This is a genomic window from Clostridium sp. AM34-11AC (assembly GCF_003435375.1).
GTDB lineage: Bacteria > Bacillota > Clostridia > Lachnospirales > Lachnospiraceae > Pilosibacter > Pilosibacter fragilis.
In genome coordinates this window covers 1-52,999 of sequence record NZ_QWGL01000023.1, presented here as the reverse complement: position 1 = coordinate 52,999, position 52,999 = coordinate 1, and the positions used below count along the sequence as shown (strand labels likewise).

Sequence of the window (52,999 nt, the reverse complement as noted above, 5' to 3'; positions counted from 1 at the left end):
AGAACGGGCGCTGGAACTGGATGCCGCTGGTTTGACTGTCTATGTGCTGCATGAGGACAATACGGAGAGCATGGTGTTTGACCCACAGGAGATCATGGAGCATGGAGGCCTTTTCGGTGTGGACCGCGAGGAATGGGAGAAAAGCCCTCAGTTCCACGAAAAGGTCATGGAGCGTCAGGAGCATCAGCAGGAACGAGAACAGGCATTTCTCTCCCAGAACAGAAACTGCTTTGCCATCTACCAGGTGAGCCGTGACGATCCGCAGAATGTGCGCTTTATGAATCTGGACTGGTTAGAGTCCCATGATGTTTCCGTAGACCGCAGCAATTATGACCTCATCTACACCGCTCCGCTGAGTGAGTCTGGCACTGTGCCGGAGCAGCTGGAAAAACTCTATCAGCAATTCAATCTGGAAAAGCCCGTGGACTTTCACAGTCCCTCCATGAGCGTCAGCGACATCGTTGCGATCAAACAGGACGGTAAGGTATCCTGTCATTACTGCGACAGCGTTGGTTTTACCCAGATCCCCGGATTCCTGCCGGAAAATCCGCTGAAAAATGCAGAGATGGCCGTAGAGGACGATTACGGCATGATCGACGGCATCATCAACAATGGTGCAAAAGAGCCTACGGTGGCAGAGCTGGAACAGCAGGCCCGAAGCGGTCAGCCCATTTCCTTGATGGACTTGGCTGACGCCGTTCATCGGGAGGAACGGGAAAAGAAAAAATCCGTTGTGGATCAGCTGAAAAGCCAGCCCAAAGCAGAACACAAAAAGACAGCACCCAAAAAGAGTGCGGAAAGGGAGATTTGATATGGGAAACTTTACTTTTGAGGAAATGAACCTGATGTGCATTTACAATACCGGCAGCCGCACCGGGCTGATCGACAGCCTGCGTGAAATGCGCGGCGAGCTTTCGCCGGAGGAAACGGAACTGAGGGAGCTAACCGACAGCGCCCTTACGAAGCTCTGTGCGATGACCGATGAGGACTTCTCTCAGCTGGAGCTGTACCCGGATTTTGACCAGTAAATTTATCGTGTCAGGATGACATAGTGAGAGAAACTGTCCGATGGAAAGGCGGTTTCTTTCATTTTTTACAAAAGCCCACTATACTTTTAAGGTTGAGGAAATTATAATGAATGATGGATAAATATAGAAATTATGGAGGATTACTATCGTGGATAAAGCAGTTATTTATATACATGGAAAAGGAGGAGATGCTGAAGAAGCTATTCATTACAAACAGCTCTTTAGTGATTGTGATGTAATTGGTCTTGACTATACAGCACAGTTTCCGTGGGAAGCAAAAGAGGAGTTTCCATTACTCTTTAATTCGATTTCTAAGAACTATAAATTTGTCGAGATAATTGCAAACAGCATAGGTGCTTATTTTGCTATCAATTCTTTATCAAATCAGCAAATAGAAAGAGCATATTTTATTTCACCTGTTGTAGATATGGAAAGGCTCATTTCTGATATGATGATTTGGGCAAATGTTACAGAAGACAAACTCAAAAAGAAAAAAGAAATTCAGACAACTTTTGGAGAAACACTTTCATGGGATTATCTTTGCTATGTAAGAGAAAATCCTGTTACCTGGAACATTCCAACACACATTTTGTATGGCGAAAAGGACAATCTTACCGCTTATGGAACGATATTTGAATTTGCCCAAAGAACCCATTCAACACTTTCTGTCATGAGAAACGGAGAACACTGGTTTCATACAGAAGAACAGATGAAGTTTTTGGACGAATGGATTGTTGAAAATTCTAAACACAATGACAGCTTTTCAAGAGCAACTTGTGTGCGTTGATGATTATCTTGAACTTAGGAGGTGTTTAATGAAAACGGTTCTTTTACATGGGTTGGGACAAACTGTACAGGATTGGAAAGAAGTAGTCCAACAACTATCAATTTCCGATGTCGATTGCCCAGAACTTTTTTCTTCAGCAGAAGATGAAATATCATATTCGCAGATTTTGGGCGATTTAGAACAGCGGTATTCAGAAGTAAAAGAGCCGCTTCGTATCTGCGGTCTTTCGTTAGGTGCGCTTCTTGCGATTGATTTTGCTATTCGGCATAAAGAAAAAGTGGCTTCGCTGGTTTTGATTGGCGCACAATATAAAGTTCCAAGTTTACTGATAGATTTTCAAAATCTTATCTTCCGTTGTATGCCAAACAAGGCTTTTGAAAGTATGGGACTATCAAAAAGCAGCACCATAAAATTGGCTCACTCTATGCGGTCATTGGATTTTACTTCGCAATTAAACAATATTCGTTGTCCAGTGACAATTTTGTGTGGCAAAAAGGATACTGCCAATCTGAAAGCTTCTAAGCAGCTAAAAGAATTACTACCACAAGCTACTTTGCACATCGTTCCAAATGCAGGACATGAACTCAATAAATATGCACCAAACACGATTGCCGAGATATTAAATAACTAAAATGTAATATTCACAGTTTCACCCAGCAGGAAATCATTTAGGTTTCCTGCTTTTCTTTTACCCCAAAACTGAAAGGAGGACAGAATACCATGCCAACCAAAGCTGAACTATATGCACAGATGGCGGACAAGGTGGCAACACAGCTCACGGGGAGCTGGCAGGAATGGGCAGAGTTTCTCACCACTGCTTCTCGCCTTTACAAGTACCCGTTCCATGAGCAGCTGATGATCTATGCCCAGCGACCGGACGCTACCGCCTGTGCAGAGTACGATTTGTGGAATGAAAAGATGGGCCGGTATGTAAGGCGCGGTTCCAAGGGGATCGCTCTGGTGGACGATTCCGGGGACAGACCACGCCTGCGCTATGTTTTTGATATTTCCGACACCGGAACTCGTGAACATTCCCGCACTCCCTGGCTGTGGCAGCTGGAGGAGCGCCATCTGGATTCGGTGCAGGCCATGCTGGAGCGCACCTATGATGTTTCCGGTGATGACCTTGCCGGACAGCTCACTGAGGTAGCCGGAAAACTGGCTGAGGAATACTGGACGGAGCATCAGCAGGACTTCTTCTATATCGTTGACGGTTCCTTTTTGGAGGAATATGATGAGTATAACATCGGAGTGCAGTTCAAGGCAGCCGCCACCGTCAGTATCACTTACGCTTTGATGTCTCGCTGCGGACTGGAGCCGGAACGCTACTTCGACCACGAAGATTTCATGGCGATCTTTGATTTCAACACCCCGTCCACCATCGGGGCGCTGGGAACAGCGGTCAGCCAGATCAACCAGCAGGTGCTGCGGCAGATCGGCGTTACCGTCCGAAATGCAGAGCGCGAAGCCAACCAAGAAAGGAGCAAACAAGATGAACAATCCCATGACCTATATCCAGAACGGAGACTATCTGATTCCCGACCTGAAGCTGAGCGAACAGCCGGAGAAGCCCCTGGGCAAGTACGGCAGGATGCGGAAAGCATACCTCAAGGAACACCGTCCCATCCTCTACAACCAGATGTTGCTGAGCGAGAAGCTGTACCCGCACCTTCTGGAGATCGACGAGACCGCCCAGAGCAGACTGGAGCAGATGATGCCCCAGCTGGCGAAGGAAGCGGGAGCCACCGAGGAACTGAAAGCCAGCGATCCCATGAAGTGGGTGGGGCTGATGAACACCTGCAAAGCTCAGGCCGAGGAAATCCTGATGGCGGAGCTTATCAACAGCTGACTCTAAACCTGTTCCTCTCCGAAGCGGAACAGATCCAATCCATAGATGAAGCAGAGAATGTAGCGCATACATCCTCTGCTTTTTCTTTTGCCCAAAATGACATCGACCATGTGCTGCGTTTGGGCGGCAATACAGACCGTCAAAGGGAGCGTGTGGTTGCAGCCTTTGAAAAGCAGAAAACCACCGCTGAGATTGCCAAGATACTGAAAACGCTGTACCACGGCGGCAATGGCCTTGGCAGTGTGAGCTCATGGTATGACGAGGATGGTATCCATCTTTCCCATGGGAAGTCTGTCCGTTATGACAGGTCTGCCCAGGTCATTTCCTGGGAGAGCGCCGCAGAGCGTATCGGGGAGCTTTTGGAGAGCGGCCAGTTTGCCTCCAATGTGGAGCTTACAGAAGCGGCAGGCTATGAACGCTCCCTCCTCTCGGAAAAGCTCTGGCATCTGTATCACGATCTCAGTGAGGACGCCAGAAAAGCCGGATATTTGTCCTGCCTGTCAGAGATCAAAGGCAATGGTTTCCCGGAGGAGACTCGCCGCCTGACGGAGCAGCTGAGTGACCCGGCTTTCCGCCAGACACTCAAGGAAGAATACGCCGCCTTCTGGACTGCCTATCAGCAGGACCGTGATCTGTTGCGTTTTCACTATCACAGACCAAGGGAGATCTGGGAGAACCTGAAGGACCTTGACCTGCCACGCAGGACCTTTTCTTCAGACCTTTCCCAAGTGCCAACCGTTCAGCACTTCATTACCGAGGATGAGATCGACGCCGCTATGACCGGCGGCAGCAGTTTCGCCGGAGGAAAAGGCCGTATCTATGCGTTCTTCATGGCAAACCATACGGATAAGGAGAAAGTGAGATTCCTCAAAGACGAGTATGGCATTGGCGGACGCTCTCATGCCTTGTCCGGTGCAACACACAGCGGCGAAGATCACGATGGGAAAGGACTGCACTATAAAAAGCAGGACTGCCCGGATGTTCACTTGAACTGGGAAAAGGTTGCCAAACGCATTACATCTCTCGTCCAGAAAGACCGCTATCTTACAGAACAGGAACAGGCTCAGTATGACAAAATCCAGGCTGAAAAGGAACTGGTCGAAGAAGATGCCATTCAAGCCCAGCAGCCGGAGATGGAGGAAGAAACGCTAAAGCCTACCCTTGGGGAGCAGTTTGAGCAGTATAAGCCTGTGGTGACTGCCGCTATTTCCGAGGATGCCGCATACCGCAACGCCTGCGGTCACAGCGACCATGAAAATGCTGTCATCGAGGGCAATGCCGCTGTGCGCCGTGCGGTTCTTGGTTCTAAGGATATGGAGCTGATCCGACTCTATTCGGATGTGCCGGAGTTCCGTCAGCGTTTACACCGGGAAGTGATCGACGAGACCTATCCAAAGCTCCATGAGCTTCTGCGCCCTCTTTCTCAGGAAGATATTGATACTGCCCTTTGCTCATGGAACGGCAATATCGAGAGTAAACACGCTGTTGTCCGCTATATGAAAGACCATGCAAGAGAAAAAGATACCGCCGCATGGCTGGCTCAGGAATACGGCGGCAGTAACAGCAACAGCCTGTTCGTTGTCCGTGCCGGCAGCCCGGAGGAAACGCAGCTGCCCTGGCCGAAGGTACAGCGCAGGCTTGCCCAGCTCATTCAGGAGGAACGGTTCTATACCGAAGAAGAACAGAACCGTTTTGACAACATCGACCCCATCGCCATCCGGGAAGCCTTGGAAGAAAGAGGGATCGTCAACGGACAGGTGGCAGACCCGGAAAAACTGGACAATGACCCGTTTATCCAGCAGATGATGTCGGATGCAGATCAGATCGCAGCTGCCGAGACAGAGCAGACTTCCGAAGTTTCCATTTCCGATGAGGAATATGATGCCGTTCGCAGCCCCATTCCACAAAGAACCTCCTATGACCCTGCCGCCCCGGTTTATGCCGTGGGCGATACCGTGTATATCGAGGATGACGCCTATCAGATCACCGAGCTGAGGGATGACACCGTACAGCTTCTGCCCACCGGCATGGTATATCCCATCTACCGGGCAGAGCGCAAAGAACAGTTCGAGCAGCTGCTTCGGGCAGACCGCCGCAATGCTTACTATACCGAGTTTCTTCCCATTGACCCGGACAAGGCAGATCAGGACCTGCGGGATGTATTGGCCCATGGACTGATGAATGAAGCAGATAAAAAGCAGCTTTCCTCGCTGCTGCAATCCGGCAGGAGCAACAGCGAGATCGCCTACTGGCTGAGCAGAGCCTATTCCGGTGAGATCGAGACACTGAATCTGGAGACCGGCGATATTGCCGATTACCGTACCACGGCACAGGGCATAGAACTGGAAGTCATGGATGCAGAGGAAAAGCGTCTGGCTATGCTGTATTTCCGCTGGGATGAGGTTGCGCCTTTGCTGCGCGGGATGTATGCCCGTCAGCAGGATGGCTTTGGACAGGAACGCCCCGAACCGGCTACCGAATCCCCGACTTTCCATTCCGAGACCATGGCTGTCTATCCGGGAGACAAGAACAATCTGCCTTATGATGTGGTAGTGGAACGGCTGCATATCGAGGAGCCGGAGCCACCAGCCCCTGTGACTGAGCCGGAGAAAACTTTTGAGGAAGTGCTGGACGAACACCCGGTTTCCATTCAGGTCAACGGCCAGTGGCAGACCTTCCCCAATGCCAAAACTGCCGAGGAAGCCTCCTATGAGGAATACAAGGCTAACCTGCGTCGTAATGCACAGAACTTCCGTATTACCGATGAGCATTTGGGTGAAGGCGGTCCGAAAGCCAAGTTCCAGGCAAATATCAATGCCATTCGTTTGCTGAAAGAGCTGGAAGCTGCTGGACAGCAGGCAAGCCCCGAACAGCAGGAGGTTCTATCCCGCTATGTGGGCTGGGGTGGCCTTGCCGATGCCTTTGACCCGGAAAAACCGGCATGGGCTTCCGAGTATGCCCAGCTGAAAGAGCTGCTGACCCCGGAGGAATATGCCGCCGCCAGAAGCTCCACCCTCAACGCCCATTACACCAGCCCTACGGTCATTCAGGCCATCTATGAAGCGGTGGGCCGTATGGGGTTTGAGACCGGAAATATTCTGGAGCCATCTATGGGTGTGGGCAATTTCTTCGGTATGCTGCCGGAGGAAATGCGAAACAGCCGTCTGTACGGCGTGGAGCTGGACCCGGTTTCCGGGCGCATCGCAAAGCAGCTCTATCCCAAGGCGGACATCACAGTAGGCGGCTTTGAGACCACTGACAGGCGAGATTTCTATGACCTTGCCATTGGTAATGTGCCTTTTGGCCAGTATCAGGTTCGAGATAAAGCCTATGACAAGCTGAATTTCAGCATCCACAACTACTTTTTTGCCAAAGCACTCGACCAGGTGCGTCCCGGCGGCGTGGTGGCCTTTGTCACCAGCCGCTATACGATGGACGCCAAGGATTCCACCGTGCGCCGGTATCTTGCTCAACGTGCCGAGCTGCTGGGAGTCATCCGTCTGCCTAATGACGCGTTCAAAAAGAATGCCGGTGCCGAGGTGGTATCCGACATCATCTTTCTCCAAAAGCGGGATCGCCCGCTGGACATCGTGCCGGAATGGACCCAGACCGGACAGACGGAGGACGGGTTTGCCATCAACCGGTATTTTATCGACCACCCGGAAATGGTGCTGGGCAGACAGGAGCCGGTAAGCACTGCTCATGGTATGGACTACACCGTGAACCCTATCGAGGGACTGGAGCTTTCCGACCAGCTGCATGATGCGGTGAAGTATATTCATGGCACTTATCAGGAGGCAGAGCTGCCGGAGCTGGGCGAAGGCGAAGCCATTGACACCTCCATTCCTGCTGACCCCAATGTGAAGAACTATTCCTATGCCATTGTAGACGGGCAGGTGTACTACCGGGAAAACAGCCGTATGGTGCGCCCTGACCTCAACGCCACCGCCGAAGCCCGTGTAAAAGGTCTTGTGGAACTGCGTGATTGTGTGCAGGAACTGATCGACCTTCAGATGGATGCAGCGGTTCCGGACAGCACCATTCGGGAGAAGCAGGCGGAACTGAACAGCCTCTATGACAGCTTTTCTTCCCAATGCGGTCTCATCAATGACCGTGCAAACCGTCTGGCCTATGCAGACGATTCTTCCTATTACCTGCTCTGTGCGCTGGAAGTCATCGACGAGGACGGAAAGCTGGAACGCAAGGCGGATATGTTCACCAAACGGACCATCAAGCCCCATCAGGCAGTGGCTACTGTGGATACGGCAAGCGAAGCACTGGCGGTGTCCATCTCGGAAAAGGCCTGCGTAGATATGAGCTATATGAGTCGGCTTACCGGAAAAACAAAAGAAGAACTGGCCGGAGAGCTGCAAGGCGTGATCTTCCGTGTACCGGGACAGCTGGAACAGGACGGCACACCCCATTTTGTGACTGCTGATGAATACCTGTCCGGGAATGTGCGCCGCAAGCTGCGTCAGGCGCAGCGGGCGGCACAGCAGGACCCTTCTTTTGCAGTCAATGTGGAAGCTCTTACCGCCGCCCAGCCCAAAGACCTGGATGCGTCGGAGATCGAGGTGCGCCTTGGTGCCACCTGGATCGACAAGGAATATATCCAGCAGTTTATGTACGAGACCTTCAACACCCCGTTTTATCTCCAGCGCAGCATGGAGGTCAACTATTCCTCCTTTACTGCTGAATGGCAGATCAAGGGGGAATCTTCTGTATCCTACAACGATGTGGCAGCTTATACCACCTATGGGACCAGCCGCGCCAATGCTTATAAGATTTTGGAGGACAGTCTGAACCTGCGGGATGTCCGTATCTATGACACCATAGAGGATGCGGATGGAAAAGAGCGCCGCGTGCTGAACGCCAAGGAGACCACTCTGGCTGCCCAAAAACAGCAGGCTATCCGGGAAGCCTTTAGGGACTGGATCTGGAGAGACCCGGAGCGCCGCCAGACTTTGGTGCGCCAGTATAACGAAGAAATGAACTCTACCCGTCCCCGCGAGTATGATGGCAGCCATATCACTTTTGGTGGCATGAACCCGGCCATTACCCTGCGGGAACACCAGAAAAGTGCCATCGCCCATGTGCTGTATGGCGGAAATACCCTGTTGGCACACGAAGTAGGCGCGGGCAAAACCTTTGAGATGGTGGCCGCTGCGATGGAAGCCAAACGCCTGGGCTTGTGCCAGAAATCTCTCTTTGTGGTTCCCAACCACTTGACTGAGCAGTGGGCGTCGGAGTTTCTGCGTCTCTATCCTTCCGCCAACATCTTAGTCACAACCAAAAAGGATTTTGAGACCCATAACCGTAAGAAATTCTGCGCTCGTATCGCGACCGGTGACTATGACGCCATCATCATGGGACACAGCCAGTTTGAGCGTATCCCCATCAGCCGGGAGCGTCAGGAACGGCTTCTCTATGAGCAGATCGACGAGATCACCGAGGGCATCGCAGAGGTGCAGGCCAGCGGCGGCGAGCGTTTTACCGTCAAGCAGCTGGAGCGTACCAGAAAGTCTCTGGAAGCCAGACTGGAAAAGCTGCAAGCCGAGGGGCGAAAAGATGATGTGGTAACTTTTGAGCAGCTGGGTGTGGACCGGCTGTTTGTGGACGAGGCCCACAACTACAAGAACCTGTTTTTATACACAAAAATGCGGAATGTGGCTGGTCTTTCCACATCGGACGCGCAGAAATCCTCCGATATGTTTGCCAAGTGCCGCTATATGGATGAGATCACTGGAAACCGTGGCGTGATCTTTGCCACCGGCACACCGGTCAGCAACTCCATGACCGAGCTTTACACCATGCAGCGTTATCTTCAATATGAACGCCTGCAAGAGCTGAACATGACCCACTTCGACTGCTGGGCTTCCCGATTTGGGGAGACCGTCACAGCATTGGAGCTGGCACCGGAAGGCACCGGCTATCGGGCAAGAACGAGATTCAGCAAGTTCTTTAATCTGCCGGAGCTGATGAACCTGTTCAAAGAAGTGGCGGACATTAAGACTGCCGACCAGTTAAATCTCCCTACCCCGGAAGTGGAGTACCACAACATCGTGGCACAGCCCACCGAACATCAGCAGGAAATGGTCAAAGCTCTTTCGGAGCGTGCATCGCTGGTACACAGCGGAACTGTTGACCCGTCCCAGGATAACATGCTCAAGATTACCTCGGATGGCCGTAAGTTGGGGCTTGACCAGAGGATCGTCAACCAGATGCTGCCGGACGAACCTGGCACAAAGGTCAATCAGTGCGTGGACAACATCATGCAGATCTGGCGGGACGGCAAAGCTGACAAGCTGACCCAGCTGGTGTTCTGCGACATTTCTACACCACAGGCCAAAGCTCCTGCAAGCAAGGCGGCGAAAACGCTGGATAATCCACTGCTTCACGCACTGGAAGGCACTGTGCCTCTGCCGGAACAGGAACCGACCTTTACGGTATATGACGATATTCGTCAGAAACTCATTGCCCAGGGGATGCCTGCCGACCAGATCGCTTTTATCCATGAAGCCAATACCGAAGTGCGGAAAAAGGAGCTGTTCTCTAAAGTCCGTACCGGTCAGGTTCGTGTCCTTTTGGGCAGCACCGCCAAGATGGGCGCAGGCACCAATGTGCAGGACCGTCTGGTGGCACTTCATGATCTGGATTGTCCGTGGAGACCGGGAGACCTTGCCCAGCGCAAGGGTCGTATCGAGCGCCAGGGCAATCAGAATCCCCTTGTTCATGTGTACCGCTATGTGACAGAAGGAACCTTTGACGCATACCTCTGGCAGACGGTGGAGAACAAGCAGAAATTCATTTCCCAGATCATGACTTCTAAATCGCCGGTGCGTTCCTGCGATGATGTGGATGAAACAGCCCTCAGTTTTGCCGAAATCAAGGCTCTGTGTGCCGGAGATCCCCGCATCAAGGAGCGTATGGATTTGGATGTGGAGGTATCCCGCCTGAAGCTGATGAAAGCCGACCACCAGAGCAAGCAATATCGTCTGGAGGACCAGCTGCTCAAATACTTCCCGGAGGAGATTGAAAAGCACAAAGGCTTTATCAAGGGCTTTGAATCCGATCTGGAGGTTTTGGCAGCGCACCCGCACCCGGAGGACGGCTTTGCCGGTATGGAGATTCGTGGAGACCTGCTGACCGATAAGGAGAACGCCGGTGCAGCCCTTTTGGATGCCTGCAAGGAGGTCAAAACCTCCGATCCGGTGCAGATCGGCAGCTACCGGGGTTATGCCATGTCCGTGGAATTTTCCGCTTGGAAACAGGAGTATACGCTCCTGCTGAAAGGACAGATGACCCACCGGGCAACCCTTGGTACAGACCCTCGCGGAAATCTTACCCGTATCGACAATGCCCTCGCCCAGATGCCCCAGCGTCTGGAGGCGGCAAAGGCCCAGCTGGATAACCTCTATCAGCAGCAGGCTGCCGCAAAGGAGGAAGTCGGAAAGCCATTCCTTTATGAAGAAGAACTGAGAAGCAAAAACGCCCGTCTGGTGGAGCTGGATACCCTGCTCAACATCGACGGAAAGGGGCAGGCACATACCGAGTCTGTTGTTACCAAAAGCACACGGCCTTCGGTGCTGGATCATCTGAAACGCCCGGTGCCGGCCCGCAGTACAGACAAGAAACCAAAACAGCATGAGGAGGTGCGATAACATGAATACTAACGATCTGAATACAGCCCTTTATGAAAAGATGGCTGCCGAACAGGACAAGTTCCGGGAATGGCTGAAAATCCAGCCCCCGGAAGAAGTCTTAAACCATGCCTATGAGTACACCATCCGGGAGGACATCGTGATGGCAATGGAGGAATTGGAGTTGACCGACACCCAGGCACAGGCACTTTGGGAATCTCCCTCTCCGTTGGCGGATGTGTACCGCTATTTTGAAAAGCTGGAAACCGGCTACATGGATGCGATCAGGGACAGCATTGAGAACCGTGCCGATGATGTGTGCAGAGCCAAAGAGGAACTGCGAACAACACCGGTCTATCCCCATTCTGCTGCCTATGCGTCCGAGCATGGGGAAATGGCACAGTACAACCTCTCATATCAGGCGAACAGCGCCTGTAAAGAAGCCATTGAGCAGACCATCAGCGCCCACTATGCAGAGAATCGGCTGGATACGGAGGCGGCGGCCAAAGATGTGCTGGAAAAGTTCGGGATGGAACGGGTACAGTTTATTCTTGCCAACACCATCCAGCGCAAGAACTATGACGGGCGTATCTCTCAGGACAATAAAGCATGGGCAAAAACCATTCCTATGCTGGAGGACAGCGGCGCTTCCCGCCACTGTGCCTATCTGGTGGTAGATCAGGTCAATCCCGGTTTGACCGACCTGTTCACCAGACAGTTCCGAAAAGTTGCTCAAGAACAGCAGAAAAGTTCTGTCCTGCAAAAGCTCAAACAGGAGCTGCCCGCCCATAAGTCTGCCGCCTCGAAAAAACGGGAGCCGGAGCGATAACCATGGCAAAGCGCAAGCGGGATATTCCGGTTTTGTTTTGGGTGTCCGCAGAAGAACTGGAGCTGATCCATCAAAAGATGCAGCAATACGGGACAGAGAATTTGAGCGCTTATCTGCGGAAAATGGCGCTGGATGGTTATGTGGTCAAGCTGGAACTGCCAGAGATGAAGGAGTTGGTCTCCCTGATGCGCCGAAGCAGCAACAACTTGAACCAGCTGACCCGCAAAGTGCATGAGACCGGGCGGGTTTATAATGCTGACTTGGAGGATATATCCCAGCGGCAGGAACAACTGTGGGAGGGTGTGAAGGAAATCCTTACCCAACTCTCCAAACTTTCATAACAGGGATAGATACTCCATTTGCGGAGGGAGGAACGGCGTTTCTTCGCCGCACCTTCCTCCGCTTTTTCTTTTTGTCTGTATCCTTGTCTTTTGCCTGTCTGTACCGGATAATATGAGTAGAATAAGAAGCGTAGCAAAGGAGTGAAAACAGATGCTGACCTTTGAAAAGGTGCTGGAGATTTTTGCGGATTACCTAACCGCAGACGAGACCATAGAAGTTTATATCAGCCGCCATGGATGTGTAAGAGTTGAATTTGACCAAGATTTTCACTATTGCTCTGGCGAGGTGTGCCATACTCCCAAGGAACTGTTCGACCTCTTAGCCGATGATTACCGGACTTATCTGGAGATTGAACTGACCAAAGGAAAACGGGAAGTGACGGAAGATGATGAGAGAGAAGCGGATGCCCTATGCAAACAGTATCTGGAGCGTTGGAAGGAGGAACAGAAATGAAGATTTTGAAATGTCTGCTGATGATCGTAACTGCACCGGTCATTTTGGCGTTGACGCTTTTTGTCTGGCTCTGCACGGGGCTGATCTACATATCCGGTCTGGTTCTTGGTCTACTAAGCACGGTAATTGCTCTGCTTGGCGTGGCTGTGCTGATTACCTATTCCCCGCAGAATGGTGCAATTTTGCTGGTTATGGCATTCTTGATTAGCCCGATGGGGCTGCCGCTGGCTGCGATCTGGCTGCTGGGCAAGGTACAGAGTTTGAAATTTGCGATCCAGGATTGGGTGTATGGGTAAATGATGTGAATATAATTTGGAATGAAAAGAAGCAGGACAATGGGAGATGAGACCCAATGCCCTGCTTCTCTGTTTATTCGGAACGAACTGTAATATATTTTTGATGTTTACTTTTCGGTTTATCGGGAAGTGTCATTTTGAGTGTTCCATTGTTCAATAGCGGACGCAGATATTTTTGTGTAAAGTTTTTTGTGTTTTTGTATCCACAGTGTTCTGCGATTTCTAATTTTGAATGTGGTTCTATGCAAAATGCAAGGATTTTATCATGGGTTGCATCATGGGTTGCGTCATAGGTCTTATCATGGGTCGTTTCTATGATAGAAGGACCATGATGGTAATTTACATTTTTCAAGATGACTCTGAAATCTGTCGCTGTTGAGGAAAATTCGGGCTTATATGCCTCTGTGTATCCAGGCAGCTTTTCAGTTTCACTGACGATTTTGCGCAGACCACTTCCACGGCGTTCCATGTACTTCATGCGGTGGAACAGATCAGCGATCACAGGGTTTCGTCGCATCGAACGAATACTGTAAATATCGTATTCCTGAATTGAGCCGCCGCCAAACATACCGCCCGGAGATGTGATTTCCACCCGATCATCAAACATATCAATGTGGACTTCGCTGCCAAGCACAATATAATCACGATGGATGAGAGCGTTGACAAGAGCCTCTGTTACAGCTCGTTCAGCATAATCCGGCTTGTCTACCCGATACTGAGCTTCTTTGACAAAACGGACTTTGGAATTATTGCGAATAAATTCACTGCCGCTTTTCAGTAAATAAATCAAATTCCCCTCGTATTCCTTATCGTCCAGCGCATCATCAAAGATAGAGCCTTTTTCCAAGCCATTCCACCGGGTACAGAACATACGGGAGTTATAAACTGTGTGCTGATCGGTCATGAGCTTTCCAGCATTGGTCAGGAACCCATTTTTGTCAGCCAAACCGAATGAGACATAATCGGATGGCTCGAAGCGGAGGCCGGTTCGTTCCAGATAGGTTGCCTCCAGGAGTGTGAAGCTGTAATCCTTTTTCACAGCTTCTGTTGTTAAGGTGTCAAAGGACTGATTGGTTCCCTTTAAGATCAGTTCATTCACAATGTAATCCGGTGCAATTACGCTTTCATTTCCAACACGGATGTATGCTTCCATTACTCCGTCTGCCTTGTAATAGTATGGGGTGCTGCGGCCAGGAGAAACCTCCAGAGCCAACAGGTTTTTACCATCTTCCTGCAATGGCTTTAAGATAAACTGCGGTAATGGTGTGATACGTTCTTTGATTAAGCGGCTGATCGCTTCAGCATCCTTTTGAACATCGGACAAGCCGATAGGCTCCCGGTCATCGGAGACTCCGAAAAACAGAGTGCCGCCGATTCCATTGGAAAAGGCACTGACACTTTTTAACCAGCTTTTTGGCTTTTTTGTTTCGAGAGCAACTTTGAAATCACATTCCGTTGCTTCGGCAATGAGCTGTTCTATCATAAAATCCCTCCTTTGAGGTATTGGTAGTTTCTTTATATTATACCCATAAGGAGAGTTTATTTCAACGATAGGCACAAAGAGTTCAGAGAAAATATTTTGAGAGGAGGGCTTTTTATGGCAACTACAAGAATCATGCCGCTTCATGTCGGCAAAGGTCGCACAGAGAGTCGGGCGATCAGTGACATCATCGACTATGTAGCAAATCCACAGAAAACAGATAATGGCAGGCTCATCGCAGGATTTGCGTGTGACAGCAGAACGGTTGATGCGGAGTTTCTTTTAGCAAAAAGGCAGTATATCGTTGCTACCGGACGAGTACGCGGTGCGGATGATGTGATTGCCTATCATGTGCGCCAGTCCTTCCGCCCCGGCGAGATTACTCCGGAAGAAGCTAACCGGCTGGGTGTGGAATTTGCCAAGCGATTTACTAAAGGCAACCATGCCTTTGTGGTCTGCACTCACATAGACAAGTCGCACATTCATAATCACATTATCTGGTCATCGGTCAGCTTAGAATATGACCGGAAATTCCGAAACTTTTGGGGCAGTACCAAGGCGGTTCGCAGGTTAAGTGATACCATCTGCATTGAAAACAGACTGTCCATTGTAGAGAATCCGAAACTTCACGGAAAGAGCTATAACAAGTGGCTGGGCGATCAGGCAAAGCCCTCTCACCGAGAGCTGCTGCGAGTAATGATTGACCGTGCTCTGGAGCAGAATCCAGCGGACTTTGATGCGCTGCTGAAACTGCTTTCCGAAATGGGCTGCGAGGTATCCCGGCGCGGGAAAGCGATCCGACTCAAAGCACCCGGCTGGAAGAATGTAGCCCGCATGGATGACAAGCTGGGGGCCGGGTACAGTGAAGCGGAAATTCGTGCGGTGCTGGCCGGAGAAAAACAGCATACGCCCCGTAAAAAAAACGTCGTGCAGCCGGAGCCGCCGAAGGTCAATCTACTGGTGGACATTCAGGCAAAATTGCAGGCCGGAAAAGGTGCTGGCTATGCTCGATGGGCTAAAGTTTTCAATCTGAAGCAAATGGCGCAGACCATGAATTACCTGTCAGAGCATAACCTGCTGGAGTATGCGGTTTTGGAAGAAAAGGCTACGGCTGCCACGGCACATCACAATGAACTTTCGGCGCAGATCAAAGCGGTTGAAAAGCGCATGGCAGAGATCGCTGTTCTGCGTACTCACATCGTAAATTATGCCAAGACCCGTGAGGTCTATGTGGCATACCGCAAGGCGGGTTACTCTAAGAAATTCAGGGAAGAACATGAGGAAGAAATTCTGCTCCACCAGGCTGCTAAGAATGCCTTTGATGAGATGGGCGTCAAGAAGCTGCCCAAGGTCAAAGAGTTGCAGACGGAGTACGCGAAATTGCTGGAAGAAAAGAAAAAGACCTATGCCGAGTATCGGCGTTCCCGTGAGGAAATGCGGGAGCTTTTAACGGCAAAGGCAAATGTAGATCGAGTGCTGAAAATGGAGGTAGAACAGGATGTTGAAAAAGAAAAAGACCACGGCCAGCGGTAAGCTGGTCATGGTCAAAAGCGTTCGCAGAACGCGCAGCCACAGAATGAAATTCTGTGTTCAAAGGGGCTTGGGGGCGCTGCCCTCAACAAGCAAGCAGAGAGGAAAATCACAAAGGGATTTTCTTCTCTGCGGGCCTGTGTGTATTAACACAGGCATTGCTTGCCCCTTTCTTTGCAGAAATGAAAGGAGCCAGTGAGGAAACAGTCAAATTTCACTCACCGGCTCAATTCGTTTCAAATTTCTCGGATAATTCTGTTAGTTCTTTCGCAGTCTCCTGTGTATGGTGCAAGAGGGTTTCACGCATTTCTGACGGACAGCTACAATAAAGCATCTTCATCTGATTGGCTCCCTCATCTTCTGGAGAAACATTTGGATTGATCAGAGTGTCCAGAGAGAGCGGAAGCACTTTTGCCAATGCCTTCAAAATCAAATAGGACGGATTTATTTGTCCCTTTTCAATGCTGGCAATCTGCTTGACAGATACATGGCTCAGATCCGCAAGCTCCTGTTGCGTCAGGTCTTTTTTCTTTCGGGCTTCCCGCATTTTTTGCCCCAAAGCGGTCAAATCATCAATCGGCATAATCACTCACCTCAAATATATTCTATCGTGCCGATTTGCACAAAGGAATAACCTTATTATGCCGGTCGATAAGAATGATTATACTGATTTTTGGTAGAACGAGAACCAAAGACTATTTTTAATATTTGTTTTTCAAGTATAATTACAGTATAATAAATGACCCATCTGAATTTAGAGAGGATTTTCAAAATTCGCAATAATTATTAAAACAATCTTTTTTGATTTTGTTATTATGTTTGATGGAAAGGAGGGAACATAAATGGGCAATCAATCAGTTATCAGCATAGAGGCAGTCATTGACTATATCGAAAGTCATCTTGACGGAAAGCTGGAATTAGAAACGGTTGCGGAGGCTGTTCACTATTCAAAATATCACTTACACCGATTATTTACCGAAACCGTAGGAATGACGATTCATGATTATGTGCAACGCCGCCAGCTTACAGAGGCGGCAAAGCTTCTGGTCTTTTCGGATAAACCTATTATCGAAATTGCTTTTATCTGCGGATACGAGAGCCAGCAATCGTTTTCATTAGCTTTTAAGGCCATGTATAAATCGCCGCCTGCGGAGTATCGTGAAGAACGGAGCTTTTATCCTTTGCAGTTGCGGTTCATTTTACATCGAAGAACGACGGCTATGGAATTTACAATACAGGATATTCGGCTAGCAGAAAAGAAAGATATTGTCGATTGGATGAACTTAATGCGGCTTGTTATTGATGGGTATCCTGTAATGGATGAAGATGACTATTTAGCTAAACTGGAAGAAAGTATTGACGAAAAGCGTGCGCTTGTGCTAAGGGAGGGAGATATTCTCATTGGAGCTATGGCATTTACCTATTCTCCAGGCAGTATAGAATTTCTTGGCGTACATCCGCAATATCGAAATCGCGGACTTCAAAAGTTATTCTTGGATGCCTTATTGGAAACATATCTTCCAGGGCAGGAAATCAGCACAACAACCTTTCGAGAACAGGACAAGGCCGATACAGGGCATCGAGATATGCTATTGCAACTTGGTTTTGCCGAAAAAGAATTGCTGACAGAGTTTGGCTATCCCACGCAGCGCTTTGTGCTCCCTCCTAAAAAACAGGAGGATATACAACATGGATGACACGCAACGCACCGGCTGGCAGAAAAGAATACTCCTTTTCTTAACCAGTCAATGTATCACACTCTTTGGCTCTACGCTTGTTCAAATGGCGCTCGTTTGGTATGCAACCATGCAGACATCCAGCGGCGTGTGGGTGGCTGCATTTACAGTCTGTTCCTATCTGCCGCAATTTCTCATTTCATTTATAGGCGGCGTATGGGCAGACCGATACCACAGAAAAAAATTGATTATAGGCGCAGATCTGCTGATTGCATTTGTCACTTTCGTAATGGTATTGGCAATTCCGCATATTTCATCGGAGCCTGCTTTGCTCGACGGTTTGCTTGTTATGTCGGTCATACGATCCTTGGGGGCAGGAATACAAACTCCAGCGGTCAATGCCGTTATCCCACAGCTTGTCCCAGAAGATCAGCTTATGCGGTACAACGGCATCAATGCAACAATGCAGTCTATTGTTAATTTTGCGGCTCCAGCGGCGGCAGGTGCAGTTTTTGCAATCAGCACATTGAGAACGACGCTTATGATAGACATTGTAACGGCGATCTTGGGAACGGGCCTATTGTCCTGCTTGGCACTTCCGAAACAAAATACTTCCATTGAGAAGGCCAGCGTCTTTTCTGACATGAAAATTGGCGTCAAATACGCTTTTGCAGACAAACTAATTGGAAAGCTTTTAATCATCTACGGACTATTCACTTTCTTTTGTGTTCCAGCAGGCTATCTTGCAGGACTTCTTGTTCGGCGGGTATTCGGTGATACTTACTGGTATCTTACCGCAGTAGAAGTAATCGGGTTTGCAGGCATGATGGCAGGCGGCGTTGTTATGAGCACCTGGGGAGGATTTAAGAGCCGGGGGAAAACTCTGTCAGTCGGACTTTTGGCGTTTGGTTCCTTTGCAATCGGAATGGGCCTCTCACAGAATTTTATTCTCTATCTTAGCTTGATGGTATTTTACGGAGTTGCATTGACAATGGTGCAAACGGCAATTACCACTATGTTACAAGAAAAAACGGACACCTCTATGCAGGGGCGTGTATTTGGATTACTTGGAACGATGTATGCTGGCTTTTTACCGATTGGTATGGTTATGTTTGGCCCTTTGGCTGATATTCTTCCCTTGCAGTGGATTATGATTGGATCAGGTATAGCCCTTATTGTAATTGCAGGTATAGCTTATTATAGTCGGGAACTCAAAACAATCTAAAAGAAAAAAGTCGCCCAACGGGAATAAAAAAAACCGTTGTTTCGGCGGCTGGGTATTTATGCGCCAAAACAAAATACAGTGGCCTTACGGCGGTTTTGAAATAACATATTTCAGAGCCGCCGTTTCTTTTTCGACGATGCTCATGCGATCAGGAGGGCGGTATTATAGGAGGATACCGCCATGTCAATTTTCGTCATTCACAATAGCCATGAGTTACACCAACTAAAAAAAGCCTTGCCCCTCCTCCGGGGAGGTATGACTACCTATCGGCATTATCATTCCAACTAAAACAGAAGAATCATAGTCATTTTTGTTGCGCCAGTTTCCCATTGCGGGGAGCTGGCGTTTTTTGCTGTCGATTTTTTGGGAAAGCTCCCGAAGTATGTCGCTGTCGATCCCCTCCTCCTTTCGATTCGCTCATCAATCGCCCGTGAATCGAAATGGAGGTACATAATGAAGAAAGTCAATCTTAGGGACTTATATCCCGATGTTTACAAAAACGATCACTTTGTAGAAGTAACCGAAGATGTGCTGGAGACGATCCGAGCTGCTGAGCGTGCAGAAGCTGCTTATGACCGGAGGATGTATCGTTATAAGGCGTATTACTCCCTGGACTGCGACAACGGCATTGAAAATGCGATCCTGATGAAGCCCCAGACACCGGAAATGCTTTTGGAGGAAAAGCAGCTGCGGGAGCAGCTCTATGCCGCTGTGATGGCTCTGCCGGAGAAAAAGGCCAAGCGGATCTATGCCAGGTATTACCTGGGTATGCGCGTGAGTGAAATCGCTGCAGCGGAGGGTGTAGACTCAAGCCGCGTCCGCGACAGTATCCGGCGCGGTCTGAAGCAGCTGGCAAAGTATTTTTAGGATAGAATAACAAAGGGCGCAAGGTTTCAAAGCGCTTCTGTCACAGGGCCTTGCGCCCTATCTACGCACTTGCATTGTTCGAGTAAGAGAACTATAATGTGTTTTGTGGAGGTGTGAAATGGACTATATGACATTAAAAGAGGCCGCCGAGAAGTGGGGCGTGACACCTCGTAGAGTAAATTATTATTGTGCTGGTGGGCGTATCTCCGGCGCTGTGAAGATGGCCGGTGTTTGGCTGATTCCCAAAACTGCGGAAAAGCCGATTGATGGTCGAACAAAACAAGGGAAGGAATTGCGTCATGAATAAAATTTTGATTATAGATGATGACAGAGAACTGTGTGCTTTGATTAAACGCAGCGTACAAGCGGAACATATAGAAGCCGATTTTTGTAATACTGGAAAAGAGGGCTTGCAGAAATTAAAAGAGCAGGAGTATCAGCTTGTGGTGCTGGATGTGATGATGCCCGGTATGGATGGCTTTGAAACGCTGGAAGAAATCCGCAAAGAGAACAGCCTGCCGATTTTGATGTTTACATCCAAAAATGACAGCGTTTCTAAAGTGCGGGGCTTACGGGCCGGTGCGGACGATTATCTGACAAAGCCGTTTGACATGGACGAACTGATTGCCCGTATTGCGTCCCTCATTCGCCGCTACACCCGCTTTAATCAGCAAGCCGGAACCATGCAAAAGCTGGATTTTGACGGATTACAGATTGATCTTGAAAATCGTTCTGTTACGACGGAAAACGGCACTTTTGAACTTCCACCAAAGGAATTTGATCTGCTCCTGTACTGTGCAAAACATCAGGGAAAGATTTTGACAAAACAGCAGATTTATGAGGAAGTTTGGGGCGAAGAATATTTCTATGATGACAGCAACATTATGGCAATCATCAGCCGACTTCGTAAAAAATTAGAAGTCAATCCTTCAAGCCCAAAATATATCCAAACGGTCAAAGGGATTGGCTACCGGTTTAATAAGGAGGTGTAGCCAGCATGGAAATCATCGTTTTCTTGTCCATTGTGATTGCTGCTTTGGCTGTGCTGACCTCCATCGTTCTCGTTCGGCGCGTAAAAAAGCAGATAGCAGAAATGACCGATGCGCTGGTTGATGTGAAAAATGGAAATGGCAACCGGCGTATTCTGTCTGCAACAAATGAATTGACAGCACCTCTTGCCTATGAAATCAATGAGATCGTTGTGTCCTATGAAAGCAGACTTTCGATTGTCCGGCAGACAGAGGAAACCAACCGCCAGCTTATGACGAGCCTTTCCCACGATGTTCGGACACCCCTTACAACCCTCATCGGCTATCTTGACGCTGCACACAAAGGACTGGTCACAGGAAAAGACCGGGATGATTATATTGAAACCGCCCGCCGGAAAGCCCATGATCTGAAAGAATATATTGATGTACTCTTTGACTGGTTCAAGTTAAATTCTAACGAGTTTGCTTTGGAGATCCAGAGTGTTGAGGCCGCAGAGCTGACAAGAAATATCCTCATTGACTGGATACCGATTTTTGAGGATAAACAGGTTGAGTATGACATTGATATTCCCGAACATCCTGTCCGGGTAAGATTGGATATGGACAGCTATATGAGGACTGTCAATAATCTCATTCAAAATGTAATCGCTCACAGCCATGCAGACAAAATCAAAATTGCCCTGTCAAAGAAGGAAAATAACATGGAGCTGCTGCTGGCGGATAATGGAGTTGGAATTGAGAAAGAAGATTTGAAACACATTTTTGAACGGCTTTATAAGTGCGATAAAGGTCGGTCTGAGAAAGGTAGCGGTCTTGGTCTTTCTATTGTCCATCAGCTTGTAGAAAAGATGGGTGGGAGTATAACAGTTGAAAGTTTGCCGGGAAAAGGAACTGAATTTATGTTGCTTTTTCCTTTGGAGAGTTAAGCGGGTTCCCGTCTTTATGGCGGGAGCCTTTGTCATTTTACTGGATTTCAAATTGCAAGGTTAATGCAAGGTTGCGGCAAGGTTAATGCAAGGTTGGCATGATAGAATACCTTACAGAACAGGAGGTTTTGAATATGGATACAAATTATATCATTGAAACAAAAAATCTGACGAAGCAATACGGCTCACAAAAGAGTGTGGCTGACTTAAATATCCATGTCAAGCGTGGGAGAATTTATGGTCTGTTGGGCAGAAACGGAGCAGGAAAAACCACAACCATGAAAATGCTGTTGGGTTTAACGAAGCCTACTTCCGGTGAGGTCAAAATCTGGGGAAAGTCTTTGCAGGGGAATGAAAAGAAGTTGCTGCCCCGCATTGGCAGTTTGATTGAGTCCCCTGGTTTTTATCCCAATCTGACCGGCACAGAGAACCTGCGTATCTTTGCTACTCTGCGGGGCGTACCAAACAATCATGCTATCAAAGATGCTCTGGATCTGGTAGGACTGCCCTACAAAGATAAAAAGCTCTTTTCACAGTATTCTCTTGGTATGAAGCAGCGGCTTGCCATCGCCCTTGCCGTTATGCACGATCCGGAGCTTTTGATTTTGGATGAGCCGATCAACGGCCTCGATCCCATCGGTATTGCAGAAGTACGCTCCTTTATTCGGGAGCTTTGCGACGCAAGAGGAAAAACTATTTTGATTTCCAGTCATATTCTTTCGGAGATTTCCTTGCTGGCTGACGATATTGGAATTATCGACCACGGCGCATTGCTGGAAGAAGAAAGCCTTGCCGAGCTGGAGCAAAAAAGCAGTAAGCATATCCGTTTTACGCTCTCTGATACTGCACAGGCGGCAAGAATTTTGGAACGCAATTTCCATGAAAACCATTTCTCCATACAGGACGACCATAATCTGCGCCTGCACAACCTTGATCTGCCTGTGGGGAAAATTGTAACTGCCTTTGTAGAAAATGGATTGGAGGTATCAGAAGCACATACCTGTGAAGAAAGTCTTGAAGATTACTTCAAGCGTGTGACAGGGGGCGAAGGAATTGCTTAAACTAATCAAATGCGAATTTTTGAAATTAAAACGGAAGCCATTGGTATTTATTTCCCTACTGCTTTCTGTTTTCATGCCATTGGCTTATGCTTTCTTTCTGGCAGATGTAAACACTGATGTGGATGCTGTAAATGGAGTGATGTCCAGCCTATTACAGCTTAGTGCATATTTGCTTTTGATGCCGCTTCTTGTGATACTGGCTTCGAATCTGTTGTTTGAGGAACTTGATAATGACACACTGAAAAACCTTGTTACCGTACCGGTAAATAGAACCAAGCTGGTGCTGTCCAAGATGCTGGTTTTACTGTTGTTTGCCGTTGGCTTTATGGCAGTTGGAGGATTGGTAAATCTTGCGGTTTTGTTGTTTCAGGGTTGGGAACCGGTTGGGTTTTGGACCTTGTTTGGCGTTGGAATTGAAGAAGGGCTGATTATGTGGGTGGGCGCACTTCCCTGTATTCTGCTCGTTGTTCTTCTTAATAAAAACTATATCGTGTCTGTCGTGATTACCTTTTTCTATACGATTGCGAATTATATCCTTTCCATGAACGATATGTTTCTCACACAGCCTTTTGGTTTGAACATAGGAACCCTGTTTCCGGGGCCGCTGGCCTTCCGCTGGACATTCCAATTTTATGACCAAAGCCAGACCAGTGCGGAGTTAGCAGATTTGTTGGAACGGGTCAGTCCGTATTTTCTGAATGGTGTTCAGGTATTCGGTGTGATTATTGTGGAAGCCATTGTATTTCTTGCGCTGATTGCATTTGTTTACCGGCGACAGGAAATCTAAGGGGGTGTGACTATGTGGAACTTATTAAAATCGGAATTACTGAAACTGCGCCGGTGCCAGATTCTTTTGGTAGGGCTGGTGGCGCTTGCACTCTGTCCTTTGGTTCAGTATGGAAGTCAGTTGATTGTGGAGGCAGAGTACCGAAATCCAAATTATGATTTTTCTGCACTATTTGAAAATGTTGTTTGGGGAAACACTCAGATATTCCTTCCAATTTCACTGGTAATGATCGGAGGATGGCTTATAGACAGAGAATCCACTCATGATACACTGAAAAACATCATGACAATTCCTGTTTCTATGCCGAAAATGTTGGGAGCCAAGTTACTTTTAGTCGGTATGCTTGCAGTTCTGCTGGGAATATACAGCGTTGGCATTACCTTGATTACTGGATTGACGGTTGGATTATCGGGACTGACAGCGGAAGTGTTTTTTCATGGAGGTACGCAGATCGTGTTAGCGGCTCTGACGACCTATTTGGTCTGTATGCCGCTGATCCTGATTTTTGGGCAGATCCGAGGGGCATATCTGGGCGGTTCCATTCTGGCGTTCTTCCTTGGATACAGCATGTTGTTTTTCAAAAGTGGTATTCTTGCCAGCATCTATCCGTTCTCTGCTGCGCTGATTTTAGTGGGATTTGACATGAGTGAATATGCCGGAACAACCACATCCTCAACGCCTTTGTTGGCGGTCATTGGGGTTGGCATCATGGTTCTCTGGGCGGTGCTGTTGTTACTGATGTCCAGTAACAAAAAAGAAATGAAATCCCGTAAACAGGCAAATGCCAAGGGAAAAGGAAAGCGCACTGTACGCAGGAAAGGAAGGTGATAGCTGTGAAGAAAATAGTTTTATCATTATGCCTGATACTATTGGGTGCTTCTGTGCTTTCAGGTTGTACAAAAGACGAATTTCTCGATCAGTATAACAATATTGTTCAGTCTGCTGGTTCCATAGCGCTTACCGGAAATTCATCCTTACAAGGTACGAAAGAAAAAGGAATTGATGATTATACAGGAAGCTATACAGCCAACTATGAGGATTTTTCAGATACAGAGTATTTGTTCGGCGGAACTTCCATAAAGCGTGAAGCTGGTAAGGATCTGTCTATTGACTGCGCGCTGGAGGTTACGGAGGGAACTGCAAAAGTATTTTGGATTTCTGGAGCTGATGAAGCAGTCACTTTGTTTGAAATAACCGGAACATATAGTGATACAATTACACTCCCTGAAGGTGGAAACTATATCGGTATTGAATGTGAGCATTTCACTGGAAACATTGAATTAAATATTGAATAATACTCTGCTGTACGACGGCAAAAGAAAAAAAGCCGTCGTACAGCAGACACATTTCCACGCGCCTATGGAGCGGCAGCTTTGAGACAATCATAGCCGCCGTTTCTTTTTGCTTTTCGGACCGATGCTTATGCAATCAGGAGGGCGGTATATAGGAGGATACCGCCATGTCAATTTTCGTCATTCATAGCACCCATGAGCTGCACCAATTAAAAAAAGTCTTGCTCCTCCTCCGGGGAGATATGACTACTTATCGGCATTATCGTTCCATGTAATTCAGTATAATAATGGCTGTTCTTGGCGCGCCAGTTTTCCCTCACGGAAATCTGGCGTTTTTTGTTGCCATTTTTTCGGAGATGACCCGGTTGTCTGCCGGTGTCGGTCTCCGCCTCCATTCGCTTCACCCGTCAATCACCCGTGAATCGAAATGGAGGTACATAATGAAGAAAATTAACCTTCGGGAACTTTATCCTGATGTTTATACAACAGACTTTTTTGTAGATGTGACAGAGGAAGTAATGGAGACTATTCGAGCAGCTGAACGTGCGGAGGCTGCGTATGAGCGAAAGATGTATCGTTATAAAGCACAGTATTCTCTGGATTGCGAGAATGGCATTGAAAATGCGGTGCTGTTGAAGCCGCAAACACCGGAGATGGTTCTGGAGGAAAAACAGTTTCAGGAGCAGGTCTATGCCGCTGTGATGAAGCTGCCGGAGAAGCAGGCAAAGCGAATTTATGCCCGATACTATCTGAGAATGACGGTAAATGAAATTGCCGAAGTAGAAGGTGTAGATCCAAGCCGTGTCCGTGACAGCATCCGGCGTGGTCTGAAGCAGCTGGCAAAGTATTTTTAGGGTAGAATAACAGAGGGCGCAAGGTCTCAAAGTGCTTCTGCATAAGACCTTGTGCCCTACCTATTGTAGTAGCCTTAGAGGTGTATTTTGTAAAGCTATCTTTGAGTGAAGAAAACATCGGTGTACAAGGGGTACAAACAAGATAAAATAGAAATGAGGGGCGATAGAGCAGAAATGTCAGATTTTCCACTCTATCTGAACACGGTCGCTGGTGGCCTTGATCGTAGAGATCAAACCATCGGCGGCTTTTCTTTTGTCGTCAAAATCTATGCTGTCCCAGTTGTCGAGATAATAGGATAACTTCTTTATCTGCTGGGGAGATATGATTTCAACGCTCAATTCAGCGATTGCCTTTGAAATGGTCTGGCGTCGGGTGTCCAGTTCTTCAATTTTTTTGTTAGCGTAGGCAATGTAATATGATTTACAAGAAATAACATATCGTGCAATGATGGGAGAATTTATTATCTATTATCGTGGAAAAATCGTTGGCGGTATATATGATGATAGGTTACTGGTAAAACCAACAAAGTCTGCAATTTCTTATATGCCAACAGTTACTTATGAAATTCCATACGAAAATGCCAAAGAAATGTTATTGGTGGAAGAAATTGATAATAAAGATTTTCTGACGGGGTTATTTAATGTGATGTATGATGAACTACCAACGCCAAAACCTAAAAAGAAAAAATAAACAGTTTCTAACTTGACAATTTCATATCCATACACACAAAGCAGTTAGTCTTAGGATTGACTGCTTTTTTCTTACCAAAATTATAGATTGGAGTGATGAAATGATATACTCTTAGAACTTTTTAACAAGATTATTGAAGCATAAAATTTTATTGTAGTGCTGATATGAGAATGATATAATTGGGATATGAAATATACAAATAAATCTGTTGAAAAATGAGGTGTCAAAATATGGCAAATGAATTACTGGAAAACTTGGATAGACTTCATACAACTGAACTTGGCGTTATTCGAATTAAAAAGAACTTATCTTTGAATGTAGAAAACGTGATTGAATGGTGTAAAGAAAAAATCAGTCTTTCTAATGCGAAAATCATAAGAAAAGGGAAAAACTGGTATATAACGATTGATAATTGTATTATAACGGTAAATGCGTACAGTTATACCGTTATCACTGCTCACAAAGTAAAATGATGAATTTTTCTATAAAGGAATTAAATGCATTTGCAGTTATTGGGCAGGAAGTAGAACTGACTAATTATCAAAAAAAGAATATTCAGATTAGTACACAGTTTTGGAGAAAATTTAACAGTAGTTTGAAGAAATCATATCTTTCACAATCGGGAAATTGGGTAAAATATGCTTTTATGGAACGAAGAAATGGAAACCTTTATTATTTCTGTTCTATACCAAAGAGAACTATTCTTCCAGACAACTTTCTGTATAAAGAAATACCGTCATATAAATATTTGGTCGTGGAGCATATTGGTGCTATGGGGAAAATATATGAAACTTATAGAAAAATTTATCAGGAAATTATTCCTAATACACCATATACCCCTATAAAAAATATTATCCTGCACTTTGAAAAATATGATTACCGTTTCCATTGGAATAGAGATAATTCAGTTATTGAAATTTGGATACCTATTCAAGATTAGAAGCAATTCCATATCCATACACACAAAGCAGTTAGTCTTAGGATTGACTGCTTTTAAAAAGACACCATTTAGGTGTAATGATGTCTTTTGGGTGTTATTTTATAGTCATATCAAGGCTCATTCAATCGTGGTAAATTAGTGGTAAAATGAATGGTTTTCTATACTCCAAAATGCTTGAAAGTATAGTGGTTATGCGAATAATCCAAAATTAGATATAAAATTGATATTACATGATATATTATTTCATAAGATTGACAAAGAAGAATGTTTGTGCTATTCTATATAAAAATATATCTCCAAAGGGGAGCAAGATATGAACTTTCATTTAACCGATCAGCGTAAAAAGAAAATCAACTCTGTACAATCCAAACCGATGAAACATTGTGCAGAGTATAGCGTATAAATGACGCATTTCGATTTCATCGGGAAGCCATAAAGGGGATTTTATACCCATTTTGAGAAAATGGCTTTCCATGCAGTTATAATGTGTACGAGGCTATGGACAATGTTTTGTCCATAGCCTTTTGTTTTTGGCGTTGCTATGCCAAAGGCAGAAGGCGGATACACTTGTGTATCTCTGCTTTCTGCCTTTTCTTTTTTCCAAATATATTAAGAAAGGTTTTTTAAAAATGAGCTTATTAGAAATTGAAGGACTAACACATTCTTTTGGTGAAAACCTGCTTTACAAAAATGCAGGCTTCACACTCAATAGAGGAGAACATATTGGCATTGTCGGGCAGAACGGAACCGGCAAAAGCACTTTAATCAAAATCTGTACAGAGCAGATCATACCAGACAGCGGGCGCATTGTCTGGCAACCGAATACTACGATTGGCTATTTAGACCAATATGCGGAAATCGACCATACCTTAACGATGAAAGAATTTCTCAAATCCGCTTTCACAAAGTTATTTGAAATGGAGGCACAGGCGTTGCAGCTCTATGAAAAAGCTGCTGACGGTGATATGAAAAGCCTTGAACTGGCCGCCCGTTATCAGGAACAGCTTGAAGCCCATGACTTTTATTCGATAGATACCGCTATTGATCGTGTCGCCAATGGGTTAGGACTTCTTGCGATTGGCCTTGACCGTCCGATTGCTGAAATGAGTGGCGGCCAGCGAGCAAAAGTGATTTTGGCAAAGCTACTGCTTGAAAAACCAGATGTATTGCTATTAGATGAGCCGACAAATTTTCTTGATAAAGATCATGTTGCATGGCTGGCGGAATACCTATCCTCTTTGGAAAATGCTTTTTTAGTTGTTTCCCATGATTTTGACTTTTTGGATAAAATCGCAAATCGTATCTGCGATATAGATAATGACACAATAACAAAGTATTATGGCACTTATTCTGAATTTCTGCGAAAAAAGACACTGTTGCGGGAAGATTACATTCGTCAATACTCAGCGCAACAAAAGGAGATCAAAAAAACAGAGGAGTTCATTAGGAAAAATATTGCTGGACGAAAAGCAAAAATGGCGAGAGGGCGACAAAAACAGCTTGATCGAATGGACAAAATGGAGGCTTTGGAACAGAAAGAGATTATTCCTTATTTTCATTTTCCTGTTTTACCGCTGACAAATACGGAGCATCTGCTGGTCAAACATCTGGCAGTTGGTTATCACTATCCAGTTCTATCAGATATTGATTTTAGCATAAAAGGCGGGCAAAAAGTTGTTATCACTGGCTTTAATGGAATTGGGAAATCTACTTTGCTCAAGACATTAATTGGACAAATCCCGTCCATGCAAGGTCATTTCAAATTTTCCGATCAAGTTACCCTTGGATATTTTGAGCAGGACTTAATATGGGACGAACCTGAACAGACACCAATTCAAATTGTTTCCAATGTCCATCCTGATATGGTCATAAAAGATGTTCGCAAACATTTAGCCCGGTGTGGAATTTCCAGTAAGCACGCAATGCAAGCGATTGGAACATTAAGTGGAGGTGAGCAGGCGAAAGTAAAAATGTGTTTGCTAACACTGATTCCCTGCAATTTTCTAATTATGGACGAACCCACAAATCATCTGGATGTTCAGGCAAAGGAAGCATTGAAATCAGCTCTTATGGATTTTGCGGGTACTGTATTGCTCGTATCACATGAAGAAGCATTTTATCGTGAGTGGGCACAGAGAGTTATTAGTGTCGAGAAATAGAAAATAGAATTAAGTATAGTATGAGGTCTATGATTTTCTGCTGAAGAATTGGCATAAATTGAAATTCAGTCCCCCGATCCAGACCGAAGTAGCCATAGAGCGAAAAATCAATCCCAAACGAATGCAGCGCGAAATTCAAAGTCAACTGCAAGATAAAGGCATTGGCACAAAGGCACAGCAGGCGTTGAAACTCCAGCATGAGCAATGTAAGCTGGAACGGAAAACCAAGAGCCGTGAGCAGAAAGAGGCTGAGAAAGACCGTCAGTTTGCCATACGGCAGGAAAAGAAGAAAGCCAAGCACAGAGGAAGATAACATGAAGATAGAATGGATTTTATGCCCCTTTTGCGGCAGCAAAACGCGATTGAAAATCCGCGATGATACAGTACTGGAAAACTTTCCGTTATATTGTCCTAAATGCAAACATGAAACCCTGATTACGGTAAGAAAACTAAATTTATCCATCGTTCAAGAGCCAGACGCACAGACGCAGAGCCGATAATACACAAGGTAAATTCACTTGTGGTTATCGGTCCTTTTTTATTTCAATATACGACGAGAGCCTGCCCCGCCCAATGGGGAAAGAAAAAAACCGTAGCTGGGCAGGTTGATTTTGTGCGCTTACTCTACTTACTTTGGCGGCGGTTTTGAGAAATCAGAGCCGCCGTTTCTTTGCGTTTACACAAACCTATAACGACTTGCAGGGACATGGTAGCCGATTGGAGGTTATTTTGCCGTGTCTCGTTTGCTTTTTCAAAGCTCACATGATCTACATCAGTTAAAAAAAGCATTGCTCCTCCTCCGGGCAAGTATAACATTGCATCGGCATTATCGTTCCATGTAATTCAGTATAATAATGGCTGTTCTTGGCGCGCCAGTTTTCCCTCACGGAAATCTGGCGTTTTTTGTTGCCATTTTTTCGGAGATGACCCGGTTGTCTGCCGTTGTCGGTCTCCGCCTCTATTCGATCCACCCGTCAATCACCCGTGAATCGAAATGGAGGTACATAATGAAGAAAATTAACCTTCGGGAACTTTATCCTGATGTTTATACAACAGACTTTTTTGTAGATGTGACAGAGGAAGTAATGGAGACTATTCGAGCAGCTGAACGTGCGGAAGCTGCGTATGAGCGAAAGCTGTATCGCTATAAGGCGTACTACTCCCTGGACTGCGACAACGGCATTGAAAATGCGATTCTGATGAAGCCCCAGACACCGGAGATGCTTCTGGAGGAAAAACAGTTTCAGGAGCAGGTCTATGCCGCTGTGATGAAGCTGCCGGAGAAACAGGCAAAGCGAATTTATGCCCGATACTATCTGGGAATGACGGTAAATGAAATTGCCGAAGTAGAAGGTGTAGACCCAAGCCGTGTCCGAGACAGTATCCGCCGTGGATTAAAGCAGCTTGTAAAATATTTTTGATAAAATTTCATTTGATGCGCCTGTTTTTTGCCTTTTTTGTCAGTGTTAATAAGAAGGACAAGTTTTCCTCCTTCATAAGTACATTGACAATCGAATAGACAGCACAACAGGTACATAACCCATGTACGAGCGAATATGAAACGCCGCGAAGATGGAGCAGTCAGGGAGGTGATGAAAGAACTGCTTCGGAGCGATCTACGATTTCATAAAACGGATTGTGGCAGATTTGGCGCGATGACTGCATGGGGGCTTAAAGATACTTCCTCACGGCCCGCCAAAGACTTGGGGGGAACCCTGCGGCACACGATACGAACGATGCTGCGGAGTTATGACAGCCGCGCCAGCGGAGACCTGTTGTGTTCCCATCGTCAGGGGGCGTGGCAAATGTGACGAAAGCTGAGAAATATAAATAGGAAGCGTTTGCCGCTTTCTGTTCAAAATCAGATACCATGCGCTGGCAGTTTCGGCTGCCAGCGTATTCATGTGATTTTGAACAAACACGATGACAAACTTGACAGATTGGAGGAAATATGCTTTATGGAAAAACTTATTACGCGAAAAGAAGCGGCAGAAATTTTGGGTATCAGCATTGCAACGCTGGACGCGGCCCGTAACAATGGCCTTATTTCTTATGTGCAATATGTGCAGAATGGCTGTGTGTATTTTACCTCAGCGGGACTTCAGGAGTATATCGCAAAATGCACCCACAGAGCAAAGCCAGCAGAAAAGAACGCAACTTATCGTAAACCTCGCAGAGCTGGAGTGTGAGCCGGTCCGTATCCTTGTCGAAATCATAATGGTCTGATAAAACATAGATACAACCCTGGAGTCTATTCTTAGGAGGTGACGGAATTGGCCAAACGGCAAACAATAATTCCTCAATATGGCACAGTTATGAAAAGAGGTGTCCTATATTATAGGACCAGAATCAAAGACGCGAATGGTAAGCTCGTAGCTATCTACGCAAAAACACCTGAAGAACTATACAACAAAGAAACGCTTGCGTTGGAACAGATTGAGAATGCCACTTTTCATCGGAAAACGCCCACAGTTGCAGAGTATTGTGAAAAGTGGCTGCTGATGCAGTCGGTTCATGTACGAGCTACTACTTTGACGGATTACACCTCAAAGGTTAGGCGGCATATTATAGCGGAATTGGGAGATAAACGGATGGGTGAGGTTAGCCTGGATGATATTCAGCTTGCCCTTGTTCCGGTTTCCAAAAAATCTGCATCGGTTTATAAATCTGTGGTAATCCTTTACAAATCTATCTTTCGCGCAGCGATGGAAAGCAGGATTATTGACCACAACCCAACGATTTATCTGACAACAAAAGGTGGCGGTGTTCCACAAGAGGATCGTCAGGCTTTGACAGATGAACAGGTGGAGCGCCTTTTGGATGCTATCCGAGATTTGCCGCCTTATGTCTTTGTCATGATTGGTTTATATGCAGGGCTACGCCGGGAAGAAATTCTTGCTCTGCAATGGGATTCAGTATATCTGGATACAGATACTCCATATCTGACAGTAAGACGGGCATGGCACACCGAACATAACAGACCGGTGATTTCGGATGAATTGAAAACCAAGGCTGCGGAGAGAAATATCCCCCTTCCTGTTTGCTTGGCTGAGTGTTTGAAAGCAGCAAAGGAAACTTCGACTTCGGAGTATGTGGTTTCAAACAGGGATGGCGAACCGCTGTCCTACACGCAGTTTAAGCGACTTTGGCAGTATATTGTTACGAGGACGGTCAAGGAGCGGAGCTATTATCGGTATGAAGATGGAAAAAGAGTAAAGCATACTGTCACACCTGTCTTGGGAGAAAAGGCTGCTCATAACGGAAAAGTGGTTTACAGTCTGGACTTTGAAGTAACACCCCATCAGCTGCGGCATACTTACATTACCAATCTCATTCATGCATCGGTAGATCCCAAAACGGTTCAATACCTGGCAGGCCATGAAAGCAGCAAGATTACCATGGACATTTATGCAAAGGTTAAGTACAACAGACCAGATGAGCTGGTCAGATCAATGAACTGTGCGTTTGCAAGCTGGGATGCAGCACAGTAATAACAAATAGGAAATGAAGCAGGAGCGAGGCAAGGATGTCTCGCTCTTTGTTTTACCTCAGCCGTATCTTTGATTAAGTCGAGGCTTTCTGATAAAAAGAGAGTGTAGATACGGAGACTACACATTATCAAGAAAGGACGATCAAAGATGGCAAAAAAGAAAACACAGATCCCGAAGTACGGGACCATTACATTGAAAGGAATCCAGTATTACAGAACCAGGATTACGGATGCAGATGGCAAAGAGTTGAGTTTGTATGCCGCAACTTGTGAAGAATTGTATGAGAAGCAGTTAGAGGCCCGGAAGCAGGTGGAAGAAATTATCTTTCATCGACAGCACCCGACAGTAGCCGAGTATGGAGAGAAGTGGCTGCTGATGCAGTCGGCAAAGGTGTCTGCGTCTACACTCAGAGGTTATACGAGGGATATGACAAACTATATCATAAAACCTCTGGGAGAGATGTATATGGAAGAAGTGACCGCTGACGATATTCGGCTGGCGCTTGTTCCATTGTCAAAGAAATCGGAAGGTTTATACAATAAGGTCAATATGCTACTCAAGTGCATTTTTTATGCGGCAGAGAGAAACCAAATTCTTGAACACAATCCCTGTGCGGGAATATCGGGCAAGGGCGGAAAACCATCAAAAAAGAGAGAGGCATTGACAGATCAGCAGGTAGCCGTGCTTCTGGATACAGTCAAGGGGCTTCCTCCATATTTGTTTATTATGCTCGGTTTGTATTCCGGTCTGCGCCGGGAAGAAATTCTTGCACTGCAATGGGATTGTGTATTTCTGGACGAGGATACACCTTATCTATCGGTGAGGCGGGCATGGCGTACAGAGCATAACAGACCCGTGGTTTCTACCGTGCTAAAGACTCCGGCGGCAAAAAGGGATATTCCGATACCGAAGTGTTTGGTGGATTGTCTGAGAGAAGCGAAAGAAAATTCCATATCAGATTATGTGATCGCTGACAGTAAAGGAGAGCCACTGGCTGCTTCGCAGTTTCAAAGAGTGTGGCAGTATGTCGTTGTTCGCTCCACTAAGCCCCGGAACTATTATAAGTATGTGAATGGGCAGAGCATCAAATACACGGTTACCCCAACGCTGGGCATGACCCAGAAAAATCAACCCAAAATCAGATATACGCTGGACTTTGATGTAACCCCGCATCAGCTGCGGCACACTTACATTACCAATCTTCTCTATGCTGGTGTTGATCCAAAGACCGTCCAATACCTTGCCGGACACGAAAACAGCAAAACAACTATGGACATCTATGCAAAAGTGAAGTACAATAAACCAGAGGAGTTGTTTGGGGTAGTAAATGGTGCGTTTCATCAGGCTATTGCTGAATGAAAAAAGGCCGTTTTTTATGGTCCGCACACCGGATAACTGAGAGGCAGAAAGCCGGAAAAGCCCGGAATATCAAGGGAAAACAGCTCAAAAACTCGCGCAATACGGTCTCAAAGCAGCTCGTCGCGCTCCGCAGTTCAGCAAGCGATAATCGACTGCTCAGACTATATCAAAATGGTTCAAAAACCCTGGAAAATCAAGGTTTTCCGGGGTTTTCTTATACCTAAACGGGCTGATATAGTTTGACCTCATTTGACCAAACGAGAGCCGTTTTCACTGGAGTTTTAGTGGTTAAATATAGGACAACCGGCAAAAATGGGGTCAAAAAACGGCCTTAGTGGTTAAAAAATAGGACAACCAGAGAGCAATTTCGGGGGTATTTTTGAGGGTGATTTTTGTCATGGTGGGAAAAGATTCCGGCATCAGGAAGGGCCGTCACTTTACATAGCTAAACAGTTTGCGGATGAACGGTTTTGAGCTATGAAGCTATGGAATCTGTAGGTAATATCTGATAGAAATAGTAAGAACAGCGATATAAATCTGGATTTGGAGGTGTGTTGCAATGCCAGCTTTGAAAGGATTAGAATGGACGTTTGATACAGTTTCGTCTACATATGAGAAGTCACGTCCTGGTTATGTAAAAGAATTGTATCAAACATTGCTTGACTATATTCCTATTAACGAAAATAGCAATGTGGTTGAGGTGGGAAGTGGTGGAGGCCAAGCAACGGCTCCAATTTTAGCAACTGGATGTCAATTGACGGCAGTAGAATGTGGAAAACGATTTTCTGAATTGTTAAAAGATAAATTTAATGAGTATCAAAAATTTTCAGTCATTACAGGTAAATTTGAAGATACAGTGTTTGAGGACAATACCTTTGATTTAGTATTTTCTGCAACTGCCTTTCATTGGGTACCAGAGAAAATCGGATACGAAAAAGTATTTTCTATGCTGAAAAATGGTGGTGCTTTTGCACGTTTTGCGAACCATCCGTATCGTGATAAAGAAAATGTAGAGCTTTCACAAGAAATAGATAAGATTTATGACCTGTATTACAATAAGTATTACAATAAAGAACGTGAAACAATATCTGGATATACGGAACAGCAGGCAAAAGAGATAGCAATGATTGCAAGTAAATATGGTTTTTCAGATATTAGATATGAGTTATTTTATCGAGAACGAGTATTTTCCGCAAATGAGTATATTGAACTTCTTGGAACATATTCAAACCATATTGCAATTGAAGAAAGTATAAGAACAGAGTTCTTTGCTAAAATTAAAGAAGCAATTAACAACCATGGTGGTATAATAAAAATCCATGATACTATTGATTTACAATTAGCGAGAAAATGTTAAATTCAAGTTTGTCGGATTGAAAAGGAAGAGCCTTACGCAAGGTGCAAGCAAAAACTCCGTTCGGGTTAAGGGCGAAGTGCCTTAGCCGGTCAAGGGTGCCCCCAGAGAGAAAAACTGGAACCGTCCCGTCCCTTAGTATGGGATAAGCTCAAACAGGAGCTGCCTGCCCATAAGCCTGCCGCTCCGAAGAAACGGGAGCCGGAGCGATAACCATGGCAAAGCGCAAGCGGGATATTCCGGTTTTGTTTTGGGTGTCCGCAGAAGAACTGGAGCTGATCCATCAAAAGATACAGCAATACGGGACAGAGAATTTGAGCACCTTCCTCCGCTTTTTCTTTTTAGAGGTATCATTGTTTTCTTGGTGGTAATACTGGATAATGGAGGCAGAAAAAATAAGTGTGATAAAGAGGTTGAGCATAAATAATGACCTTTGAGATGGTAATTGAAATTTTTGAAGAATACCTGTTTGTAGATAAGGCAATAGAGGTTTATAGAAGCTCGTTCAGCATCTGAACTAACTGCAATTAGATGATTCTAAACTTGCAAAACTTAGCAAACTTCGAACCATGGCTGAAATGCCTGTAATCATTCTTTGATAATTATGCTGTTACAAAGTGTGTAAATCGTATATGAAAAACCCTGGCTGTTGAATTCGATGGAACGCCGTGTGCGGTGAAAGTTACATGCACGGTGTGGAGCGGGGGAAAATCTGGAGATTATATCAAAGGATTACCTATCGCTATCTGGCGCAAAATCTCAGGGCATGAAGCAGCTCATGGCCGGCGCTGGTGTAGCCGTAGTCGGCATGGTCCTTGTACCTCTGCTTTCCGGGCTGTTCTCTGTCTAAGTTTTCCTGCATGAAATCCTTGCCGCTCCCGCAGCTCTGCGGGGGCGGCGGAAAGGAGGTTGACACCGTATGGATTTCTTACTTGAAGCCCTGACAAATTGGCTGAAAGAAATGCTGGTGGGCGGTATTATGAGCAACCTTTCGGGGATGTTTGACAGCGTAAACCAACAGGTCGCGGATATATCCGTACAGGTCGGACAGACCCCACAGGGATGGAATGGCAGTATTTTCAATATGATTGAGAATCTGTCCAATTCCATCATGGTGCCGATAAGAAGCAGATCGAAGCGGCCACTGCTGCTTTATAATTGATTCCGTCCATGATTACATGGGCATGACATTCTCCGAATATTGCTTTCGCCTTCTTTTTCTATCTGTTTTTCCAGTTATGCATTTTTTTCAAAAGAAATAAAGACAAGGGAACTGATGAACAACATATACGGGTAAAACAACCTTGGCAGAATATCAAATGCACTGACTGTCTCACCCAGGCCGGAAGCCGCTGAGATGGCAACCAGCATCTGTGCTCCATAAGGAAGAATTCCCTGAAAGATACAGGAAAATGTATCCAGAATAGATGCTGCTTTCTTATTGCTGATTCCGTAGTTTCCTGACATTTCTTTTGCAATTGGATTTGCCATAACAATTGCGACTGTATTATTCGCCGTTGCAATATCCATCAGACCTACCAACAGACCCATGCCAAGGAGTCCGCCTTTTCTCCCTTTAAACACTTTTTTTATCCAATATAGCAGAGCAGCAAATCCACCATATTCTTTGATCAGTGCACAGATAGACGCTACCAGAATGGCAACCATGCTGGTTTCAAACATGCCTGCTGCCCCGTCTCCCATATTTCCAAGCAAATCCGTCGGCACGATCATCCCTGTCGCAATCATGATGATGGAGCCACTTATGATTCCTGTAATCAGTACCAGGAACACATTTAAGCCAAGAATACCTCCCGCCAGTACCAGTATATAAGGAATGGCCTGTATCAGATGATATTCTTCCTGCACAACTCCGCCACTGTAATTTTTCACAGACAGATTGTAAATAATCACCAGACTGACAATTGCTGCCGGAAGTGCAATGAAGAAATTTTCCTTAAATTTATCTGTCATCTTACAACCCTGTCCATTACACGCGGCAATTGTCGTATCAGAGATAAAGGACAGATTATCCCCAAACATTGCACCACCCATGACTGTCGCAATACAAAGCGGCAGGTCAAACCCCGATGCTCGCGACACGGCTATTCCAATCGGGGTAATTAAAGTAATGGTTCCTACGGAAGTCCCCATTGCAAGTGATACAAAACAACTTACTACAAAAAGCACCACAACCGAGAACTGAGGCGGTATCAGTGACAGAATAAAATATGCCACACTGTTTGCTGATGTTCTTCCAACAACACCCACAAAAATTCCAGCCAGCATAAATATAATGATCATGGTAATAATGTTCGGATCGCTGATTCCAACTCCCATTATTTTCAGTTTATCATTCAGGCTTAATTTCCGGTTTTGCAGACATGCAACAAGCAGTGCAAGCAAAAATATAATCACAACAGGAATTTTGTAAAATCCCATCTCGATATTCAGGCCATATTCAAACAGAATCCCCAGTCCCAGATATAAAACCACAAACACCGCGATAGGCAATAAGGCTTTTGCGTTTCTTTTTTCCATTTCTTAATCCCTCTCTACCCCTTTTATTTATCCCAAACTATACCATGCCATGATACCGCAAATGCCTTAAAAAATCAATGACTCTACTTCCAGTGAATCACTGCTTCCACCGAATCCGTATACTGATCATCAGTGATGGACTTGTAACGGGAGCCGTCATACCAGTCGGTGAAACCGTTGTCAATTTTGTAAATATTTCCAGTTTCAGTGTCCACGATGCGCTCGTAACCCAGGGTAGCGTCACTCTGCTTCTGGCTCATAATATCCTGGCTCCGGTTCCGGTTTTCCCAGGAAGACATGATGCTGTCGGACATCTCACTGGCTGACTGGCTGAGAGACTGGGAGGTAGAGGCCGCCTGATTGCTCTGGGACATGGCAAAGCTCTGGAACTCCGGCGTATAATTAAGACTGCTGAGAACTTTATTCAAAGTAGGCTGCCAGTCCTGAAAGATTCCCTTTTCTGCACTGAGGACTGTCAGATTATAGACAGAATAATATCCCATTCCCGTGCCCATGGCAAAGGGAACCACATCCGCCGTGAACATTCCTTCTCCCGTTGTGCCATTCTGTGTAAAATCCGCCCGAAGAATGGAGGGGGAAATAGCAACGCTGCTCATTCCCTGAGTACTTTCAAAGCTCTCTGTCACAGAAAAATCTGCAATGTACGGTGTCTGAATATCCGCATAGTCAGCAGTTGCATTCATTGCGTCTGCAAACTGTGGGAATATTTCAAAGACTCCCTGTGTCGATACATTCGTAAGAATGGGATATTTTCCAAACAAATCACTGGAAAGCGCCATCATCGCCCGGGAATTTTCATCTGAAAATAATGGTTCCATTTTTAGCATAAAGAAAATCTGATTTACCGGATTCTCCGGATCAAAAACATGAATTGCATGAAACATACCGGTGTACATGGCAGAAGATTTCACGCTCCAGCCTTCCGGAATATTCATACTGAATTCTGTACAGCTATAAGGCACCAGCGCCTGAGCAGACGCCAGCGGAACGACTGTCCAGCTGTCCTCTACCGATGCTGCTGTGCTGGAGGCTGTTTGCTCACCCTCTTCTTCATCCGGTGCAGTCACAGCTGCTACGCTTCCTGGCCGTTCAAATACCATCTCTGTATCGGCATTTGCCAGCATCAGCACACCGTCCTCCAGGAGATCCAGAGTCATGGCAGTTCCCATCTCTTCCAGATCCTCCTTGCCGACAGTCATACCGTTATAGGTCATGCTCACAAGCTCCCATGTTCCTGCCGCAGTGTCTGCGGCAGCAGTCGTTACAGTATCCACTGAGGCATCCGTTCCCACATTTGATACGCCCTGTCGGTTATACGCCCTGTCGGCGTTGCTGCGAAAATGCGGTTGCCACAGGAAAGGACAAGCACATTTGAAGCAGCAGGAAAACAGGGCTGTGATTGTGTGGCGTAGAGCCGCAAGCGCAGGGCTGGTTTCGTCAGCAAACAGGGCGTATATGAAAACCCCCGTCCCTCGTCCTACGCCGAACTTGTGGACACACTCCCGCAAAAATTGAAATGATCGAGAAGCCATTTTAGGGCTTTCCCGCCTGGATTACCCATCAGCAAAGGCGGGTGGTACTGTCAACGGCGGCGCAATTTTTGCGCCGTTCATCTTGACCGTTGACTGGCTCGGCTGACTTTGCTATGTTATAGCTTCAAAGCATTTTGGGGACATTTTTCCACGCATTTCATGCACAAAATACATTCTGTTGCGTTTTTCTTATTTCGGGAATTGCATGGAACTTCTACATTCATTGGACATATCTTTTCACACTTTCCGCACGAAATACATTTCTTCTTGTCGACTTTGATGCGAAAAAGCGAAAAATAACTCATCGGTTTCAAAAAAACTGTAATTGGGCAAATATATTTGCAAAAAGCTCTGTTATCTTTACATTTGTAGGCTATAGCAATTCCAACGGCATAGTAGAGAATATTTCCAATGATGAAGCTCCGCCACATAATTTCCTCTTTGTTTGGGACTTTAAGAATAAAGAGCAGACTCACAAATACGAGAGAAGCTCCGAAAACAAAATAGCGGATCATTCTCCATTGCTTGCGTGGACTGGAAGGTTCCTTGAACGGAAGCAAATCTAAAACCATTGCTGTCCAACAAGCATAACCACACCACCCACGCCCAAATAGCAAAGGACCAAATATTTTTGCAACAACATAATGAATTGTAGCGGCTTCAAATACACCGAGGAAAAGATAATACCAGAAGCCCTCTATCTGCATATTTTCTCGACAAAGAAACCCCAGATACACAATCATATACAGACCAACAGCAAATTGTACTACATTCCGGGCATATTTTTTCTTCTTCCCATATAATACCAATCCAACAGCAATCGCAGTGCCAATATACGAGAAATTGAAAAGATAGAATATATTATCTAACGCAAACCATAATGTCACCGCAATCACTTCAAAAACGAGCCACATAACAAACGGCGGTAAATATTTTCTAATCATCATTTGATTCCTCCGCTTGTTCCATCATCTTTTTTGCAAGTGTTTGAAACTGCTTGATGGTTTCCTCGTCCATCGGAAGAAGCTGCCCAATCTGTCCGGCAATCATAGCAGTTACATCGTCTATACTGTTTTTTAACAGATTGACATTGCACTCTTGCACGCCGGTCAGGTTGGATACGCTTTTTTGTACCCTAGCTTGGCAGGCCGCAAAAGTCATGCCTGTGACATTGTACTTTTCCTGCATATTGAAACCTTCTTCTCTGGAAAGTAGAATACAAATACGGGGTATAGGTCTCTCCGGTTCTCAGTATAGTCCCGCAAGGAGGTTCTGTATTTCCCGTTCAGAAGAATTTTTGTCCCAAATGGAAGCGTTTCTGAAAGTCGATCCGTCATAAACGCTGCAAGGGCATCCCTTCCAACTTCATGTGATATTGTTCCAGCACATCTTTCAGCGTGATTTCTTGCATTTTTTGTTCCGCTGTTTTTTGAATGTCCAAGTAAAAATCCCGCAGCACCAGTTGAATGTTCACGCCCACGCCACAAGCGGGGTTGGTGTGGATGTCCTGATGGAGCAGGGGCTTGTTGCCCTCCACTGCCCGATAGGCATCCAGCAGAGTGATTTTCTCCGGCTCACGAGCCAGGGCAGGCCGGGGATGACCCTTCACGCTGACCAGCAGCCCTCCTTTCCGCAAGGCGGACATGAGCTGGCGCACATAGGCGGGATTGGTTTGAACGCTCTCTGCCAGCTTGTTGCTAGTCAGGTCGCAGTCTGGGTACAGAGCGATAAAAGCCAGAATATGAACAGCATCGCTAAGGCGGGTGGGATATTTCATGGACTGATCTCCTTTTTTCTTTGATGTTATTTTTATTATAACAGCATATTGACAGCAGCGCAAGAGGATGCTAAAATGATTTGAAGTAAGAATAAAAATAACACCAACCTGAAAGGAATGGCGACAATGAACTTCTATGACGATTTGGTCATGCAGACCCAGATGAATTATTCCAAGTACCATCCTATCTATGCTTCCGGCAGTACGCCTTATCAGCTGACTGACAAAAAGCCGCTGCCGTATAGCGAACAGATCAATCGGTTGGTACAGGAGGTAAAGGAAGCTGACTGTGTGGTAGTGGGAGGAGCCTCCGGCCTGTCCGCTGCCGGTGGCGGAGACTTTTACTACGAGGACAACGACTCCTACCGGAAATACTTCCGGCCTTTTGCGGAGAAGTACCACTTCAAAGGTGCTTTTGCAGGGATGATGCACCCCTGGGAGACCCGGGAAGAGTATTGGGGGTATCTTGCCACCTTCCTTCACACCACCCAGACCGCACTTGTGCGTCATCCCTATCTGGATTTAGACGCTTTGCTGAAAGGCAAGGACTTCTTCATCCTCACCACCAACCAGGATACCCAGTTTGTCAAACTCTACCCGGAGGAGAAGGTGGCGGAGATCCAGGGAGATCACCGGTTCTTCCAGTGTGCTGCCTGCTGCACCGATGACACCTGGGATGCGGTAAAGCCAGTGGCTGATATGGTGGCCGCTATGGGGGATGGCACGAAGATTCCCACCGATCTCATTCCCCGGTGCCCTCACTGCGGCGGCGAGGCTTTCCCCTGGGTGCGAGGATATGGGAATTTCCTGCAAGGAAAGAAATATGAAGAACAGTACGAAAAAATTTCTCGCTATGTACTGGAACACAAAGACAGCAAAATTCTGTTCCTGGAGTTGGGCGTTGGCCGAATGACTCCCATGTTTATCCAAGAGCCTTTCTGGAACCTGACCCTCAGTTTCCCCCATGCCCGGTATATCGCCATCAACGACAAGTATGATTTCCTGCCCAAGCAGTTGGAAGACAAGGGCATGACCATTGTGGCCGACATTGCTCAAGTGCTACGGGATGCACGGGACACCATGGGCAGTGGAGATAACGATCAATGAAGGTTGGAAACCAAGCGGTGCTTCAGGAACTTGCCGAGCGTATTGATCAAGCAGATGCCGTTGTGATCGGAGGCGGCTCCGGCCTGTCAAGCGCAGCTGGATACGACCACTACCATTGGTCCCCGGCACTTTCGGAGGCATTGGCTCCCTTTCGCGAACAGTATGGCTTTACCTCTCCGCTGGCTGGATTCTACCATTGCTTTTCCAGCTATGGGGAACAGTGGGGGTATTACAGCCAATATATCCGCTTCATGTGGGAAGCCCCTACTGGGCAGCCCTATCTGGACCTGCAGGCGCTTGTTGCGGACAAACCTGCTTTTGTTCTGACCACCAATGTGGATCAGCAGTTTTTTCGGGTATTTCCCCAGAAACAAATTTGCGCCTTTCAGGGAGACTTTAGCTACTGCCAGTGCAGCCAGCCCTGCCGGGATGATATTTGGGAAAACCGCGAGCTGGTGAAGGAGCTGACTGGTTGCTTGGCAGGTGTTCGCCTGCCGGAGGAGGCTGTTCCTCGTTGCCCGGATTGCGGGCGGGTGCTGGTGCCCTGGGTACGAGATGATACCTTTCTGGAGGGAACCTTCTGGCAGGATAGTCTGCACCGCTACCATAGCTTCCTGCGACGCTGGATAATGGATCAGTCCGACAAAAAAGTCCTGTTGTTGGAGCTGGGCGTGGGTGAGATGACGCCCAGTATCATCAAACTGCCCTTCTGGGAACTTACTGCCAAAAACGAAAACGTCTTTTATGCATGTCTTAATCGAGAGTCATCTCATAGGCCAGAGCATCTGCGGGGACGCAGCCTGTATCTGCAAGGAGATTTGGCGGAAACTCTAGCTGCCCTCCGGCAGGAGCGCTCCATCGCAGCAAACATAGAATAGAAAGGGGCGAACGAATATGATAGATTGGAACCCTATTGCGGAAAAATTCAGAGAAGCGGACGCTATCTTGATCGGGGCCAGTAACGGACTGTCCATCACCGAAGGACTGCATTTGTTTGCGGACAATGCGGCCTTTGAAAGACTGTTTGGGGATTTTAAACGGAAATACGGCCTTGGGTGTATTTTGCAGGGCATGATGGCTGGATGGCCCAGCGAGGAGGAAAAATGGGCCTTCTGGGCCCGGCTCGTCCATCATTACTGCGGGCAGTACCAGCCTACGTCGGTGATGAACGATTTGAAGGCCATTGTGGGAGAGAAAGATTACTTTGTCGTCACATCAAACGGAGAAGGTCACTTTGAACTGTGTGGCTTCGATCCGACGAAAATCTATGAGATTGAGGGCAACTGGTTTACGATGCAGTGTGCCCGCCCCTGCCACGACACCCTCTATCCTAGTCTGGAGGTGGCCGAAAAATTATCGGCTGCCGAACAGGGCGGCCATGTGCCTACAGAATTGGTGCCGCGCTGTCCCAAGTGCGGCGGTCCCATGGACATCCACATGGGTGCGGGTCAGAGAATGATTCCGGATACCGCTGCCCAGGCACGGTTCCAAAACTTTCTGAAAATCTACCACGGGAAGAAACTGGTGGTTTTGGAGCTGGGCATTGGCTGGCGCAATCAGCTGATCAAGGCCCCGATGATGCGCCTGGTGGCCAGCGAGCCAAACGCCACTTATGTGACCCTCAATCTTGGTGAGATCTATATTACGGACAATATCAAAGAAAAGTCCTTCGGTCTGGACGGGCGACTGGATGAGCTGCTGCCTGCTCTCCGGGAGGCGTGCGAGGCATGAAGTTTGTGGGGACCGTAATCATCTATGCCTATTTGCAGGCGGTAGGAGTTATCAACTCTCATGAATCAGGTTGCTTCCTGAATCCTTTGCAGCAGTAGAAAATGCAGAAAATAAAACGCCGGGAAGTTGACTCAAATTGTCAATGCCTCCCGGCTATTATCTTTCAGATTAATATTGTTAGAATCATGGTATATATTTCATTCCCCATTGGGAAATGGCGTAAAAGACCGGCAACAGATCCCGTCCTTTCTCGGTGAGGGAGTATTCCACCCGTAGGGGCATTTCATTATATTGGATGCGCTGGATCAATTCATCCGATTCCAGCTCCTTCAGGGCGTTGGTCAGAGCTGTGTTGGTGATGGGCTTGAGAACTTTTTTCAGTTCCCCAAACCGCATGGGACACTTGATGCATAGTTCATAGAGAATTTGGAGTTTCCATTTGCCCTGCAGCATTTGAACCACCGGCGTGACCGGGCAGTTTCCATCATCGGTTAGAATGACACTGCCAACCTTTTCTTTGAATTCTTCATAAGTCATGATTGGATCTTTCCTCGTCTTTTGCAGTATATTTTTTGATACCAGGTACAAATAATTTGCGTACTTGAACAAAAATTGCTATCAGATATAATAAATATATCACTAGTTAGCCGTGCAGTCAACGACTGAAATTTCTTAGAAAGGTCTGAATAACATGAAAGAACTGAACATTATGGAGGCTACTGTTCTGACCTCCCCCAATCCGCTGACACTGATCTGCTCTAAAAAGGAGGACGGTTCTACGAACCTGGCTCCCATTTGCTTTGTGTCTTACCTCTCCTTCAACCCGCCCATGGTAGGTTTCGCCACTAGCAAATCGTCCCACACCGGTAAGCAGGTACGGGAGACCGGCAAGGTGATTGTCACCGTTCCTGGCGAGAGTCTTGCCCAGACTGTGATGGCCTGCGGAGCGTCTACCGGTGCCAAGACCGACAAGGTGGCCGCCAACAACATCGAGATGATGGCTGTGGAGGGCAGTGACATCCAGATTCCGGTGGATACTCGTCTGGCGATGGTGGCCACCCTGCAGCAGTCGGTAGAAGTTGGCGACCATATCCTGCACATCTGTCAGGTGGACAAGTTCCTGGGCGATGAGGACAAGAAGGGGCTGTATGCCTGGAACGGCTTCGGGAAAGTTGCGCCTGCGGTAGAAGGCTAAATCTCAAAACGGAAAGGAGGCGTTAGCGGTGACTGTTTGTATTAAAGACTGTATTCAGAACATGAATCTGGTGATCGGCTGTACTATTGGTTGCAGCTACTGCTATGCCAGAAACAATGTCCGCCGGTTTCACATGATCGATGACTTTGAAAAGCCGGAGTTTTTTCCCAATAAGCTGCGGCTGATGGAGAAAAAGCGCCCACAGAATTTTCTGCTCACCGGCATGAGCGATTTTTCCCACTGGAAGCCAGAGTGGCGGGAACAGATATTTGCCAAGATGACTGAAAATCCACAGCACCAATATCTGTTTTTGACCAAGCGACCGGAGGATATTGTGTTTTCCACTACCCTAGAGAATGCTTGGTTTGGTGTAACTGTTACCTCCAGTAAAGAGAAAAACCGTATCCGGACTTTACGGGAGCATATCCATGGCGGACACTATCATGTGACCTTTGAACCTATGTTTGATGATGTTGGTATGGTGGACCTTACCGGAATTGAGTGGATCGTCATTGGGACTGAGACCGGACATAGGAAGGGCAAATCTATATCGAAACCGGAATGGGTGTGGAACCTGACACATCAGGCCCATGCGCTCGGCATCCCTGTATTCATGAAGGAAGATCTACTTCCTATCATGGGAGAAACACATATGGTACAAGAATTTCCCCCGGCTTTTTACCGGGTATTGGAGGAACAGAAGACATGGCGGATGTGAAAGATAGTAGCATTCTGATTCAGGATGTAGAAACCAAAAATATTATGACAAAATCCAACCTGCCGGTGGGCGGCTATTCCGTCAATCCTTATGTGGGCTGTACCCATGGCTGCAAATACTGCTACGCCTCGTTTATGAAGCGATTTACCGGGCACACCGAACCGTGGGGTACATTCCTGGATGTGAAGCATTGGCCGGCAATCAAAAATCCGCAAAAGTACAAAGGGCAGCGCGTAGTCATCGGTTCTGTGACCGATGGCTATCTGCCCCAGGAGGCTCAGTTTCAGAACACCCGAAAGCTTCTTGAGCAGCTTCGGGGCAGCGAGGCGGAAATTCTCATCTGTACCAAGTCAGACTTGGTAATCCGTGATATCGACCTTCTGAAAGAACTGGGAAAGGTCACGATTTCCTGGTCGATCAATACGCTGGACGAGGATTTCAAAAACGATATGGACAATGCCGTCAGCATCAAGCGGCGGCTGGATGCCATGAAGCAGATCTATGATGCGGGCATTCGCACCGTCTGCTTTATTGCCCCTGTCTTTCCGGGTATCACGGATTTTGAGGCTATCTTCCATCAGGTCAGAAACCAATGCGACCTGATATGGTTAGAAAATCTAAACCTGCGAGGCGGCTTCAAAAAAGACATCCTTGACTATATACGTAAAAAATATCCTGACTTGGTTCCGCTGTACGACGTTATCTACAACAAGGGAGACAGAAGCTACTTCTGTGGTTTGGAGGATCAAGCGGAACGGCTAGCGAAAGAATACAGCTGTCCCTTCGTGGACAACGAGCTGCCCTACGGACGAGCAGAGCCTGGGCACCCCGTAATTGTGGATTACTTTTACCATGAGGAAGTGCGTGGCTCGGAAAACACCGGGCGACGCAACCCCAAAAAATAATTTGTGAAATAAAAGGGTTCTGACATGGAGCTGTGCTTCAATGTCAGAACCTTTTTTTCAGCCCATTTGGAGGCTTCTGTCCGCTTTACTAAACCGACATGAGCATAAACGACAGCGTCCCGGTTCATAATGATTGGGACGCTGCTTATTATATCATTGTATTATGCGAACTCACTCCTCGAACAGATACAGAAGATATCCGTAACCCTCTGCTTTCATCTTTGCGTAAGGCACAAAGCGCAGGGCCGCACTGTTGATGCAGTAGCGCACGCCATTGGGGGACTCCGGATCGCCTGTGAAAGCGCGCTCTGTGCCGCTCTCCTGCGTAACACGGTACTGCTCCGCCGTCAGCTTGTCCCGGATGGATTCCGCCGCGGGCTTCTGATAGTCGCCCGGATCGATGCGCAGCCGGGAAAACAGCTCCATTTCCGCGCGCGGGATGTGGCAGTAGCCGTTCGGGTTCTTTTCGAGGTAGTTCTGGTGGTACTCCTCGGCAGGGTAATAGTTCTTGAGTGGACCTATCTCCACGAAGAACTTTTCACTGCGTCCCCGCTCGATCTCCGCGATGCGCTCCACCGTTTCCTTCGCGCTTTCGTTGGTGTAATAGACACCGGTCTGATACTGGCTGCCCCGGTCGTTGCCCTGCCGGTTCTCCACCGTGGGGTCGATCACATAGAAGTAGGCCAGCAGCAGGGCGTCGAGACTCACCTGTCCGGGGTCATACTCCACCCGCACGGTCTCCCGGAAACCGGTGTTCCCTTTGCAGACGATCTTGTAATCGGCATCCGCCTCGCAGGTGCCGTTGGCATAGCCGCTCTCGGCATCAATGACGCCGGGGATGGACTGCATCAGCTGTTCCATGCCCCAGAAGCAGCCGCCCGCCAGATATATGACATTTTCCGTGGTATCCATATACATGCTTCCTTCACCAGACATATCAGAGGGCTGTCCGGTCATTTCCTTCTCGTCCGTTTTCTGCGGCATATTTTTCTGCCCGGCGGCGCAGCCGCTCAGCAGCAGTACCGCGGTGAGCAGAAGCGGCAATACTCTCCGATACATGGTGTATCCTCCTTCCTGAGAAGATAAATTCGTTTGTCAGCCCATATCGGCGGCAAGAGCCTGGTCGATGAGCTTTTGCAGCGTCTCCGCCTGCTTCTTTTCCGTGATGGCGCCTACGATGGGTTCACCCACGATATTGCCGCTACGGTCGACCACATAGGTGGTAGGATAGGCAAAGATGTTGGTGGTAAACTTTCCCGCCTCACCGTCGGAGTCAAAATACACATTCTGATAGGTGGCGCCCTTCTTGGCAAGCACATCCTTCGCCTCGGAAATTGCTGTTTCGTCGCCGTCCAGCGTGAAGGTGTTGACGCCGATGAGGGAGCCGCACTTCTCCGCCAGTTCCTTGTTCAGCGCATCCAGCTCGGAAAGCTCGCCTACGCAGGGATTGCAGGTGGTGAACCAGAAATTCACCACGGTGACGGCGTTGCCGGAGAACAGCTCGTCGCTCTTCACCGTGTTGCCATCCAGGTCCTTGCCCTCAAAGACGGGGAATTTCTGCATGCTGCCGTCATCAGGCGGCGTGGTCATGTCGCTGCCCGCGGGCATACTCATAGCGCCATCCATGGATTTCTGCATGATCTCGGGATACTTATCTTCCAACTCGGTCAGCCTGTTTTCAATATTGCTGATCTCCGTGGCTGACTCCTTCAGCCACTCATACTCCTTGTCGGTGAACTGCTCTTTAGCAGCCTCGACGGTATCCAGCAGGAAGTCGCCGTAGTTTTTCCCGTCCTCGATCATGGCCATGCCCTTGTCAGCCTCCACAAAGACCTTTTCCCACAGCTCGGTATTTTCCGACAGGATCGCGTTCTCCTGCTCCAGCAGCTCCTTGTGCAGGGCGAGCGCCTCCTCGGCGTTTTTCGGCTCGCCAGTCATGGTGGAGCCGTTGCCGCTCATGTCGCCCATCTTGTCATTGTTCTTCATGCCGCAGGCCGCCAGGGCCAGCACCATCAGCACGGCAAAAGCCAGTGCAAAAATTCTCTTCCTGTTCATTTTGATTCCTCCATCGTTGTTTTCTTTGTTGTTTCTTTCCCGTTGCCGAAGCCGTAGCGGAAGCACACGGCGTTCGTCGGACAGGCGCGGATGCACATTCCGCAGCGGATGCACTCGGTATGGTTGGGCGTTTTCGTCACATCCACATCCATCTTGCAGGCTCTGGCGCATTTCCCGCAGGAAACGCACTTATTCTTATCCACCTTCATCTGGAAGAGGGACACCCGGTTGAACAGCGCGTAGAACGCGCCCAGCGGGCAGAGCCACTTGCAGAACGGTCGGCAGAACAGTACGCTCAGCGCAATCACCGACAGCAGGATGCTGAATTTCCATGTAAACAGCCTGCCCAGCGCCGCCCGGATGCCGGAATTGGCAAAGGACAGCGGGATGGCTCCCTCCAGCACGCCTTGGGGGCAGAGGTATTTGCAGAAGAACGGGTCACCCATGCCAACATCGTTCACAAGGAACGCCGGTAGCAGGAAAACCATCACCAGCAGGACAGCGTATTTCAGGTATGTCAGCGGCTTCAGCCTCTTTGTAGAAAGCTTCTTAGTGGGGATTTTGTGCAGCAGTTCCTGAAACCAGCCGAAGGGGCATAGAAAGCCGCAGATAAAGCGCCCCAGCAGCACGCCCAGCAGAATGAGAAAGCCTGTGATATAGTAGGAGAAGCTGAACCTGGAAGACCCCACTACCGCCTGAAACGCCCCAATGGGGCAGGCCCCGGACGCCGCCGGACAGGAGTAGCAGTTCAGCCCCGGCACGCAGACGGTCTTCCCCGCCCCCTGATACAGTCCGCCCTTGAGAAAGTTCGGCAGATGCAGGTTGGTCAGCAGCGTCGCCCCCGCCTGAATCCAGCCCCGGAAGCGGGACATGGTCTGTGAAACGCCTGAAAACTTTTTACCCAATGCCCACACACTCCAGACATAATTTGATTGCTTTGCTCAGCACTGTCGCCGCCTCGCCCCGCCAGACACCGAAGCACAGCATGGCGGCTCCGGCCATCAGCAGCACGATCTGCGCCGCTGCCTTTTTCCTACAGCTCATTTTTCATCACCCTTTCCGATTTTCTGCCCCTATCATAGCGTGAGAGAGTTAAAGTCTCTGTTAAGAACGAAAACTTAACGCAAACCTTATCTGTTTTTGCTATAATGAAAGCAACACAAAAACAAAGAAATAAAAAGGAGGGCTCTTATGCACCTTTTAGTAATTGAAGATGAACGCGCCCTGTGCGAGACCATCGTTCGCAGCCTGCGGCGGCTGGCCTACAGCGTGGACTACTGTTATGACGGCGAAAAGGCGCTGGCGCTTCTGGGCGTGGAACGATACGATCTGGTGCTTCTTGATCTGAACCTGCCGAAAAAGGACGGCATGACGGTGCTGCGCACCCTGCGGCAGACCGACCGGGAGACGCGGGTGCTGATCCTCTCCGCCCGCAGCGAAGTGGAGGACAAGGTGCAGGGGCTGGATGCCGGGGCGAACGACTATCTCGCAAAGCCCTTCCACTTGGCGGAGCTGGAGGCCCGCATCCGCAGCCTGACATTGCGGCAGTTCACCCAGCAGGATGTGCTGCTAAGCTGCGGAGGCCTGACCTTTGACACCCGCTCCCGTACCGCCACCGTCAACGGGCAGACGCTGACGCTGACCCGCAAGGAAACGGGGATACTCGAATACCTGATGGTGCATCAGGGGCGGCCCGTGAGTCAGGAGGAGCTGATGGATCACGTTTGGGACAACAGCGTGGACAGCTTCAGCAATTCCATTCGCGTCCACATCTCCGCCCTGCGCAAAAAGCTCCGCGCCGTGCTGGGCTATGACCCCATCCGCAACCGCATCGGCGAGGGCTATCTGATGGGAGGCGAGGAAGCATGAAGCGTCTTTCTTTGCAGTGGCGCATCACGCTGATGACCGTCCTGCTCATCGGCATCACCTGCGTGGCCATGAATTTGCTGCTGTGCTCCTCCGGTGTGTACTATATGGACACCATTGCGGACAGCTTACAAGGCGGCACGGTGATCCTGAATGATGGCGGAGCGGCGAGCTTTGACCCGCAGCTTATAGCGCCCAACGAGGAGTTGACCATCGTCGTCGATGGGGTGCAGGGGCGCTTTCGCACCACCAACTGGTACATCACGGCGGCGGTAACGCTGCTCAGCGGCATCCTCGCCTATTTCGTCAGCGGACGCGCTCTCAAGCCCCTGCGCAGCTTTACCTCGCAGGTGGAGCAGGTGCAGCTGAACAATCTTGCTGATATGAGGATCGATGAAGACGCTATTTCGGAGTTCCGGCAGCTGAGCCGCTCGTTCAACCAGATGCTGGAGCGGCTGAACAACGCCTTTTCCGCCCAGCGGCAGTTCACCGGAAACGCCGCCCACGAGCTGCGCACGCCACTGGCACTAATGCAGGCGCAGTTGGAGCTGTTTTCCGCGGAGCATCCTGATGTGCGGCCGGAGACGGCGGAGTTCCTCACGCTTTTGCGTGAGCAGACGGAACGGCTGATACAGATGACCAGGACACTGCTGGAGATGAGCAATCTGCGGCAGGTGGAGCGGAATGAGCGGATCCAGCTCGCTCCCATGATCGAGGAGATCTTCACGGATCTTGCGCCGCTCTCAGATAAGCTCGGCGTCACGCTGACGGCGGAGGGCGACGGCATTATGACCGGCAGCGATGCACTGATCTACCGGCTGATCTTCAACCTGACGGAGAATGCTGTCAAGTACAACCGGCCGGGCGGCTCGGTACGGGTTTCTGTCACTCAGGAGTTGGAAAAGCTCCTGCTCCGCGTCTCCGACACCGGCTGCGGCATCCCGGAGGTGTATCAGCGCAGTATCTTCCAGCCCTTCTTCCGGGTGGACAAATCCCGCAGCCGGGAATACGGTGGCGCAGGACTGGGGCTCTCACTGGTATGGGAGATCGCCGACCTCCACGGCGGCTCCGTTTGGGTGGAGAAAAGTTCGGAGAAGGGCACTACCATTGCGGTGGGGTTGCCAACGCAACAATCAACGAAGCCTTAAAACCCTTTTATTCGTTTTTCGCCGCTTCGCTTGCCGCCCTGCGGCGTTCCTCTCCGTATGGGGCGGTCAGCCTGTTTTTGAGGTCGGTGTTGTGATATAATGCGTTTTTTCCGGCTCTACACAGGAATCAGCGAGCTTCGTCCCTCGTGACCGCTTTTTCTCTGAGCGGATGGAAGAATCGCCACAGATTATTACGCTGAATTACATGAAGAGGCACTCCAGCTGCCGGAGGATGCTGGTGACGAGGACGAAGAAGTGGATGTCAACGAGGACTACGAAGCAGAATCGGACGATGAACCTGTCTGATTAAGGCAGTGTTGACCTGTGGGGCGGCTGAGAAGCCGTCCCTTTTACATAGCTAAATGGTTTGTGAATGAACTATTTTGAGCTATGAAGCTATGGAATCTGTAGGTGATATCTGGTAAAATAGGAGGTAAGAACAGCGAGGCAAATCGGAATTTGAGGAGGTGTTCATATGAAGAGAGCATTGCTTTTTAT

At 47.7% G+C, this 52,999-nt stretch carries 52 protein-coding genes and 8 pseudogenes; 45 read left to right on the top strand and 15 right to left on the bottom strand.

Annotation, left to right across the window (positions count from 1 at the left end; all coding sequences use genetic code 11):
• The 4 genes from DW826_RS12965 to DW826_RS12950 all read left to right on the top strand — a co-directional run.
• The coding region (locus DW826_RS12965; protein ID WP_117552940.1) for a YodL domain-containing protein at positions 1 to 811 on the top strand (811 nt) is incomplete at its 5' end.
• A 1-nt stretch (position 812) separates the two neighbouring features.
• Positions 813 to 1,028 (top strand): transposon-transfer assisting family protein, encoded by a 216-nt coding sequence (locus DW826_RS12960; protein ID WP_117552936.1) that lies wholly within the window; start codon positions 813 to 815, stop codon positions 1,026 to 1,028.
• 148 nt (positions 1,029 to 1,176) lie between these two features.
• Positions 1,177 to 1,815: an alpha/beta hydrolase gene (locus tag DW826_RS12955; protein ID WP_117552935.1), complete on the top strand. Its 639-nt coding sequence runs from the start codon at positions 1,177 to 1,179 to the stop codon at positions 1,813 to 1,815.
• A 28-nt stretch (positions 1,816 to 1,843) separates the two neighbouring features.
• On the top strand, positions 1,844 to 2,446 hold the full coding sequence (locus tag DW826_RS12950) for an alpha/beta hydrolase (protein WP_117552934.1): 603 nt from the start codon (positions 1,844 to 1,846) through the stop codon (positions 2,444 to 2,446).
• 107 nt (positions 2,447 to 2,553) lie between these two features.
• Here the strand turns inward: DW826_RS12950 and DW826_RS18685 are convergent, their stop codons facing one another.
• On the bottom strand, positions 2,554 to 3,321 hold the full coding sequence (locus DW826_RS18685; protein WP_242994098.1) for a hypothetical protein: 768 nt from the start codon (positions 3,319 to 3,321) through the stop codon (positions 2,554 to 2,556).
• On the opposite strand from DW826_RS18685, the gene DW826_RS18680 reads away from it, so the two are divergent.
• The 6 genes from DW826_RS18680 (at position 3,308) to DW826_RS12920 (ending at position 13,224) form a co-directional block, all read left to right on the top strand.
• Entirely contained in the window at positions 3,308 to 3,664 is a 357-nt protein-coding gene (locus DW826_RS18680; protein ID WP_242994097.1) for a TnpV protein, read from the top strand. The genes DW826_RS18685 and DW826_RS18680 overlap by 14 nt on opposite strands.
• A 119-nt stretch (positions 3,665 to 3,783) precedes the next feature.
• The gene (locus DW826_RS12945) at positions 3,784 to 11,325 is read left to right on the top strand and encodes an SNF2-related protein (protein WP_242994099.1); all 7,542 of its coding nucleotides are present in this window, start codon (positions 3,784 to 3,786) and stop codon (positions 11,323 to 11,325) included.
• 1 nt (position 11,326) lies between these two features.
• The gene (locus tag DW826_RS12940) at positions 11,327 to 12,133 is read left to right on the top strand and encodes a DUF3849 domain-containing protein (protein WP_117552932.1); all 807 of its coding nucleotides are present in this window, start codon (positions 11,327 to 11,329) and stop codon (positions 12,131 to 12,133) included.
• A 2-nt stretch (positions 12,134 to 12,135) separates the two neighbouring features.
• Entirely contained in the window at positions 12,136 to 12,474 is a 339-nt protein-coding gene (mobC, locus tag DW826_RS12935) for a plasmid mobilization relaxosome protein MobC (RefSeq protein WP_117552931.1), read from the top strand.
• Positions 12,475 to 12,625: 151 nt separating this feature from the next.
• Positions 12,626 to 12,928, top strand: coding sequence for a hypothetical protein (locus DW826_RS12925; RefSeq protein WP_015529855.1), 303 nt, complete (start codon positions 12,626 to 12,628; stop codon positions 12,926 to 12,928).
• Positions 12,925 to 13,224 (top strand): CD1845 family protein, encoded by a 300-nt coding sequence (locus DW826_RS12920; RefSeq protein ID WP_117552929.1) that lies wholly within the window; start codon positions 12,925 to 12,927, stop codon positions 13,222 to 13,224. The genes DW826_RS12925 and DW826_RS12920 overlap by 4 nt, the downstream gene beginning before the upstream one ends.
• A gap of 73 nt (positions 13,225 to 13,297) precedes the next feature.
• Here DW826_RS12920 and DW826_RS12915 read toward each other — a convergent pair whose 3' ends face one another.
• Positions 13,298 to 14,707 (bottom strand): ATP-binding protein, encoded by a 1,410-nt coding sequence (locus tag DW826_RS12915; RefSeq protein ID WP_097772890.1) that lies wholly within the window; start codon positions 14,705 to 14,707, stop codon positions 13,298 to 13,300.
• A 114-nt stretch (positions 14,708 to 14,821) separates the two neighbouring features.
• Here DW826_RS12915 and DW826_RS12910 point away from each other — a divergent pair, with 114 nt between their 5' ends.
• On the top strand, positions 14,822 to 16,237 hold the full coding sequence (locus DW826_RS12910; RefSeq protein ID WP_117552928.1) for a relaxase/mobilization nuclease domain-containing protein: 1,416 nt from the start codon (positions 14,822 to 14,824) through the stop codon (positions 16,235 to 16,237).
• Between the two features lie 223 nt (positions 16,238 to 16,460).
• On the opposite strand, the gene DW826_RS12900 is transcribed toward DW826_RS12910, so the two are convergent.
• Entirely contained in the window at positions 16,461 to 16,817 is a 357-nt protein-coding gene (locus DW826_RS12900) for a helix-turn-helix transcriptional regulator (RefSeq protein ID WP_002570974.1), read from the bottom strand.
• Positions 16,818 to 17,076: 259 nt separating this feature from the next.
• Between DW826_RS12900 and DW826_RS12895 the strand changes: the two genes are divergently transcribed.
• The 11 genes from DW826_RS12895 (at position 17,077) to DW826_RS12840 (ending at position 25,911) form a co-directional block, all read left to right on the top strand.
• Complete coding sequence (locus DW826_RS12895; protein ID WP_117552926.1) at positions 17,077 to 17,931, top strand: GNAT family N-acetyltransferase; 855 nt, start codon at positions 17,077 to 17,079, stop codon at positions 17,929 to 17,931.
• Positions 17,924 to 19,135 carry an MFS transporter gene (locus DW826_RS12890; protein WP_117552925.1) on the top strand — a complete coding sequence of 404 codons (1,212 nt, stop codon included), beginning with the start codon at positions 17,924 to 17,926 and terminating at the stop codon, positions 19,133 to 19,135. The genes DW826_RS12895 and DW826_RS12890 overlap by 8 nt, the downstream gene beginning before the upstream one ends.
• Positions 19,136 to 19,588: 453 nt before the next feature.
• Positions 19,589 to 20,002, top strand: coding sequence for a sigma factor-like helix-turn-helix DNA-binding protein (locus DW826_RS12885; protein ID WP_117552924.1), 414 nt, complete (start codon positions 19,589 to 19,591; stop codon positions 20,000 to 20,002).
• A 118-nt stretch (positions 20,003 to 20,120) separates the two neighbouring features.
• Positions 20,121 to 20,309: a helix-turn-helix domain-containing protein gene (locus DW826_RS12880; protein WP_015540979.1), complete on the top strand. Its 189-nt coding sequence runs from the start codon at positions 20,121 to 20,123 to the stop codon at positions 20,307 to 20,309.
• The gene (locus DW826_RS12875; RefSeq protein ID WP_015540980.1) at positions 20,302 to 20,994 is read left to right on the top strand and encodes a response regulator transcription factor; all 693 of its coding nucleotides are present in this window, start codon (positions 20,302 to 20,304) and stop codon (positions 20,992 to 20,994) included. The genes DW826_RS12880 and DW826_RS12875 overlap by 8 nt, the downstream gene beginning before the upstream one ends.
• A 5-nt stretch (positions 20,995 to 20,999) precedes the next feature.
• Entirely contained in the window at positions 21,000 to 21,917 is a 918-nt protein-coding gene (locus tag DW826_RS12870; RefSeq protein WP_117552923.1) for a HAMP domain-containing sensor histidine kinase, read from the top strand.
• 134 nt (positions 21,918 to 22,051) lie between these two features.
• A complete protein-coding gene (locus DW826_RS12865; protein ID WP_007860248.1) occupies positions 22,052 to 22,978 on the top strand; it encodes an ABC transporter ATP-binding protein in 927 nt (308 codons plus the stop codon).
• Complete coding sequence (locus tag DW826_RS12860) at positions 22,971 to 23,765, top strand: ABC transporter permease (protein ID WP_117552922.1); 795 nt, start codon at positions 22,971 to 22,973, stop codon at positions 23,763 to 23,765. The genes DW826_RS12865 and DW826_RS12860 overlap by 8 nt, the downstream gene beginning before the upstream one ends.
• Positions 23,766 to 23,777: 12 nt before the next feature.
• Complete coding sequence (locus DW826_RS12855) at positions 23,778 to 24,593, top strand: ABC transporter permease (protein ID WP_015540982.1); 816 nt, start codon at positions 23,778 to 23,780, stop codon at positions 24,591 to 24,593.
• Positions 24,594 to 24,598: 5 nt separating this feature from the next.
• Positions 24,599 to 25,060, top strand: coding sequence for a hypothetical protein (locus tag DW826_RS12850; RefSeq protein WP_117552939.1), 462 nt, complete (start codon positions 24,599 to 24,601; stop codon positions 25,058 to 25,060).
• 437 nt (positions 25,061 to 25,497) lie between these two features.
• The gene (locus DW826_RS12840) at positions 25,498 to 25,911 is read left to right on the top strand and encodes a sigma-70 family RNA polymerase sigma factor (protein ID WP_117552921.1); all 414 of its coding nucleotides are present in this window, start codon (positions 25,498 to 25,500) and stop codon (positions 25,909 to 25,911) included.
• Positions 25,912 to 26,088: 177 nt separating this feature from the next.
• On the opposite strand, the pseudogene DW826_RS19000 reads toward DW826_RS12840, so the two are convergent.
• A pseudogene (locus DW826_RS19000) lies at positions 26,089 to 26,322 on the bottom strand (recombinase family protein); the annotation flags it as partial.
• A gap of 19 nt (positions 26,323 to 26,341) precedes the next feature.
• On the opposite strand from DW826_RS19000, the gene DW826_RS12830 reads away from it, so the two are divergent.
• The 14 genes and pseudogenes from DW826_RS12830 to DW826_RS12750 all read left to right on the top strand — a co-directional run.
• Positions 26,342 to 26,602 carry a competence protein TfoX gene (locus DW826_RS12830; protein ID WP_094030748.1) on the top strand — a complete coding sequence of 87 codons (261 nt, stop codon included), beginning with the start codon at positions 26,342 to 26,344 and terminating at the stop codon, positions 26,600 to 26,602.
• A 230-nt stretch (positions 26,603 to 26,832) separates the two neighbouring features.
• The gene (locus DW826_RS12825) at positions 26,833 to 27,075 is read left to right on the top strand and encodes a DUF3781 domain-containing protein (protein WP_006777329.1); all 243 of its coding nucleotides are present in this window, start codon (positions 26,833 to 26,835) and stop codon (positions 27,073 to 27,075) included.
• Positions 27,072 to 27,542, top strand: a complete 471-nt coding sequence (locus tag DW826_RS12820) for a GyrI-like domain-containing protein (RefSeq protein WP_117494627.1) — start codon at positions 27,072 to 27,074, stop codon at positions 27,540 to 27,542. The genes DW826_RS12825 and DW826_RS12820 overlap by 4 nt, the downstream gene beginning before the upstream one ends.
• 629 nt (positions 27,543 to 28,171) lie before the next feature.
• Entirely contained in the window at positions 28,172 to 29,701 is a 1,530-nt protein-coding gene (locus DW826_RS12815; protein WP_117494669.1) for an ABC-F family ATP-binding cassette domain-containing protein, read from the top strand.
• Between the two features lie 19 nt (positions 29,702 to 29,720).
• Positions 29,721 to 30,014: pseudogene (locus DW826_RS12810) on the top strand (YjdF family protein); the annotation flags it as partial.
• Between the two features lies 1 nt (position 30,015).
• The gene (locus DW826_RS12805) at positions 30,016 to 30,201 is read left to right on the top strand and encodes a cysteine-rich KTR domain-containing protein (protein WP_117510411.1); all 186 of its coding nucleotides are present in this window, start codon (positions 30,016 to 30,018) and stop codon (positions 30,199 to 30,201) included.
• Between the two features lie 507 nt (positions 30,202 to 30,708).
• Positions 30,709 to 31,122, top strand: a complete 414-nt coding sequence (locus DW826_RS12795) for a sigma-70 family RNA polymerase sigma factor (RefSeq protein ID WP_117552920.1) — start codon at positions 30,709 to 30,711, stop codon at positions 31,120 to 31,122.
• 537 nt (positions 31,123 to 31,659) lie between these two features.
• On the top strand, positions 31,660 to 31,890 hold the full coding sequence (locus tag DW826_RS12785) for a helix-turn-helix domain-containing protein (protein WP_008728422.1): 231 nt from the start codon (positions 31,660 to 31,662) through the stop codon (positions 31,888 to 31,890).
• An 84-nt stretch (positions 31,891 to 31,974) separates the two neighbouring features.
• A complete protein-coding gene (locus DW826_RS12780) occupies positions 31,975 to 33,192 on the top strand; it encodes a site-specific integrase (RefSeq protein ID WP_009272631.1) in 1,218 nt (405 codons plus the stop codon).
• Between the two features lie 147 nt (positions 33,193 to 33,339).
• Entirely contained in the window at positions 33,340 to 34,551 is a 1,212-nt protein-coding gene (locus DW826_RS12775) for a site-specific integrase (protein ID WP_117552919.1), read from the top strand.
• A 559-nt stretch (positions 34,552 to 35,110) separates the two neighbouring features.
• On the top strand, positions 35,111 to 35,908 hold the full coding sequence (locus tag DW826_RS12765; protein ID WP_117485902.1) for a class I SAM-dependent methyltransferase: 798 nt from the start codon (positions 35,111 to 35,113) through the stop codon (positions 35,906 to 35,908).
• Positions 35,909 to 36,120: 212 nt separating this feature from the next.
• A pseudogene (locus DW826_RS12760) lies at positions 36,121 to 36,237 on the top strand (plasmid mobilization relaxosome protein MobC); the annotation flags it as partial.
• Positions 36,238 to 36,653: 416 nt separating this feature from the next.
• A pseudogene (locus tag DW826_RS12755) lies at positions 36,654 to 36,755 on the top strand (Maff2 family protein); the annotation flags it as partial.
• Between the two features lie 69 nt (positions 36,756 to 36,824).
• Positions 36,825 to 37,028 (top strand): annotated as a pseudogene (locus tag DW826_RS12750) (hypothetical protein); the annotation flags it as partial.
• Between the two features lie 113 nt (positions 37,029 to 37,141).
• On the opposite strand, the gene DW826_RS12745 reads toward DW826_RS12750, so the two are convergent.
• The 6 genes and pseudogenes from DW826_RS12745 to DW826_RS12720 form a co-directional block, all read right to left on the bottom strand.
• Positions 37,142 to 38,446: a Na+/H+ antiporter NhaC family protein gene (locus DW826_RS12745; RefSeq protein WP_117552918.1), complete on the bottom strand. Its 1,305-nt coding sequence runs from the start codon at positions 38,444 to 38,446 to the stop codon at positions 37,142 to 37,144.
• Positions 38,447 to 38,529: 83 nt separating this feature from the next.
• On the bottom strand, positions 38,530 to 39,741 hold the full coding sequence (locus DW826_RS12740) for a hypothetical protein (RefSeq protein WP_147327153.1): 1,212 nt from the start codon (positions 39,739 to 39,741) through the stop codon (positions 38,530 to 38,532).
• 374 nt (positions 39,742 to 40,115) lie between these two features.
• On the bottom strand, positions 40,116 to 40,943 hold the full coding sequence (locus DW826_RS12730; protein WP_117552937.1) for a 4Fe-4S binding protein: 828 nt from the start codon (positions 40,941 to 40,943) through the stop codon (positions 40,116 to 40,118).
• A pseudogene (locus tag DW826_RS18670) lies at positions 40,936 to 41,070 on the bottom strand (XRE family transcriptional regulator); the annotation flags it as partial. The gene DW826_RS12730 and the pseudogene DW826_RS18670, both read right to left, overlap by 8 nt.
• 9 nt (positions 41,071 to 41,079) lie before the next feature.
• Positions 41,080 to 41,187: pseudogene (locus DW826_RS18885) on the bottom strand (heavy metal-associated domain-containing protein); the annotation flags it as partial.
• Positions 41,188 to 41,332: 145 nt separating this feature from the next.
• Entirely contained in the window at positions 41,333 to 41,776 is a 444-nt protein-coding gene (locus DW826_RS12720) for an Rrf2 family transcriptional regulator (protein ID WP_117552916.1), read from the bottom strand.
• 126 nt (positions 41,777 to 41,902) lie between these two features.
• On the opposite strand from DW826_RS12720, the gene DW826_RS12715 reads away from it, so the two are divergent.
• The 4 genes and pseudogenes from DW826_RS12715 to DW826_RS12700 all read left to right on the top strand — a co-directional run.
• Positions 41,903 to 42,883 (top strand): NAD-dependent protein deacetylase, encoded by a 981-nt coding sequence (locus DW826_RS12715; protein WP_181968066.1) that lies wholly within the window; start codon positions 41,903 to 41,905, stop codon positions 42,881 to 42,883.
• Positions 42,880 to 43,761 carry an NAD-dependent protein deacetylase, SIR2 family gene (locus tag DW826_RS12710; RefSeq protein ID WP_117552914.1) on the top strand — a complete coding sequence of 294 codons (882 nt, stop codon included), beginning with the start codon at positions 42,880 to 42,882 and terminating at the stop codon, positions 43,759 to 43,761. Before DW826_RS12715 ends, DW826_RS12710 begins: the two co-directional genes overlap by 4 nt.
• Positions 43,762 to 43,777: 16 nt before the next feature.
• Complete coding sequence (locus DW826_RS12705) at positions 43,778 to 44,614, top strand: NAD-dependent protein deacetylase, SIR2 family (protein ID WP_117552913.1); 837 nt, start codon at positions 43,778 to 43,780, stop codon at positions 44,612 to 44,614.
• Positions 44,605 to 44,712: pseudogene (locus tag DW826_RS12700) on the top strand (DNA-3-methyladenine glycosylase I); the annotation flags it as partial. The gene DW826_RS12705 and the pseudogene DW826_RS12700, both read left to right, overlap by 10 nt.
• An 85-nt stretch (positions 44,713 to 44,797) precedes the next feature.
• Here DW826_RS12700 and DW826_RS12695 read toward each other — a convergent pair.
• Positions 44,798 to 45,151, bottom strand: coding sequence for a helix-turn-helix domain-containing protein (locus DW826_RS12695; protein WP_015553402.1), 354 nt, complete (start codon positions 45,149 to 45,151; stop codon positions 44,798 to 44,800).
• 154 nt (positions 45,152 to 45,305) lie between these two features.
• Here DW826_RS12695 and DW826_RS12690 point away from each other — a divergent pair, with 154 nt between their 5' ends.
• Genes DW826_RS12690 through DW826_RS12680 form a run of 3 tightly spaced genes read left to right on the top strand, consistent with a single transcriptional unit; the run spans position 45,306 to position 47,432 of the window.
• Positions 45,306 to 45,809, top strand: coding sequence for a flavin reductase family protein (locus tag DW826_RS12690; RefSeq protein WP_117552912.1), 504 nt, complete (start codon positions 45,306 to 45,308; stop codon positions 45,807 to 45,809).
• 28 nt (positions 45,810 to 45,837) lie between these two features.
• Positions 45,838 to 46,527: a radical SAM mobile pair protein A gene (locus DW826_RS12685; RefSeq protein ID WP_117552911.1), complete on the top strand. Its 690-nt coding sequence runs from the start codon at positions 45,838 to 45,840 to the stop codon at positions 46,525 to 46,527.
• Positions 46,515 to 47,432 carry a radical SAM mobile pair protein B gene (locus DW826_RS12680; protein WP_117552910.1) on the top strand — a complete coding sequence of 306 codons (918 nt, stop codon included), beginning with the start codon at positions 46,515 to 46,517 and terminating at the stop codon, positions 47,430 to 47,432. The genes DW826_RS12685 and DW826_RS12680 overlap by 13 nt, the downstream gene beginning before the upstream one ends.
• Positions 47,433 to 47,603: 171 nt before the next feature.
• Here DW826_RS12680 and msrA read toward each other — a convergent pair whose 3' ends face one another.
• The 4 genes from msrA to DW826_RS18300 are packed head-to-tail and all read right to left on the bottom strand — an operon-like array spanning position 47,604 to position 50,531.
• Positions 47,604 to 48,491: a peptide-methionine (S)-S-oxide reductase MsrA gene (gene msrA / locus DW826_RS12675; protein ID WP_117552909.1), complete on the bottom strand. Its 888-nt coding sequence runs from the start codon at positions 48,489 to 48,491 to the stop codon at positions 47,604 to 47,606.
• 36 nt (positions 48,492 to 48,527) lie between these two features.
• On the bottom strand, positions 48,528 to 49,487 hold the full coding sequence (locus DW826_RS12670) for a TlpA disulfide reductase family protein (protein ID WP_117552908.1): 960 nt from the start codon (positions 49,485 to 49,487) through the stop codon (positions 48,528 to 48,530).
• On the bottom strand, positions 49,484 to 50,359 hold the full coding sequence (locus DW826_RS12665; protein ID WP_181968068.1) for a 4Fe-4S binding protein: 876 nt from the start codon (positions 50,357 to 50,359) through the stop codon (positions 49,484 to 49,486). Before DW826_RS12665 ends, DW826_RS12670 begins: the two co-directional genes overlap by 4 nt.
• A 25-nt stretch (positions 50,360 to 50,384) precedes the next feature.
• Positions 50,385 to 50,531 (bottom strand): CD1871A family CXXC motif-containing protein, encoded by a 147-nt coding sequence (locus DW826_RS18300; RefSeq protein WP_015553408.1) that lies wholly within the window; start codon positions 50,529 to 50,531, stop codon positions 50,385 to 50,387.
• Positions 50,532 to 50,678: 147 nt separating this feature from the next.
• On the opposite strand from DW826_RS18300, the gene DW826_RS12660 reads away from it, so the two are divergent.
• Both DW826_RS12660 and DW826_RS12655 read left to right on the top strand, forming a co-directional pair.
• On the top strand, positions 50,679 to 51,356 hold the full coding sequence (locus tag DW826_RS12660; protein ID WP_117470973.1) for a response regulator transcription factor: 678 nt from the start codon (positions 50,679 to 50,681) through the stop codon (positions 51,354 to 51,356).
• On the top strand, positions 51,353 to 52,501 hold the full coding sequence (locus DW826_RS12655) for an ATP-binding protein (RefSeq protein ID WP_117552906.1): 1,149 nt from the start codon (positions 51,353 to 51,355) through the stop codon (positions 52,499 to 52,501). Before DW826_RS12660 ends, DW826_RS12655 begins: the two co-directional genes overlap by 4 nt.
• Positions 52,502 to 52,999 lie beyond the last annotated feature (498 nt).

Coding starts and splice junctions, on each gene's coding strand:
- DW826_RS12960 (WP_117552936.1), top strand. CDS start 813: ATGGGAAACTTTACTTTTGAGGAAATGAACCTGATGTGCATTTACAAT.
- DW826_RS12950 (WP_117552934.1), top strand. CDS start 1,844: ATGAAAACGGTTCTTTTACATGGGTTGGGACAAACTGTACAGGATTGG.
- DW826_RS18680 (WP_242994097.1), top strand. CDS start 3,308: ATGAACAATCCCATGACCTATATCCAGAACGGAGACTATCTGATTCCC.
- DW826_RS18685 (WP_242994098.1), bottom strand. CDS start 3,321: ATGGGATTGTTCATCTTGTTTGCTCCTTTCTTGGTTGGCTTCGCGCTC.
- DW826_RS12940 (WP_117552932.1), top strand. CDS start 11,327: ATGAATACTAACGATCTGAATACAGCCCTTTATGAAAAGATGGCTGCC.
- mobC (WP_117552931.1), top strand. CDS start 12,136: ATGGCAAAGCGCAAGCGGGATATTCCGGTTTTGTTTTGGGTGTCCGCA.
- DW826_RS12925 (WP_015529855.1), top strand. CDS start 12,626: ATGCTGACCTTTGAAAAGGTGCTGGAGATTTTTGCGGATTACCTAACC.
- DW826_RS12920 (WP_117552929.1), top strand. CDS start 12,925: ATGAAGATTTTGAAATGTCTGCTGATGATCGTAACTGCACCGGTCATT.
- DW826_RS12915 (WP_097772890.1), bottom strand. CDS start 14,707: ATGATAGAACAGCTCATTGCCGAAGCAACGGAATGTGATTTCAAAGTT.
- DW826_RS12910 (WP_117552928.1), top strand. CDS start 14,822: ATGGCAACTACAAGAATCATGCCGCTTCATGTCGGCAAAGGTCGCACA.
- DW826_RS12900 (WP_002570974.1), bottom strand. CDS start 16,817: ATGCCGATTGATGATTTGACCGCTTTGGGGCAAAAAATGCGGGAAGCC.
- DW826_RS12895 (WP_117552926.1), top strand. CDS start 17,077: ATGGGCAATCAATCAGTTATCAGCATAGAGGCAGTCATTGACTATATC.
- DW826_RS12890 (WP_117552925.1), top strand. CDS start 17,924: ATGGATGACACGCAACGCACCGGCTGGCAGAAAAGAATACTCCTTTTC.
- DW826_RS12885 (WP_117552924.1), top strand. CDS start 19,589: ATGAAGAAAGTCAATCTTAGGGACTTATATCCCGATGTTTACAAAAAC.
- DW826_RS12880 (WP_015540979.1), top strand. CDS start 20,121: ATGGACTATATGACATTAAAAGAGGCCGCCGAGAAGTGGGGCGTGACA.
- DW826_RS12875 (WP_015540980.1), top strand. CDS start 20,302: ATGAATAAAATTTTGATTATAGATGATGACAGAGAACTGTGTGCTTTG.
- DW826_RS12870 (WP_117552923.1), top strand. CDS start 21,000: ATGGAAATCATCGTTTTCTTGTCCATTGTGATTGCTGCTTTGGCTGTG.
- DW826_RS12865 (WP_007860248.1), top strand. CDS start 22,052: ATGGATACAAATTATATCATTGAAACAAAAAATCTGACGAAGCAATAC.
- DW826_RS12855 (WP_015540982.1), top strand. CDS start 23,778: ATGTGGAACTTATTAAAATCGGAATTACTGAAACTGCGCCGGTGCCAG.
- DW826_RS12840 (WP_117552921.1), top strand. CDS start 25,498: ATGAAGAAAATTAACCTTCGGGAACTTTATCCTGATGTTTATACAACA.
- DW826_RS12825 (WP_006777329.1), top strand. CDS start 26,833: ATGGCAAATGAATTACTGGAAAACTTGGATAGACTTCATACAACTGAA.
- DW826_RS12820 (WP_117494627.1), top strand. CDS start 27,072: ATGATGAATTTTTCTATAAAGGAATTAAATGCATTTGCAGTTATTGGG.
- DW826_RS12815 (WP_117494669.1), top strand. CDS start 28,172: ATGAGCTTATTAGAAATTGAAGGACTAACACATTCTTTTGGTGAAAAC.
- DW826_RS12805 (WP_117510411.1), top strand. CDS start 30,016: ATGAAGATAGAATGGATTTTATGCCCCTTTTGCGGCAGCAAAACGCGA.
- DW826_RS12795 (WP_117552920.1), top strand. CDS start 30,709: ATGAAGAAAATTAACCTTCGGGAACTTTATCCTGATGTTTATACAACA.
- DW826_RS12785 (WP_008728422.1), top strand. CDS start 31,660: ATGGAAAAACTTATTACGCGAAAAGAAGCGGCAGAAATTTTGGGTATC.
- DW826_RS12775 (WP_117552919.1), top strand. CDS start 33,340: ATGGCAAAAAAGAAAACACAGATCCCGAAGTACGGGACCATTACATTG.
- DW826_RS12765 (WP_117485902.1), top strand. CDS start 35,111: ATGCCAGCTTTGAAAGGATTAGAATGGACGTTTGATACAGTTTCGTCT.
- DW826_RS12745 (WP_117552918.1), bottom strand. CDS start 38,446: ATGGAAAAAAGAAACGCAAAAGCCTTATTGCCTATCGCGGTGTTTGTG.
- DW826_RS12730 (WP_117552937.1), bottom strand. CDS start 40,943: ATGATTAGAAAATATTTACCGCCGTTTGTTATGTGGCTCGTTTTTGAA.
- DW826_RS12720 (WP_117552916.1), bottom strand. CDS start 41,776: ATGAAATATCCCACCCGCCTTAGCGATGCTGTTCATATTCTGGCTTTT.
- DW826_RS12715 (WP_181968066.1), top strand. CDS start 41,903: ATGAACTTCTATGACGATTTGGTCATGCAGACCCAGATGAATTATTCC.
- DW826_RS12710 (WP_117552914.1), top strand. CDS start 42,880: ATGAAGGTTGGAAACCAAGCGGTGCTTCAGGAACTTGCCGAGCGTATT.
- DW826_RS12705 (WP_117552913.1), top strand. CDS start 43,778: ATGATAGATTGGAACCCTATTGCGGAAAAATTCAGAGAAGCGGACGCT.
- DW826_RS12695 (WP_015553402.1), bottom strand. CDS start 45,151: ATGACTTATGAAGAATTCAAAGAAAAGGTTGGCAGTGTCATTCTAACC.
- DW826_RS12690 (WP_117552912.1), top strand. CDS start 45,306: ATGAAAGAACTGAACATTATGGAGGCTACTGTTCTGACCTCCCCCAAT.
- DW826_RS12680 (WP_117552910.1), top strand. CDS start 46,515: ATGGCGGATGTGAAAGATAGTAGCATTCTGATTCAGGATGTAGAAACC.
- msrA (WP_117552909.1), bottom strand. CDS start 48,491: ATGTATCGGAGAGTATTGCCGCTTCTGCTCACCGCGGTACTGCTGCTG.
- DW826_RS12670 (WP_117552908.1), bottom strand. CDS start 49,487: ATGAACAGGAAGAGAATTTTTGCACTGGCTTTTGCCGTGCTGATGGTG.
- DW826_RS12665 (WP_181968068.1), bottom strand. CDS start 50,359: ATGTCCCGCTTCCGGGGCTGGATTCAGGCGGGGGCGACGCTGCTGACC.
- DW826_RS18300 (WP_015553408.1), bottom strand. CDS start 50,531: ATGAGCTGTAGGAAAAAGGCAGCGGCGCAGATCGTGCTGCTGATGGCC.
- DW826_RS12660 (WP_117470973.1), top strand. CDS start 50,679: ATGCACCTTTTAGTAATTGAAGATGAACGCGCCCTGTGCGAGACCATC.
- DW826_RS12655 (WP_117552906.1), top strand. CDS start 51,353: ATGAAGCGTCTTTCTTTGCAGTGGCGCATCACGCTGATGACCGTCCTG.